Source organism: Peribacillus kribbensis DSM 17871, from assembly GCF_000430765.1.
In the GTDB taxonomy this organism is placed as follows: Bacteria; Bacillota; Bacilli; order Bacillales; family DSM-1321; genus Paraperibacillus; species Paraperibacillus kribbensis.
Genome location: NZ_KE387239.1, coordinates 123,732 through 181,402 on the forward strand (window position 1 = coordinate 123,732; position 57,671 = coordinate 181,402).

Below are 57,671 nucleotides of genomic sequence, written 5' to 3' on the forward strand. Positions count from 1 at the left end.
AGAAGTTGTCCGAAGGAGACCCGCCTTCGGACAGGTATCCGGTTCCGGCAGGAGAAATTGTCTGAACGACCAGATTTCCAGCCAATCCATGAATTCAGTTTCCATGGTGCATTGTACAAAAATATTAAAAATCATTATGTTACAATTAAAAGAGAAAGAGATAAAGCGAGGAATTTCATGAAAAAAATCAAGAAACGCAGATCGACTAAAGCTATGAAAATCTGGCGGGGAATAATGGTCATTATTGGAGCGTTTATAGCCGCGTATGGCTTGGAAACAGTGCTGATTCCAAATAACGTATCCGATGGGGGCGTGACGGGTCTGAGCATTGTCGGCTCTGAATTATTTAACCTGCCGCTGGGAGTTTTAATTGCAGTCATCAACCTTCCGTTTATCTGGTTAGGATATAAGCAGATTGGAAAAAGCTTTGCGTTTAATTCCATTCTGGGCATTGCATCGTTGGCGATCGGCACCATCCTCATGCATCATACGCCGGCGATCATTGAGGGAGATACGCTGCTGATCACGGTGGTAGGCGGGATCATCCTTGGTTTTGGAATGGGTCTGGCCTTGCGTAATGGCGGAGCATTGGATGGAATTGATATGCTTGCGGTGCTGCTGTCCCGTAAATTGCCGTTTGGGACGAGTGATCTCATTCTATTCCTGAACATCTTTGTATTCATCTTTGTTTCCACCGTATTTGGCCTGCAGGGAGCCATTCTTTCGGCCATAGCTTATTTTATTGCCTCTAAAGTTATACATATTGTGGAAGAAGGTTTAAGCGGATCTAAAACCTTTCAAATTATCACCACCCAGCCAGAGGAAATGGTCGAAACCATACGTGACCGCCTGGGCCGGAGTGCTACATATAAGGAAGCATACGGCGGTTTTTCTCATGAACGATTTAAAGAAATTACATGTGTCATCAACCGCTTGGAAGAAACCAAACTTAAAGAAATCATCAATGAAATTGATGAGGGGGCCTTTGTAACTGTATATGATGTGGCAGAAGTCAAAGGCGGCAATTTCAGAAAGAATGATATCCATTGATCTACTCCTGAGAAAGGACGCCTGCGCTTCCTCTCAATTAACCTCTTTGAAGCATTTGATTTTTCCACAAAGAATCACTCATTCACTAGCTGAAGGGTGATTTTTTTAATGCAGCTAAGGCATGACCCTTTTAAATCCTCTCACCCGGTTCTGAATTTTTGCAAAAAGAAATTTTTTACACAATACTATAAATAAGACTATTCCATAGGTTATTTACTTACTGATCTTGGGGATTGTAAATAATAGGAGAACCGGATTTTGGAGCTTTGACCGCTCTATAGAAAGAAGTGTATGGATGGATATATTGATGACGTGTTTGCTGTTGATTGTGGCTTTGCTGATCTCGAATGTAGTGAGCCATTATATTCCTTTCATTCCGACTGCACTTACGCAGATTGGGTTTGGAATCTTGATTTCTCTGTTGTTTCAGGGATATTCGCTGGAGATTGAAACGGAGTGGTTTTTGCTCCTTTTTATTGCGCCGCTTTTATATAATGATGGGCGGCATTTTCCGCGGGAAGAATTATGGAGGATGAAAGGCCCGATTTTCGGAAATGCGATTGTGCTGGTTTTGCTGACGGCATTGGGCGGCGGGTGGTTCATCCATTTTATGATTCCAAATGTGCCGCTGGCTGCAGCCTTCGCTCTTGCTGCCATTTTGTCCCCGACTGATCCAGTAGCTGTAAACGGAATTGCCAAGCGTGTCCATATCCCCGAAAAGATTTTGAATCTGGTCAGAGGAGAATCCCTCATTAATGATGCATCTGGATTAGTGGCCTTCAATTATGCCGCAGCCGCTGTTGTGACTGGATATTTTTCAGTTCGTGAGGCGGTTGTGAACTTCAGTTATATGTTCATTGTGGGAGCTTTAGTGGGATTGGTCCTGGGCCTCTTCATAACCTGGATCAGATTCTTATTGCGCAGAGAGGGAATCAACGATGCTGCATTCCACTCTCTTCTGCAGATTATGACTCCTTTTATTATCTTTATCATTTCTGAGGACCTCCTGCATGCTTCCGGGGTCATCGCGGTGGTTGTTGCCGGGATCATACATACTTTGATACGGGAGAGGACTGAAACCCTGGTTGCGGAGGAACAGGTCCTTACGGAAAATCTATGGTCGGTCGTCTCGTTTATTTTGAATGGAATTGTATTTATCCTGCTGGGGCTGAATATTCCTGGATCCATTAAGGCTACTGTAGAAAGCCCTGATATAAATAACTCCATTGCGGTTATGTATGTTCTGGCAATCGGGTGTGTGATTCTGGGAATCAGGTTCCTATGGTCTTACTTGCTGGGACACCTGCAAAAGGAGTCTGGTTCTGATGAAGCTTGGGAAAAACCAACGTTAATTACGGCCTTGCTTCAGACCCTGACAGGGGTGCGCGGTGCTGTAACCATGGCAGGTGTCCTGTCCATTCCTTATGTCGTCCAGAGCGGGGATGATTTTCCTGAGCGTTCTTTAATTTTGTTTCTGGCGGCAGGGGTAATCCTTTTTACCCTCCTGGCAGCAACCATTTTGCTGCCGCTTCTCAGTAAAGATAAGTCGCAGCAGGGAGATCAACTGGAAAATATTGATTTGAGTGAGGCCAAGCGCAATCTATTGCTTACGGGAATTGATGCCATCAGGCAGGAAATGAATGATAAAAATGAATGGGCTGCCTTTGAGCTGATAGGGGAATACAGGAGGCTGTTCCATCAGCTCAATCAAGGAACCCTTGGGGCAAGCTCCATCGCGTTTATGGATAAATTCATAGAGGTAAGGCGTGTCGGGCTGAAGGCGGAACGAAATTATATCCGGAAGGCCATGGACCGTCATGAACTCGATGAGTCTTCCTATGATGTCCTCGAAAGGGCTCTTGATTACCGTGAAGAAGCGATGTCGCAGACGGCTCAGGCCGGAATTCTTTACTTCATGGGGAGAATGGCAAGGAGCTTTCACCGCTTCAAAAGGAAGCAGCTGAAAAGCGAAGAAGGAAAAAATTTCCGGATCAGGCTTGCGGATGCCCAAATAAAATCATCTCAAGCGGCCATCGAGACGCTTCGTGAATTTGCGGGAGCGTACAGCCGTCCTGATATCGTACAGACCGTCATTTCGGATTACGAACGGATCGCAAGGAGGCTCGAACGTCCGGTGTTCAACGATGGAGGAGAACAGGAAGAACATAAAGAACGATTACGGATTAAAGCCATGGACAGGGAAAGGGCGAAAATCCGGGAATTGTTCGAAGCAGATGAAATCAGCAGGGATCAGGTAAAAGAACTGCGGATGTTCGTGAATAACATCGAAAGGGTCATTCTGCAGGGACCGGCTGAATAGAAAGGTAATCCAGTATGAACGTTTGTGCTACTATAGAAAGGAATTCGTACAGTATTCAACCATTTTACGTATAAAAGGGGTGCTGGATTGAACATACTATGGGACTTTGATGGCACATTATTCGACACATATCCTGCGTATACAAAGGTCATGTCTCAGGTTCTGGGGAGCGGGGCAGAGGAGAAGGAAATATACGGTCATCTGAAAATTTCATTAGGACATGCCATTGAACATTATCAAATGTCGGAGAGTCAGTTAAAAGAGGTCGATCGGCTGAATCAGCTGATTGACCCGAAGGATATGATCCCATTCGAGCAGGCAGAAGAGGTCCTGAAGTTTGCGGATAAAAACGTCATTATGACCCATAAGCATAGAGCCGGCGTTTTAGCGGTATTAAAGCATCATGGGTGGGAAAAGTATTTTGCGGATATGGTCACGATTGATGATGGATTTCCAAGAAAGCCGGATTCAGCTTCCTATCTTTATCTGCACAAAAAGCATCATATTGATTTGGCCATCGGAGATCGGCTTCTGGATATTCTGCCTGCGAAAGAATTGGGCATTGCGGGCTGCCTTTTTCAAAATCAGCAGGAGGGTGCTGATTATTATCTGAATCATTACTCGGAATTTTTTAATGTGGTGTATCCGGGAAACTCTGCGAGATAGTGATGATGAGAGGTCCTTTGAGAGAGAGTCTCAATGGGCTTTTTTTCGTTTGAATGGGTGGTTCTCTTTGCTTTCTGGAGGCAGAGGAAAGCTTTTCTGTCTTTAAGAAATCGGACGGCCCCTCGCCGTTTTAATAAACTGAGGCGGCGCAGACCAATCAGCCTAGTTTGCGCCGCTCAGTTCAGTTCCTTGGTTTTTAGCAATGATGTCATTCCGGCGGGGAACCGTAAACGATAAGATCAGTCCAATAATAACGATTATGATGGCCGTACAAATGGTTCCTGCCCAAATCCTTTTTGTCAGTTTAGCATTTTTAAAGAATATATGCTTGGAGTTGAAAAAACCAAGCTTCCAGCTGATAAAAACAAACAAGAATTTCAATGCCTCGGCGACTGTTGCAGGATTAAAATACACTTGTTCTCTCCCAGAGTCTGTACGGATTCTTGCAACAGAGACATGAGGCAGATCTGCCCGGCGTTCCGCAGATAAGAAAACTTTGGAAAGGAAAATAGCAGTTAAAAGGATGCCGGCAAGCAGCCCGGCTAAAAAAGTATTTAGATCAAGAATTTCTACCGCATGTTCATAACCGAACGAATTTATCATCCACTTCATTAATTCTTCCAAATCAGGTACCTCCTTTTAATACAATCATTCCTTTGCAGATAAATCTTTATATAACTCCAGCATTTTCAAATATATTTGATCCTTCTCTTCCCTGGTCAGCTCGTCATTGGCCATGATTTCCGACAACAAACTACGTAAGTTATTCGATTGAGCATATTCTTTCCTGACCGTTACGGGTGTTCTGCCGAGCGTTGAAAAAAGTGCTTCACCTGGGATTTCTAAGAAGTGTGCCAGCTTATCGACAAATTCATCGGAGGGTACTTTTTTTCCTCTTTCGAGCTCCGAAATGTAGTTATACGAAATGTCTGCCTGTGAAGCAAGATCGTGAAGGGTAATTCCCATTTCCTTTCTTCTATCCCTGACAAGTGAGCCGAATCTCTTAAGCTGTTCTTTTATGGTCATCATAAGGGTTCTCCTTTTTCTTATTTTAACATTGCGGGGCTGTGGAAACATCCATTTATGTGAAAAGGGCAGGAAGGGTCTTAGTGTTTGCCTCTAGTTTATACCCACTCCATCCAGGAAAAGAATCCAGGCTTTCTAGAAAAAGTATGTTTTTCTTAACGCATATAGGGAATTAACACAATGAAACCCCTGTCCATGAACCATTTGCGCCCATAATTTTCGCTGGCAGCGAAAAAGTTCTGCAGGGATTAGAAGTAATGGGGACGATAGACGAAGGCAGAAGGAGGATGAGTATGGGGAAACAAATTGAAATTATGATTGATGGCCAGCAGTATATGGCTGACGAAGAACAGACGGTCATCCAGGTTATTCTGGAAAAGAACCTGGACATTCCACATATTTGCTACCATGAAGGACTGGGAGCAATCGAGACCTGTGATACATGTGCAGTTTCGATTAACGGGGAAATTCATCGAGCCTGCGGGACTTATGTCAGGGAAGGAATGAATGTCCTGACAAATTCTTCTGAAGTAAAGGAAGCCCAGTTTAAAGCCATGGATACCATTCTCGAGCATCATGAACTTTATTGCACGGTATGCGATAACAACAACGGCGATTGCGAAATACATAATACTGTGAGAATGATGGGCATGGAGCATCAGCTTAAACCATTTGAGCCAAAGCCTTATGAAACGGATAACGGATTTTTTTACCGGTATGAGCCTGATCAATGCATTCTTTGCGGAAGATGTGTAGAGGTCTGCCAGACGGTTGAGGTGAACGAAACACTGAGCATCGATTGGGAATTGGATCAGCCCAGGGTAATCTGGGATGACAATGTCCCGATCGACCAGTCTTCCTGTGTAAGCTGCGGCCAGTGTGTAACCGTCTGTCCTTGCAATGCTTTAATGGAAAATACCATGCTCGGGGAGGCGGGATATCTTACAGATATAAAACCTGGTATTCTGCGTTCCATGATCGAGACGACCAAAAATGTGGAAACCGGATTCGGTCCGTTATTTGCTGTTTCTGACTCAGAGGCGAAGATGAGGCAGGACAGAATCAAAAAGACCAAGACGGTATGCACCTATTGCGGAGTCGGCTGCAGTTTCAATGTGTTCACCAAGGGACGGGAGATTTTAAAGGTTGAACCAGAGCTCGAGTCACCCGCAAATGGCATCTCCTCCTGCATTAAAGGGAAATTTGGCTGGGGCCATATCAATAGTGAGGAAAGGCTTACCAGACCGTTGATTCGGGAAGGGGATTCTTTCAGGGAAGCGGATTGGGACGAAGCCCTGACCTATGTCGCCAGACGGTTTAAGGAAATTGCGGATCAAAATGGCCCTGATTCCCTCGGTTTCATTGCTTCCTCCAAGGCGACAAATGAGGAATCCTATCTTCTTCAAAAGTTTGCCCGCCAGGTGATCGGAACCAATAATATTGATAACTGCTCGCGCTACTGCCAGGCGCCTGCCACAAAAGGACTCTTCCGTACTGTCGGCTATGGAGGGGATGCGGGCTCGATGGAGGACATCGCATCTGCTGATCTCGTAATATTAGTCGGGTCTAATACGGCAGAGTCGCATCCGGTATTAGCTTCTAAGATCAAACGCTCTCATAAGCTGTTCGGGCAGAAGCTCATTGTCGCTGACCTGCGCAAGCATGAGATGGGACAAAGGGCAGATCTTTATATCCATCCGGAACCTGGTACTGATTTGGTGTGGCTTTCTGCTGTGACCAAATATATCATCGATCAGGGCTGGCATGACCAAGAGTTTTTGGAGACAAAGGTAAATGGCTTCCATGAATATTTAGCCAGCCTGTCAGAATTCACTCTTGAGGCGGCTGAGGAAGTGACAGGCATCAGCAAAGAAACCATGATCAAGACAGCCGAAATGATCCATGAATCAAAGAAAACCTGCATCTGCTGGGCCATGGGAGTCACTCAGCACCAGATCGGTTCTGACACTTCAACGGCTATTTCCAATCTTCTTCTTATCACAGGGAACTATGGAAAACCGGGAACAGGCGGCTATCCTCTCCGCGGCCATAATAATGTTCAGGGAGCAAGTGATTTTGGAAGCATGCCTTCTTATTTTGCTGGCTATCAAAAAATATCGGATCAAGAGATCGCGGCGAAATTTGAGGAAGCATGGGGAACTAAGATTCCTACAGAAAAAGGACTTGATAATCATAAAATGGTCGAAGCCATCCATAAAGGCAGTTTAAAAGCCATGTATGTGACAGGGGAAGATATGGGCATCGTCGACTCCCATATATCCTATGTGACCAAGGCCTTTAAAAAATTAGAGTTTTTCGTGGTCCAGGATATGTTTTTGACAGATACCGCCCAGTATGCGGATGTTGTACTCCCGGCTTCTCCAAGCCTTGAAAAGGAAGGCACATTTACCAATACCGAACGAAGGATCCAGCGTTTATACCAGGCACTTCCGCCTCTTGGGGAATCGAAGCCTGACTGGGAAATCTATAAGGCTCTCGCAAACGAGCTTGGTTTTAATTGGGACTACAGTTCGCCGGCAGACATCATGGAGGAGGCGGCTTCTCTGACCCCGATGTTTGCAGGCGTCCGTTATGACCGCCTGGAGGGCTTTGAAAGCCTGATGTGGCCTGTCGCGGAAGATGGCCGGGATACTCCTCTTCTTTATACAGAGGAATTTCACTTTGAGGATGGAAAGGCAAAGCTCTACCCGCTTGAATATACCCATCATTATCAGACAACGGAAGAGTATGATTTCCATGCGAATAATGGCCGGATCCTGGAGCATTTCCATGAAGGGAATATGACGTATCATACCGAGGGCATTGAGAAAAAAGTGCCGAATTCCTGGATTGAAATGTCGAAAGAAGCAGCGGACGAGCTGAGAATCGAGGAAGGAGCCAAGGTCCGCCTGAAAAATAAAGCGGGTGAAACCACCGGAAGGATCCATATTTCCGATGAAGTGACAGGGAAGGAATTGTACCTGCCTTTGAATGATAACGGAAAGAGCGCCGTCAACTACCTGACAAATAATACTGTGGATAAAGATACAGATACGCCTGCTTATAAGGAAGTTGCAGTCAAACTAGAAGTGTTGAAGGAAAAAGGCGATTCTCCTCTCCCGCTGTTCAACTACCGCAGAGGCCATAGAAACCCTCAGCCGGGTGTTGAGGTAGGACGGAAGTGGCAGAGGGAGGATTACGCTTTCCCAGGAAATGAGGTGAAGAAGAATGGCTGATAAAATAACCTCCATTAAGCGCATGGAGATTCCAAAAGAGAAAATCCGCCAAGATAATCTTCAGGAAGTACTTGACGCCCTGGCTGATAACAAGGATGCCATGCTTGAAACCATCCGCTTCTTCTCCCTCCTGCATAAGGAAGGGAATCTGGCCATGATCAATGCGATGGTGGCCTATCAAGAAACCATTATGGGAAATGTAAGTTATGAGTTTAACAGGGCAGAGAATGGCACCATTATTAAAAATCTATTTCTATTGCTGGACCTTCTTGGCATGCTGAATCTCAGCGGAGTCGATCAGCTTTCCAACAGGCTGACCAGGCAGAGGATGGTAGAGGATAAGACGTATCCGGATGTTGAAAAGGTAGGGATATTTGATTTGATGAAAGCTCTAAAGGACCCTGAGGTAAATCGTGTAATCAGCATCCTGCTGCTTTCGTTAAAAGGTGTAGGAAAAAATAAGGATGATAAAAAATAATCTGTCAGCCACCTTGGGATTTTCCTTGGGTGGCTTGATTTCAGGATTTAGAAGTTTGATAGACCAAGGAATAAGGAATAAACCAATAGTTTGTTTTTTTAGGAGGATTATTGAAACGATGATCATTACAAAAAAGGCGGCCAAACAAGTGCTGCAAATGAAAAAGGAGGGAACAGGATGAGAAGATTCAGCCTGTATTTTCTTTTGCTGCTGACTCTCCCGCTGGCTGGATGCAGCCCGTTTTCCAGTGTAGCCGTACTGAATCCAAAAGGAGAACAGGCAAAGGAGCAAGTAGACCTAATCACTCTGAGCATCTCGCTGATGGCTCTCGTATTCCTGGTTGTCCTCATTCTGTTTATACGATTCGTCTATAAATATAGACAAAGACCGGGCTATACCCCAGATCCCATTCATCAAAATCGAAACAAAAAATTTGAATTAATATGGACGATTTCTCCCTTCATTATCTTGTTTATTCTTGCGGTTCCTATGATTCAAACAACGTTTGGAGAGGAACAGGAATCCAAGTCCCCGTCCGACCTTACAGTGAAAGTAACGGCAAGCCATTACTGGTGGAGATTTGAATATCCCGGTCAAGGAATCGAAACAGCTGAGGAGCTTCATCTTCCGAAAGGAAAAAAGGTCACGCTTGTGCTGCATTCAACAGATGTGATTCATTCCTTCTGGGTGCCGCAGCTCGGAGGGAAGCTGGACGTTATACCTGGAAGGACCAACAAGCTGTCGCTGACTCCCCTGGAGAACGGCACTTATCAAGGGAAATGTGCAGAGCTGTGCGGCAAGAGCCATGCGAACATGAGATTCAAGGTGAAGGTAGAAAACGAGGATGATTTTAACAGCTGGATCGCTGGGCTTAAATCAGGAAACCAAACACAGTCCCTGAGTAAATCTGAGGCTGAAGGAAAGAGCTTGTTTAACGAGAACTGCCTCACCTGCCATGCTGTCGAGGCACAGGTGGAAAATAAAAAAGGGCCCAATCTAGCAGGTTTTGCAGAGAGAGAACGTGTTGCAGGCATTTTGCCGAACACAAAGGAACACCTGGAGGATTGGATGAAGGATCCGCAGAAATTCAAACCCGGTTCAGAAATGCCAAAAGTAAAGGGGCTGGATAAAAAGGAGTATGAAAAATTGGCGGAGTATCTGCAGACATTACATTAAGAAAGCGGGGAAACTATGAGCATTCCTTTTTTTAATACGGAGATTAAATTCGCATCAGATATTATTGCTGCAGATTTATCCATTATTATCATTATGGCTGCACTCATTTTTTACATAAGCAAGACTCACCAATGGAAATCCGTATGGAACCTGGCAAAATCGACAGATCATAGAAAAATTGGCATTCTCTATATTTCCATTGGATTCATTTTCTTTCTGAGGGCCGGCCTGGACGCGCTCATTATGAGGTCGCAGCTGGCTTTTCCAAATAATCACTTCTGGGTATTTCAAGGTGATAAATATAATCAGGTGATGACCACACATGGAACCTTGATGATCTTATTTGTGGCCATGCCTTTTTTGATCGGATTGATGAATGTGATCGTACCGCTGCAGATTGGTGCGAGGGATTTGGCGTTTCCCTTTATGAACGCATTAAGCCTTTGGCTGTTTGTGATCGGAGGTGTACTCATAAATTTAAGCTTTATCCTGGGAGGGGGACCTTCTGCAGGATGGACATCCTATGTACCGCTGGCGCTTAGTGAAACCATTCAAGGGAATGGAACAGGATTCTATGATTTAGCGGTGCAGGTATCGGGGCTCGGTACGATCATGGCCGCCGTCAATTTTTTGGTGACCATTATAAAGATGCGTGCTCCCGGCATGGGTTTTATGAGGCTGCCGCTTTTCACATGGTCTGCAATCGTGACCTCCATCCTGATTCTGGCTGCCTTTCCCGTGCTTGCTGTAGCACTTCTGCTTCTAATGTTCGATAATACATTTGGCACACAGTTCTATTCGGGCGGCGTTGGAAACCCTGTCCTCTGGCAGCATTTATTCTGGGGCTTTGGACACCCGGAGGTCTATATCTTGATTCTTCCTGCCTTTGGTATTTATTCGGAAGTCATCTCCACCTTCTCCAGGAAGTCCGTTTTTGCCTATACGTCCATGATTCTGTCCCTTGTGCTTATCGGCTTTTTGGGATTAATGGTCTGGGTACACCATATGTTCACTGTGGGACTTGGAGCGATTGCCAATGTGTTCTTCGCGATTACGACGATGCTGATCGCTGTTCCGACAGGGATCAAGATCTTCAACTGGCTGTTTACCATCAGAGGGGGAGAGGTGCGGTTCAACACGCCGATGCTGTTTGCTCTTGGATTCATTCCTTCTTTTGTCATTGGCGGGGTAACCGGAGTCATGCAGGCTGTTGTTGCCGCTGATTATCAATATCATGACAGCTATTTCATTGTTGCCCATCTTCATTATGTATTGATTGCCGGGACGATATTTGGATCCTTTTCAGGATTTTATTATTGGTGGCCGAAAATGTTCGGTTATATCTTGAATGAGAAGCTGGGGAAGTGGCAGTTTTGGACCTTTCTGATCGGTTTCCATATGACCTTTTTCATGATGCACCTATTGGGTCTGAAAGGCATGCCGCGGAGAGTATATACGTATTACCCGGAGGACGGTTTATTTGAATTGAATTTCATCAGTACCATAGGAGCCTTCTTAATGGGAATCAGCGTCATGCTGTTTATATGGAATGTGATTTACAGCTGGCGCCGCAAAGAGAAAGAGAATGTTTCGGATCCCTGGGACGGACGTGCGCTCGAATGGGCAGTTTCAAGCCCCTCCCCTCATTTGCGCTGGCCAAGACTTCCGGTTGTCAGGGGAATCGATGCTTTCTGGCACGAAAAGAAATTTGGGAATGAAAAGATGCAGTTTTCCGAAAAAGAAGAAACTCACATTGCTTACGAAAAGCCTACGATCCTGCCCATCCTGCTAAGCGGAGGTCTGTTCACCATCTCATTTGGCTTGATTTTCGGACTGACCATCGTATGGATCATCGGCATTGCCGGAGTATTGCTCTTATTGGGATTGAGATCGTTAAGGTATGAATCTGGTTTAACGATTTATACAAGCAGCCAGCTGGAGAAGGAGATTCGAAAGGGGGATGGTTATGAGACTTAAAGCGGCGGTACATGAGAAAACAGAGGAATTTGTCCATAACCATTCTGAAAAAAAGGTAGCCATGTACCTTGTGATTTGTGCAGAGTTTGTAATGTTTGCCAGCTTAATTGCAGTATATTTTGTGATGATGAATCATCAAAAAAACGGCCCTTCACCAAAGGAGTTTATCCATTTCAAAAGCATCATCCTGCCCACCGTTTTTCTCTTAGTAAGCAGTCTGACCTGCTATTTGGCAGATAAAACCTTAAAAGTAAACGAACCGCAGAAAGCCCTTGTATTTCTAAGCGGCACCCTCCTGCTTGCTGCGGTATTCCTTGGTTTTGAGATAAGGGAGTTCATCATGGATGGGTTAAGGGGGCATACCCTGACTAAAAGCCCCTATTTATCTTCCTTTTTTGTGCTTGTAGGAATGCATGGCAGCCATGTTTTGTTTGGGATCGCCTGGATGGCCGTTCTCATTTTGCATATTTTAATGAAAGGAGCAGCTGCTGTAAATAAGGCTCGTATTGCAGCCTTTAGCATCTATTGGCACTTTGTGGATGCTGTCTGGGTCTTTATCTTTCTGCTGGTGTATTCGCTTGGAGAGCTGATGTGAGTGAAACGCTGAATCATAAAAACAAAACAGTCTGGGGTATGTATGCCCCAGGCTGCTTATTTTTATTCAGCCGGTTTATATGCATCCACAATCAAGGAAATAAAAACCAGGCTTCCATTCTGATTTCTATGGTCGAAGCGTTTTGAACGATAAATGAAGCCCTCTTTTTCATCCCACTCCTGCGCATGAAATTCCCCGTTTTCATCACAGTATTCCAACAGCCGGACCGAAAATCCTGCTTCTTCAAACATAGAGGTGAGGGTCTTGTATGTATGGACGATCTTATGGCTGGCGGCAGGATGATCGGCTGGTCCCGGGCCTCCAATCTGTACAGTCCTTTGATAGTCCTCGTCAGGAAAAAATCCGTCCGGCACCGCACAGCGTACATAGCCGCCGGGTTTTAAAAATTTATAGCAATTCCTCGCAGCAGCTGTGCCTTCTTCATAGGATAAATGCTCCCAGACATGCTCTGCCAGAATAGCCTCCAATGTGCCAGGGGAAAATTGTTTCTCCCAGTCCGAGCGCTCTAATACGTTTAAGTCTTCTTCCTGGGTTTGGAGCCAGGCTGGATTGTTATCGTATTCCCCGGCACCGATGACGACCTTTATGTTTTCGATATCGTTCATTTTGTGTATGCCCCATTTCTCCATATGCTCATTAGGTGAAAAATTAATAATCGATTGTAAAGCAGCAAGGTTCACAGGTTGAGAGGGTAATAGGAATAAAATTAATCCAAGGTATTGACAATGTTATCTGACCATTCAATGGACTTGATATAGATGTCATAAACCTTCTTAATTGGAATACGAAGTTCAAGGCTGAGCTTTTCGGCTTTGTCTGTCCGGCATCTTTCGAGATTCTGCACCAGGTCCAGCAAGAACTGCAGTTCATTTACTTTCCCTTGCAGAGCCTCCTTGATTACCAATGTAAGGGGCAATTCTTCCAAGATATCTGACATGGGTCTATCCAATATTGTATCAATCAATGAAAAAAGCCCAAATAAGAAGTGCTCAGAGATGTTAACTCCTCTTATGGATCCGATAGATTCAAAAAATTTAGCTCTGCATAGAGAGAGTCTAATGACTTCTTTATCTTTTGGCTTATTTGATGTATATGCCAGGACTAGAACCCATTTCCTTACTTCGTATAAGCCAAGAATAACAATAACTTGTTTAATAGAGCTGATTTTGTTTCTCATATGATAGGCAGTGCTGTTAACGATTTTTAATAATTTGTAGGCTAATGAGAAATCACTCTCTATTAAATGGGTGATTTCATTGATGTCAGGCTCAGGACTATCAAGCTTTTCTAAGAGGGCATAGTAGCTGTAGTTTACCTGAGCAAACACATCCTTTGCTTTTATGACTACGGGTTTACTGAAAAAATAACCCTGAAATAATTTAAAGCCAATTTCTTTGGCAATCAGGAACTCCTGATGTGTCTCTACTTTTTCTGCCAAGAGCACGATATTTCTATTAGAAACCTTTGCAATCAACTTAGAAATATCGCTCAAATTTGTATTCATGAAATCGACTTTGATAATATCTGCATAGTCGATTAAATGTTTATTTTCATCTTTGAACACATAATCATCCAAAGCAATTGTATATCCCAAGCTCTTGAGCATTTTACACGCCTGAAGGATCTCTTTTGAATCGTTAATATCCTCAAGAAGCTCTATCACAATAGCATCCTTTTGAAATAGTGCTGGAAGTCCTTCCAATATCAAATTTTTAGTGAAGTTAATAAAGCACTTCTTTCCATTTGCCAATTTATCTATGCCAATACTTAAAAAGCTGGCTGCAAGGACATCTACAGTCGCTTTGTCCCCATCTGTTCCCGTATAGCTATTTTCTTCGCTGTTTCTGCTTAACAATTCATATCCAAACAGCTCCTGGTTTTCGTTAAAGATGGGCTGCCTTCCAACAAAAACTTCCATATGAATGTTCACATCCTTTTCAGTTGCTGAAGGTTCAGCATAAAAGGTCTAAATCTCTAAAAAGAAATAAAAGGAAATATAGGGACTATTTTACTATAAATTCTCTTGTAAATATATAGGGAAATATAAGAATTTCCAAATGAGGCGGAACCTAGAGAGGGAACGCATGCCAAGGCGAAGACTTCTTCACCCATCGAGCCCATCGATAGAAAGGAGACAAGTTTTGTTTTGTGACTTAAGATTTTGAGATGGGAGAGGAGGACTTCGTATTTATAAGATAACGCATTTACTCACATAGGAGTTTTTTAGAATTTAATTGCGAACATACATTCTCTGTACTACAATAAAGAAAAATAGAAAATGTGGTGATGGATATGAAGAATATGACTGATATAAACCTGGATTTTTATCGAAGTGAATACAGGGAAGAATTACTTAAGTTCGAGCTTCCTGAAGAACAGGCCCAATTTACAGCGCTCCCAGCAGACAAGCTTGAGGAAGCGTGGATTGCACCGGACCAGTATCCGATTGTGATAGCTGACGGCCACAACTCTGTGGGATTCTTCATCCTGCATTCGAGTGACCGGGTAAAAGACTATACGAATAATCCGAAGGCTTTATTGCTGACAGCCCTTTCTATTGACCATTCCAGACAGGGAAGAGGCTATGCGAAAAGAGCGATGGGACAATTAGCTGGGTTTATCAGGGAATCTCTGCCCGGTTTTGATGAGATTGTTCTTGCTGTCAATAAGAGAAATGTGGCTGCACAGAAGCTTTATGAAAAAACAGGCTTCCGGGATACTGGTGAGAGAAGGATGGGGAAAATCGGGGAACAGTTTATTTATAGCTGCCCTATATAATGAAAAAGAGCCGGGCGTTCTTACCCGGCCCCTGATATTTATTTCGCAGAGAGTTCCCTTTCTATCACCCATTTATGGTTTTTGACTTTTTTTCCGCCGGTAGTGGGCGTATAGTCAATCATATAAACAGTAGTCTTCTGGGCTGTGTCGATTTCAGCCTCCGCACCCTTCATTCCTTCCATATGATCGGCCATTAGAGTTACTTTGTCTCCAGATTTAAATGGCTCTTTTCCTGCACCCTTGATTTCCTCATGAATGACCCATTTATGATTTTTAACAGGATCCCCTCCGGTTGTCGGAGTGTAGGTTACAGAGTATACGGTCGTGTCGAATGCACCTGAAACGGTTGCTTCCGAGCCCTTCATCCCCTCCATATGATCAGCCTTTACGAGGACCCGGCTTCCGGGTTTGTAGGCGGGATTTACGGCCTTCTTCAATCCGGCAGGTACCTCAGCTGAGCCGGAATGATTCATATGCATTTGGTTCATTGATGGTTTGGATGGAGTATCATGCGCAGCATTGCTGCCGCAGCCTGTTAAAGCGAGTATCACAGCTGCGGAGAGAACAGCGGCTTTCTTTTTCATTATTCTATACCTCCCTATGGTTTATGACCATAGTGTACTCCTTACTTTTGAAGAACTTATGAAGATGCTGGATTCATTTTGGGGAGGCTAATTGAAACGGTGGTACCCTTTCCTTCTTTGCTTTCAATCCAAATGGTTCCCTGGTGGGATTCGACGAGCCTCTTTACGATGGCCAGTCCGATTCCGCTGCCCCCCGTGCGGCGGCTTCGTGAGTGATCTTCCCGGTAAAAACGGTCAAACGCCTTTTGGATGGATTCTGCTTTCATTCCGATTCCATTGTCCATGACCTTTAGCAGTACTGTACCGCTCTGATCTTCCGCAAGAACCGAAGCAGAGCCGCCGGGTGACGTATACTTAAGAGAATTGGATAGAAGATTAAAGAGCACCTGTTTCATCCTTTCTTCGTCAAAATCAAATTCTAAATCTCCTTGAAAAAACAGTTCCAGGTCTACATTTTTCTGCAGGAAAGCTCCTCTGATTGATGCGGCACACTGTTCAATGACGGTCTCCAGATCACTTGGCCGTCTGCAGATTTTAAAATCCGAAGCTTCGATGGTATTAAGCTGCTCAAGATCCTGTACAAGATGAATCAGCCGGTTGATTTCCTCGGTACAATCTTTAATCCGTTTGGGGGTAGGATCCCAGATTCCGTCTTCAAATGCTTCCATATGGCTCTTCAAGGTCGCAAGAGGAGTACGGAGCTCATGTGCAATATCCGCCGTCATATTTTTTCTTGCTGTATCCTGTTTCTCAAGCTCCGAGGCCAGCTGATTCAAGGAAAGCCCCAGCTGGCTCAGCTCATCATTGCCTTTGATCGATACACGGGTTTTCCATCTGCCCTTAGCCATCCTGTCAGCAGCCCTTTTCATTTGCAGCAAAGGGGTGGACAGCCTTTTCGCCGCATAAAAGCTTATGATGATCACAAGAATGATAGCTCCCAAGGCTGTATAGAGGATGGATTCCATCATGGCCCGCTCGAGATGGGTGCTTAAAGGCGCCATTTCCTTGCGGGAGGAAGATTCGTTCTGAAACATGGCGATATGATAATGAGCTTCAATGGCATAGACGATGCTGGTCAAAATTAATACGGCAGAGGCAATGCCGATCAAAATAAGGCCGAGACGTACACGCAGCCCTTTCATACGCGCTCACCTGAAAATTTATATCCTATGCCATAGACCGTCACAAGATATATTGGTTTTTTCGGATTGGCTTCCATTTTGTGCCGCAGATTTTTAATATGCTGATCAATGATCCGGGCATCACCGTCAAAATCCATCCCCATCACATAATCAACAAGCTCATCCCGTGTGTAAACCCGTTCTGGATATTTGGCCATCACCAAAAGCAGCTTATATTCACTGGGAGTAAGGGGCAAGAGATTTCCATCTGCTTTTACCTCCTGCTTGCTTTGATTGATGACCAGCGCTCCGTTATTAAAGGAAATGGATTCTGCCAAAAGTAAATCGGGGGTTGTTCGCCTAAGGATCGTTTTTACCCGCATCACCAGTTCCCGCGGGCTAAAGGGCTTAACCATGTAATCGTCAGCTCCGATGGACAGACCGTGAATTTTATCATCTTCCATTACTTTAGCTGTCAGCATCAAAATCGGAGTGGCAGCCACTTTCCTCACTCTGCGGCAGACCTCCTCTCCAGACATATCAGGGAGCATAAGATCCAATATAATAAAGTCAATGAATCGGTTATGAATTACACTAAGGGCGTCTTCGCCGGTTTGTGCTTCCGCAATCTGATAATCCTCCCTCTTCAGGTAAGACGAAATAACCTCCCTGATTTTGGGTTCATCATCTACAATCAATATCGTTTTCATGTTAATCTCCTCGTTTTAAAACCGAATATAGTTGCTTTATATAAAATATACCCTTTTACGCTTCAGAGTTCTAAATGAAGGGGAGTCCACTTAAAAAAATTTAGTGACGGAGATTGACAGAATACTAAAAAGGTTTAAGGAGTATGGAAGCGAATAGTAATAAATGCAGTTTATATCAGGGGGATTATGATGGATTAAGGGGTATTTATAAAATTTTTGGATTCTGGTATGGCTGAGGAGGTACTGAAGCTGCAGCTGCAAAATAAAGACTTATTTGAAAGGTACTCTGTTAATAGGAACCCGGCATTTTATACCGTCGAAGGACAATTAGAGAGAATGAAGAAGAATGAAGAATCCCAGGGAGAGCCTCGTATTTTTGGAGTTTTCCTCACCGGGAGCCATGAATTAATCGGAGAGGTAGGATTATTTAAAATCGAGAGAACACATGCCAGCAGCTGCTCTTGACAGCGGGCATAATGGGAAGGGATAAATGACAGAAGCGGTACAGTCACGGGTCTATATGCATTTGATGAATTGAAGCTCCATCGAATCGAGGCAGGAGTCATGCCATCCAACACAGGGCCGCTCAGAGTCCTGGAGAAGTGCGGTTTTCACAAAGAAGGATTGGCCAAGCAAAATGTGAGGATCAATGGAAAGTGGGAGGATCATATCATCCTTGCCATTATTAATGAAAAGAAAACGAATCAAGTGAAAGAGGAGGAAGTCAGGGTGACAGCATGTTCTAAAATGATGGAGTATATGGGAGGGCTCAGTACAAATGGGTATTTTAACGGAGCTGTGTCTGTTTGGCGGAAAGGAGAGATTGTATTCAGTACGGGCTGCGGAAAAGCCTCCTTTCAATATGGAATAGACCATACCTCCTCCACGAAGTTTTTAATCGGTTCACTGACAAAGGCATTCACAGCTATGCTGGTGCTCATTCTTCATGAGCAGGAGAGAGTGGACCTTGAGTCCAGGATTGTAGACATAATGCCGGACTTTCCGCATCATGATGTGACCGTGCACCATCTGCTGTCCCATTCTTCAGGGATTCCGAACTTTACTTCCCAGCCTCAGTATTGGGATAAGACGATGAGGCTGCCAGCTTCACTCAATGACGTCATCTCCTCATTCCTTGAGCTGCCGCTCAGCTTCCAGCCGGGAGAGAAGATGGATTACAGCAACTCCAATTATATTCTGCTGACAGCCATCATAGAAAAACTGTCAGGGCAGTCTTATTCTCAATGTTTAAAGAGTGAAATTCTGGAAAAGCTCGGAATGGAACAGACCGGGGTCTCGGATGGACGTACGATTATTGAACAGCTTGCCTCAGGCCACACAGTATGGGAAACCGTCAAAAATGCTGAATTTATTGATATGTCCTTTCCGACTGGAGCCTATGGAATGTATTCTTCTGCAGCGGATTTATGCAAATGGGCGGAGGCACTGATTCATTCAACGCTGATCAGCCCCGGCCTCCAAAAGCGGATGTTCCAGAGCACAAACGGAGTATACGGCTATGGCTGGTTTGTGGATGAGCAAAGGAAAGAGGCAGGCCATTTCGGAGATATAAACGGCTTCGTGAATCAAATTCTGCTTTATCCGGAGGAAGAGGCTGCGGTGGTCGTGTTAAGCAACATGAATATCACGCCGGTTACAAGGATTGCCCGCGATCTCGCGGAGCTTATGAGGGGAGGGGACGCAGCCGCAAGCGGGCGGTTTACGGCTGCCGGCCTTCTCTGTCCTGAACTTACGGGCACCTACTCGGATGGCAGAAAGGATATTAGCATTGAAGGCGAAAATCAGCTGTTTGCCACTGTACCCAAGTATTATGGAGTGCCTTCCAAGTTTCCGCTGGTTCCTGTTTCCATCAAGGAAGAAGAAGTTGTCTGCAAGAGCCGGTATATCAATGATACTTATACGTTCCACTTTAATTATGAAGGGGATGTTTCCCTTACCTTGGAGGAAGGCAACGGGGATATTTCTACTTATGTTCGGATTAGAAAAATAAGAGGCTGTCCAGAAAGGAAAACCGAATTCCTGGACACTTCCGTTTTTTAACAGTCTCGCCCTTAATCGAGTTCAAAGAGGGGGTTTTTCCATCTGTTTAGCAGCCTGGGTACTTAGACTGATCCCTCAGAAATCACTGGAATAAAAGCAAAAACAGGTGGTTACTCCACCTGTTTTATTTTAGCGAATCTTGGACTGCCCCGTAATTATGCTTTCTCTCCGATTCCATGATTGACGCCGTTCTTTTTCATCAGCGGAGCAAGAATCAGGACCCCCGCGGCCAGAAGCAGGGCCGCTGCATCATAGATCAAGACAATGGAGAAGTTCGCTTTTAGTGTTCCTGCAAGGGACATCGTGATGACCATTGAGCCCATAAAGAGCGGATTAAGGATTCCGTTAACTCTGCCGATAAATGCTTCTTCTGTATTCTGAAGAATCATGGTATTTATGCCGATATGGATGCAAGGCATGAATAGGCCGGAAAAAAATTGGGCGGCAAGGGTCAGCCATAAAATCGTGGACACGCTCATCCCCACAAAGCCAATGGCGCTTGCAGCCATCCCAAGTGCCAGCAGCACCTGAGGGAGTGCTTTTTTCGAAAGGGCGATAGTAAGACCTCCGCCAAGGATCATGCCGGCGCCGAATGCGGCCATCAGCCATTGCAGATGCTCTTTAGGCAGGCCGAGGCGTTCCGTGATTAAAAAGACCCCGAGCGGCTGGGTGAGCCCGATGGCCAGCCCGGCAGCTGTAAAACATCCTCCAAGCAGGCTGAGCGGCCTGCTCTTCCACACATATTGAAATCCATCCTTCATTTCCTTGGTTAAGGAGGAAGGAGGCCTTTCGCCTTCCGCAGCACGGTCATGGGGCAGCATCAGCAATATAGCCGCCGAGAACAAAAAGGCAATGCCCATGACTGCGATGGCTGTCATAATACCAAAGTGCTGGTACACGAAGGTCCCGATAACCGGCCCTAAGATCATGAATAAAGCAAAGACGGTCTGATACATCGACATCCCCATTTGCACCATTTCTTCCGGAACATGGAGCTTAAACAGCTTCATCCCTGAAGGCTGGGAAAATTGTGAAAGGATGGAGGATACAAGGGTGGCAAAGAAAATGACCTTCCAGCTTCCGAAAGCCAAAGTCAAGAGAACGATAAAGATGGAAAGGGCACTCAGCACATCACACCAGACCATGGTCTTTTTAGGCTTCCAGCGGTCGGCAAAGGCTCCGCCGATAAAAGAAAATAAAAAGATCGGGGCGAATTCTGCGACAGAAATTAATGAAACAGCAACAGGGTTTTCATGGGTCTTTTCAATGACATAAAGCAAAATGGAATAATTGCGCACCCAGATGCCAACCTGAAGAAATAACACAGACAACAAAATCGTCCGGATGACTCTGTTTTGAAACAGTGCACCAATGGTGATCTTTTGAGCTGCAGTTTCGGTCATAATAAAAAGCCTCCTTATCCGTGTCTGGACAGGAAGCTCCCCCGGCAGGCCAAAAGACAGTTTTGTCCTTTTGAACCGATTTGGGCACACTAATCCTATCCAGAAAAATGAATCGTACATACAGCCTATACGAATGTTTTCCTAAACAGAATCAGCAGATCATCGCCCTTAGTCACCCTTTTCGCGTATTGATACCCTCATACTAGCTTACTATTAAGAGCGAAGCAATAAGGATTCGTTCGACTAATTCCTACAGAAAACATGTTACCCCCATTATTGCCGCATCCCTGTTGCCATAATCACTCCGGAACTGAAAAGGTTGTAAATTCAGTAAATTCAAGACATTTAATTTGACTTTCGAAATAAAAACGTAAATAGTGCTAATTGGAATGAAATTCTTTTATTTGCTGCTTGCATGGCTGCCTCAAGTCCGTTTGGTTATTTAGAGAATCTAAAACAGCCATACGGGTTTTAGCCTCTTTTTATTTTGGCTCCTTTTCTAAAAGATTGTTGCTTTCTAAGGGAGAATCCTCCGAGTGCAAATCAACCTCTCTGCTCAAAAGCCACAAAGCTTACGAAAACAGCCTTTCATTTTTAAAGAAGGAAGGTAGAATGAAAGGGAGGTTTAGTATAGATAAGAGCGTGCCATTATCATGAAAACAGGGGGAAGAATATGCAGATTTTACTGATCCGTCATGGAGAGTCGGAGGCTGATATGTTACATGTTCATGAAGGAAGCGCCGATTATCCCTTAACAATGCTTGGCTTAAGGCAGGCGGAAATGATGGCGGAAAGGGTGGCCGCGGAGTTTCCTCCGCAGTATATCTGGGCCAGCCCCTTTAAAAGGGTGAAAAAGACAGCGGATATTTTAGCGGACAAGATTGGCTGCCCAATTTCCTATATGGCAGAGCTTAGAGAGCATGACAATGGAAAGATGGCAGGAATGCCGCTTTCTGAAGTAGAATTTCCGTGGGGCCTTCTGCCGCATGAGAAATTTGGAGGAACCGGAGAGTCAGCGATGGAATTCCGCGCTAGGGGAGAGCATATTTTCTCATATATAAAACAAGCCTCAAAAGAATACCAGCGGATTGCCATCGTTACCCATGGAGGCATGATTTCTAGGATCTTAGAAGCCTTTTTGCAGATTCCCTTTGTACATAATTCCTTTTTTAAAACAAACGATACCGGGATCCATCTTTTGGAATACACCGAGCGGGGCAGGCTCGTGCATTTTGCAAATTGTTCGAAACACTTGGAGTCCTCATAACCATGTGGAATTTTCCCATTAGCCCTGATGAATGACATAATATTTGGAGGTTTTTTCCTACATCGGGGACGTGAAGGACATTTGAAGAGAGGTATGGCAGAGTTTTGTCCTACATCGATGGAATGAAGGATATTTCAACAGAAGCGTGGCCATTGTTTGTCCCCGATAAAAATTAAAAATCCAGGCGGACAGCAAAACAAAGGGTTCATCCTCGTTTTGTCTATCCGCCTGGATCTATAATCAATCAATTATTATAGAAAGCTGCTGACTTTTGCAGTCTGTATGTCAGCCCCCTGAAGGGCCTGTCTGATATATTTGGCGAATTCCAAAGCATGAGCACCGTCTCCGTGGATGCAGATGGTATCTGCTTTGATGGAGATGTCAGAACCCTGGATAGAGCGGACCTTTCCATCCTTCACCATGGTGATGACCTGGCCGACTGCTTCGCTGTGGTCGTGGATCAGGGCATTTTCCTGGGTACGCGGTGTCAATGACCCATCCTCCTGGTAGGTTCTGTCTGAGAAGACCTCGCTTGCAGCGCGGATTCCGATTTTTTGTGCGGCAGTGATGAGTTCGCTTCCTGCAAGCCCGAATAAGATTAATTCAGGATCTACTTTATAAATGGCTTCGGCAATGGCTTCCGCAAGCGGCGCGTTTTTTGCAGCCATGTTAAACAGTGCTCCATGAGGCTTTACATGCTGAAGCGCGGCCCCCTCGGCCTTTACGAAAGCGTAAAGGGCGCCGATTTGATAGACAACCAGATCATAAGCCTCCTGCGGGGATATCTGAAGATTTCTTCTTCCGAAGCCGATTAAATCCTGAAGGCCCGGATGAACTCCGATTCCTACATTTTTTTTAAGGGCCAGCTGAACCGTTTTCCTCATAGTGGCGGGATCGCCTGCATGAAAGCCGCAGGCTATGTTGGCAGAAGTAATGAAATCAAGGATTTCCGGGTCGTTTCCTAATGTATAGACCCCAAAGCTTTCTCCCATATCACAGTTAATATCTACAATAGCCATCCTTATTCCTCCTCGATGCCAGGGTGGGCATCCTTAACCTTTTTACTTATTTATTCTGATTTGCCTTCAGAATTATTCCCTGCTTCAGCTGCTGAATTTCCAGTTCGGACTTTATATACAGCCTTTGCGCATCCTCCAGGGTAATCTCTATAAATCTCAGCCGATCCCCTGGTTTCGCCTGCGCGAGAAGCGGGAGATCAGCGGAAATGGTCTCCGCGATTTTGGGATATCCCCCGGAGGTCTGCCTGTCCGCTAATAAAATAATCGGATTTCCGTCTGCGGGCACCTGGATGCTTCCAAAATTTACGGCCTCGGAAACCATTTCCTTAGCAGTACTCAGAGAAAGAGATTCACCGCTGAGCCTGTATCCCATCCGGTCGGACTGCGGAGTGATTTCAAACGTTTCTTCAAAGAAGCGCTTCTGGCTGTTTTCGCTGAACCAATCAAATTGGCGGCCTTTTACAACACGTATCACCGTTCCTTTAGCCGAGCTTAGCAGCTTATTAGAGGCCGCTGACCAATCCATTTCTACAAAGTTTCGTTCTGTGGAAGAATCAAGAGCCTGGAAAATGCTCTGTGACAGCTCCCCCGGCCTGCCTGACTTTAATGAATCCCCAGCCTTTAGGGCACGTCCATTGTGTCCGCCAATCTCTGCCCGGAGATAAGTGGATTTGCTTGCCATAATCTCGGGGACTAAAAAGCCGCCTGCAATGGAAAGATAAGCCCGGCAGCCAGATTTTACGCCGCTGAATCGGAGAGTGCTTCCTTTCTTTACGATTAAGGGACGCCACTGGCGGACTGGATAGCCGCTGATCGAGGGAGTAAAATTCCCTCCGCAAATGGATATCAGCGCCGTTTCTTCAAAATGAATCTCTGGTCCTATTAGCGAGATTTCCAGGGAAGCAGCCCCCTCTTCATTGCCGACCAGCAGATTCGATATCCGATGGGAACGGGTGTCCATTGCTCCGCTTGCAATCACGCCATATTTCTGAAAGCCATACCTGCCCAGATCCTGGACACTTGTAAGCAGACCCGGTTTTTTAATCGTGATCATGATGTTCCTCCTGAAGTCTTTGGTATTCATCCTCATCAATGGCAGTGAAGGTGATGTGGTCTCCTGCCTGTAGAAGGGAGGGCGGCATCTGCTCCGGCTGGAAGAGCGGCAGCGGCGTCCTGCCGATGATCTGCCATCCGCCTGGTGTCTCGATAGGATATACACCGGTCTGTTCACCCGCAATGCCAACAGACCCGGGAGGGATTTTAAGGCGCGGCGATTCTTTCCGGGGTGCGGCAATCTCGGCAGGCATTCCGCCTATATAAGGAAAGCCTGGAGCAAAACCGATCATATACACCAGATAATCGCCGGATGTATGTACACGGATGACTTCATCAAGGGTCAGGCTATTATGATCCGCCACGAATTGCAGATCAGGTCCGAAGCTGCCGCCATAGCAAACGGGAATCTCCACTTTTCTTGCTTGACTGCGGTTGGATAACTCCGACTTCTTGAGCAATTCATGGATCCTCATGCAGGCAGCTTCATAAGGAGTTACTCTTACAGACGAGGTGTAAAAAAACATTGGGTTATAAAATACAGCCACTGTGGTGAAAGCCGGGATATACTCTGTTATCCAGCTTTCTGAATAATTATCCAAAATTCTGGTAATGTTTTGGATCTTATCATGGACAGCGGAATCAATTTCATTGCCTAAATCAATCATAATTCCCCGGTCTCCCAGAGGTTCCAGTTTATATTTCAAGATAATTCCCCCCTTTGATCATTCTTGTATTGGTTAATGGGAGATCTGGCATCCTATCACCAAAGGGTAATGGTTCTTATTATACGATAGAAGAACGAATAGTCAAAAGTTTTTGACTTGGATAAAAATACAAAAAACATTTATTTCAAAAAATTCTTATTTATTGTACAATAAGTGTTAAATTTGTTTTCTGGAATAGTTTTTGGGTTTGGTGTTTACATTAGTTAGGTTGATTTCTGTTATAGGATATTACGCAGGGCGGTGTGCTTTCCCTATGTCGCATTCCGGGTCCGCCTCTCCCTCTAATCTCTCAGGAGTCCCGCACCTCGAACGCAGATCAGCCCTTTACTAACAAGGCCTTTTATCCCAAGAATGTCTTCAACCAATATTCTTAAAGAAAACAGGCTGTCAACAAAAAAATCGACACATTGGAAGGAGATGCATATGGTTCTTATTGGTGTTCTGCTTATTATCATTGGATTTTTGTTCAGAATTAATTCAGCGGTTGTCGTTACGGTTTCCGCTCTTGTAACTGGGATGATTGCAGGGATTCCTGTCAAAGACATTATTACTCAGTTCGGGGAGGCTTTTACGACGAACCGGTATATGTCCATCCTTATCGTTACGCTGCCTGTAATCGGGCTTTTGGAAAAGAATGGCCTTCAGCAGCAGGCTGCGAGCATCGTTTCTAAAATAAAGGCGGTTACAGTCGGGCGCGTCTTGACGATGTATTTGCTCATCCGTGAAATTGGTGCGGCTCTTGGCCTTAACTCTCTTGGGGGGCATCCACAGACTGTCAGGCCTCTCGTTGCCCCAATGGCTGAAGGCGCAGCGGAAGCGAAATACGGAGAGCTTCCGGAAAAAGAGAGGCAGGAAATCCGTGCCCACGCTGCGGCTGCGGATAACATCGGCTTATTCTTTGGAGAAGACATCTTCGTTGCTGTAGGAGCCATTCTTTTGATGAATGGATTTTTCGAGCAGAATCATATTCAGGCTGATCCGATTGCCATGGCGCTTTGGGGGATTCCAACTGCTGCATTTGCGTTCATCGTTCATGCCATCCGTCTAAGGAGAATGGATAAAAAGATGGACAGGCGGCTTGGAGGACAGAAGAAACCGCTGGGCTGATAAAAAACGAATCTAAGAGAAAGTGAGCAATGTTTATGATATTTTCTGTAGAAATGATCTACGTTTTAATGGGCATCATTGTGCTGGGCTGCTCGCTCTACATCTTTGCGGATCCATCCAATAGCCGAAGATTTACAACGGGAAGCTTCTATCTGATTTACTCGGTCACACTGATGTTTGGAAAATTGATTCCGCCCTTTTATACGGGCCTGCTTGCGATCGCCATGGTGGTCATTATTGCGTCCGGCGGCTTGAAAAAGAGTGTGCATGTGGAAAACAGCCTGCAGGATAGGGAAGAGAGAAGGAAAAAGCTTGGAGGAAAGCTCTTTATTCCTGCCATCCTCATTCCGATTCTGACGCTTCTTGGTGCCAAGCTATTAGCGGGAGTCAAAATTGGCGGGAAGCTGCTGCTGGATCCTTCTAACGTGACTATGGTGGCATTGGGACTGGCCTGTATCATTGCCATTTTGGCCGCTATGTGGATGACCCGTGGAACTCCGGCTGCTGCTGTAAAAGAATCCAGGAGGCTCCTTGAATCCATTGGATGGGCCGTCCTTCTTCCTCAGCTTCTTGCAACTCTGGGAACCATCTATACCAATGCCGGTGTAGGGAAGGTCGTATCAAAGGGCGTCACAGCTATTATTCCGGCTGGCTCTTTATTCTGGATTGTTGTCATCTTCTGTATCGGCATGGCGTTATTCACGATGATTATGGGAAATGCCTTTGCCGCTTTTCCGGTCATGGCTGCCGGTATCGCGATTCCATTCTTGATCAATCAATTTGATGCAAATCCGAATCATATTGCAGCCATCTCTATGTTTGCCGGCTATTGCGGAACACTTATGACGCCGATGGCGGCGAATTTCAATATTGTCCCGGCTGCCCTGCTCGACCTGAAAGATAAAAACCATGTCATTAAGGTCCAGGTGCCTACAGCACTAGCTGTGCTTCTATTTAACATCATCTTGATGTATGTTCTGGTTTCTTTAGACGTATAAGGAGGAGAAACAATGAAACATAAAATACTTTTAACAGGCTTTGAGCCCTTTGGGGGAGAAAAGGTCAATCCATCATGGGAAGCTGTGAAACAATTAAACGGCATGGAAATCGAGGATGTTGTCTTTATAGCGGAACAGATTCCTACAGTATTCAAAAAGTCGATTAAGGTGCTGGAGGAACTCATCGAGCGGTACCAGCCCGAGCTTGTGATTGCTGTGGGACAGGCAGGGGGAAGGCTCCATATCACTCCGGAACGGGTCGCAGTGAATCTGGATGACGCTAGAATCCCGGATAATGAAGGCAATCAGCCGATCGATGAGCCCGTCTCCCCAGAGGGGCCTGCGGCTTACTGGACCGGACTTCCTGTTAAGAGAATGGTAGAGGCGATGAAGGAGCATAACATTCCTGCATCCGTCTCCCATACTGCCGGAACCTTTGTCTGCAACCATATTTTTTATGGCCTGATGGACTATATCAGCCGGACTTCCTCAGGAATCAGGGGAGGATTCATCCATATCCCATTCCTGCCTGAACAGACCATTGATAAAGAAGCACCAAGTTTGAGCCTTGAAACCATTACTGAAGGAATCAAACTTGCTGCCCTGACAGCAGTAAAACATGAGCAGGATATCCGCGTAATCGGCGGAATTACCCATTAAGAGACTTGCAGAATAGCAGGATGCTGTTTTGAATGGGCATGATAAAGGCCTGAGCCGGTACAATACCGGTTCAGGCCTTAATTTTTTTGATCAGCCAGCCTTCGATTTCTCAAGCAGCAATTTCTCCATTACTTCACCAGGCACCGGTTTCCCGAATAAGTATCCCTGCATGCTTCTGCAGTCCAGGGAACTTAAGAATTGGGCCTGTTCCATGGTTTCCACACCTTCTGCAATGACAGAAAGATTCAGGTGGGAGGCAAGGGAGATAATGGAGGCGATTACCGCTTCGTTTCCGGGATCTTTTCCAACCTTGTCGATAAATTCCCTGGCGATTTTTAGTGTATCGATTGGGAAATTGCTTAAATAAGCAAGGGATGAGTAACCAGTGCCAAAGTCATCCACCGATATTTTAATTCCCATTTCCCTGAGGTTCTTTAGCAGTGGAATAATAATATCTACACTGTTCATCGCAATGCCTTCTGTAATTTCAAGGTCCAGATTGGCCGGGTCCAGACCAGTCTTGTCCAGGAGCCTTTTAATGCAGGTAATAGCATCCTTCTTTTTAAATTGTCTTGGTGATAAGTTCACTCCCACTTTGATAGGAAACCCTAGATTATTCCATTTTTTCACCTGTGTACAGGCCTCCCATAGAATCCACTCGCCGATTGGGAGGATCAGGCCCGATTCTTCAGCGATCGGTATGAATTCGGAAGGGGGAACTAGGCCCAGCTTTGAATGGTTCCAGCGGATGAGTGCTTCTACACCGATAATTTGTCTTGAAGGATAATCAATTTGCGGCTGATAATATACGACCAGCTCATTTCTTTCTATAGCCTTGTATAAATCATTTTCCAGGATTAGTCTTCTTGAAGGAATCTGACTTTTTTCTTTTTCAAAAATGTAATAGGTATTCTTTCCGTTTTCTTTTGCCTGATACATGGCGGTATCTGCGTTCTTCATTAAATCTTCTACGGTTCGGCCTCCGTCAGGATAGACAGCTACTCCAATACTTGGAGTAATGTTCATTTCAATACTCTCCACGCGATAGGGTTTACTAAGGGCATATAGGACATCTTCTGCTATTTTTTTTATTTCTTCTATTTCGGTAATGGCTCTAATTACATAGGTGAATTCGTCACCGCCCTGTCTTGAGACCATATCAGCCGGCCTCAGCACCTCCCGCAGCCTTTTAGAAACAGCGATTATGATTTCATCCCCCAGCTTATGGCCGAGTGTGTCATTTATCACTTTAAAACGGTCCAAATCAATGAACATAATTCCGAATATGCAGCCATTCTCTTTATATTCATTCAAAGCCTTCTCGATTTCCAGTTCAAACATTCTTCGATTCGGCAGGCCTGTAAGTAAGTCATGGAAGGCCATATGTGTAATTTTTTCTTCGTTCCTTTTATTTTCCGTAATATCATCAGCCAAAATATATAAACCAACCAACTGTTCTTCTACTTTAATCGGAGTAGTGGTAAATAATACAGTGCGCTGATCTTTTTCTTTACGCTGAATCACCATTTCAAATTTATAAACCTCACCATTAATCCCTCTATTAAAATGGAAGGCTATCTCCTCTTCATTTTCTGTAGTGGAGATGGAAAAAATGGAGGATTGCATCAATTCTTCCTCTGTATAGCCCAAAAGCTTCAGTGCCGTCTGATTAACTGATGTAAATGATCCATTTAAATCAATAGAAAAAACAGCGCTAAAATTAAATTCAAATAAGGAACGATATCGCTGGTCACTAATATTTAGTTCCTGCGTTTTCTTCATATAGCGGTGAAGCAGCCTATTATTTTCGAGAAGCACGGCAACCTGACGTGCAACCAACAGGAAGACCGCGAAAAGGGCGAATATCATGTAATCGAATGTATACGAATGAGAGTAAATTAAAAAAACAAACAATCCCAGCACCAGTAAATTAGGAACGATGATGGAGAAATAAATACTTCTTCTTTGGTCTTGCTTTTTTTTCGGCTCAGGGTTAGCTTCCTGGTATTCTATTTTAAAATAATAACCAGAAAATCCTATCAATAAGAGAACAGGACTGTACAAAGTTTCTATTATGTTTCCGGAAATGTATGTTTCATTAATTTGCTGCCATGAATACAAACTATCTGCAATTACTTGAATGGACAGCCCGGTAGTAAGAAAAGCCAGGCACTTCGATAGTATTCCTGAATCGCGCAAAAACCATAAAGTGATGGCGCCAAACAATAGGATTAAGTCACCAATGGGATAGGACATTGACACAAATAAAGCCCATTCATCTAATTCCCCAGCCTTGAGAATCGGACTGAGAAAGAAATTATAGGTTAATACAACACAAATGGTCATTATGATAGATGCATCAAATAGAAATCTTAATATTCCGAACTTATTTCTTTCCTTAAGAAGAATCCAAATAAAAGCAGCAAAATAAAAGAGTGTCTGCAGGTTGTAAAATAAATCTGGATATCCTGGAAATGGAACTTTTACCTGACATACATTTTCATAAAAAAACCAGATGGCTTCTGCAGTAAAGTAGCTGAAGCTTCCAAGGAAAAGCAGGAATAGAAATGTGCTTTCTCTTGTCCGGGCGCTCCCTCTGCGTCTAATATCCTTGAAACTGGAATATAGACAGCAGGAAGAAATCAAGGAAGCCGAAATGTTAAAGAAATTGCCCACAAGAGTTTGAATGAAAGGGCTGCCTCTCCATAACAGAATCCAAATAACATAACTTAAAAAATGGAGTATTGTAAACATTAAGATTGATTTTGATTTCACGTTGTCTATCCTCCGAGGTTTTTTCGATCTTCCTGGTGAAACCATTAATCAGCGTATAATGATTTTATCCCTGGCTGGAAGTGGAAGTTAATTAGTTATATATGTCTATGGTTTATTTATCGGTTTGAAAAAATGGAAAGTTTATAATTAAAAGAAATTTTTGTGTTTTTTTCACAAAACTCATAGTTTACTAATTAAAAACTATGATAAATTGAAGGTATGTAAAAAATAGGAAATTTTCTCTATCTAGACTATGAAATATTTAAATATAGGGAGCCAGATATGGAAAAAGCATGGGCATTTGCCAATTCAGATAATAGAGAAGGAATCCTGGAAGCTCTGGTCGATTTGTATGAAAAAGATGTAGTGAATCTGGCCTTTACGTATGTGAAAGACTGGAGCACTGCCGAGGACATCACACAGGAGGTTTTTTTAAAGATTTATAAAAAAATGCATACTTTTGAAGACCGCTCCAATGTGAAAACGTGGATTTACAGGATTGCCATCAATCAGTGCAAGGACTTCCTGAAGTCCCGGTATGTTAGGTCGATTTTCCTGACGAATAGGATTCAGAGATACTCAGGAAGGGATGACAAGGGAGCCGAAGGACATCTGCTGAAAAGTCTGGAAAACGCCGAGCTGGCGAGATCTGTATTTCAGCTTCCTGTTAAGCTCAGGGAGGTCATTCTCTTATTTTATTATAAAGAATTTACGATTGAGGAAATAAGTGAGACCCTGAATATTAGCAGCTCTGCCGCCAGGACAAGATTGAGCCGGGCGAGGGATGCCTTAAGAAAGCTTCATGGAAGGAGCGGGGAGAATGGATGATGAGCTGAAGCGCTTGAAAAAGGAGCTTGAAGAGCATGTATTTGTTGAAAGAAATTCATCTCAAAAGAAACAGATCATCCAGCGCATACAAAAAAGAAAAAAGGCCCCATTCAGTCTGCTTCAGCCAGTTATACACGGCCTCCTGACGATTTTTGTCCTAATCGGGATTTCATATTTTATATACGGGGTGCTCCATGGTGATGATTGGAGCAGCACACTGGGTGAGGGGCAGTCGAAAGCCGCTATCAGAGAATCCATCGAAGACAAGTGGAGGCATCCATTCAACCAGTTCAGCACCATAAGCGGAAGCTACTCCTTTCAGGATTACCGCACCAGGAATCAGGAGACGATTTATTATTCGATATTTAACAAAAAGAATGAGCTGTTTAAATTTTCGTATTCCAATGAAAGAGTCAGCTATACCTACCAGGATGGCAGCAATCCAGAAATAGACCGCATCAATAATTGCCTGACACTGGACCCCGAGAAGAAAATGTTTGATGTAGGGAGCCTTCCATCGCAGCCGAAGGAATTTCTGAAGCAAATGGGCATCCTCCATATGTTCCCGGATAAAATAAGCGGCAGACCACTCGCTGGCAGTGACACATGGGAAAGCATCAAGACTGGTAACTTCCTGGACAGAAAGGTGTATACGATCAAGGGAGTAAAAAAATCTGGGGGAACGGCTGCTGTTTATGATTTGATTGTCGACCGCCAGACAGGATTCGTCCTGAGTTTGACTGTATCCGGCGCAAAGGGAGAGAAGCTCTACAGCCTTCAAACCAGCCGCTTTTCCACAAACAGCGGGTTTCCCGAAAACTATTTTGACTTCACTATCCCCAATGACTACCAGCCAAAAAGCGACACCGCCTACTTCTTCAAAAACCGCCAGGACCAAATCAGGGGCAGGGGTATACATGAATTAAACTAACGGCACATATCGAAAAGCTCCGGAATGCACCTGTTCCGGAACTTTTCTTTTTTGCGTTCTCTATAGATGTGGCCGCTTGAGTTCCATTCCAGGCGCTTCGCTTTCCGCGGGGCGGGCGGTGATCCTTCCATTCCACTCAAGCAGGATTTAAAAATTATTATTACATTTTAAACAAAGCTGCCCTTTGAGCCTCTTCTATTATCCTACAAGTCGCAGTATTAGACTCCGATGCTGCCTGTGCGACTTGCCAGCCATAAGACCAGCGTTATATAATTCAGCGTCTGTTGGCTTCTTCACATCATTTGGATTTTAACGTGGCCTTACAAATAGCGGAAGCGCCGTCTGGCTGTGCAATGTCAAAGTGTTTTGGTTTTACTTCCTTGGAGATAATTTTCATACCTAAGGCCTGCATTGGCAGCTGAATATGTCGAAGAATATTGCCCAATGGGTATTGGAAGCAGTAGCAAACACACCACCTATTTTTCCTCATAAAAAATGAAATCCTAAAGGTAAAACAAAAATTGGGGATTTCAAAAACAATTAAAAGAAAAAAATAGTATAATAGTCTAATAGTTCTAAAAATTATGTCTTCTGCGGAGGTCGTCAATGAAGCTGATAAAAGTACTATTTTTTTATATTCTTGGAGTCATGGGGATTATCTCTATAAGCATTGTGCCCTCAGTGATTGCTGAGAGAGGGATTTATAATGTTTTTTCCTATATAACAGCCTTTGTGAATTTCTTTGCAGAATTCTGCCAGGCGGAGAATTGGGTGTACATATATAAAGAACAGTCCTTCCCGATCGTTGAATTTTTGAGAGAGCCTCTTCTTTACTCGGCGGAGATTTTCTTCAGTGCCATTGCGGCAGGATTTCTCGGGGCTTTTGTTTTGACTCTCTTAACCTATTTTCTGCCCTCCTTTATTATGGTTCCCATCAAGCGGGTGTTAAATGTCCTTGAAACCGTGCCGGATTTAATGTTTGCCTTCATGCTTCAGCTTTTTGCGGTGTATCTATTCAAACAGCTGGATACCGAGGTCTTCACATTCACTGCCCTTGGGGATGAAAAGATCTATTTTGCCCCCATTCTTACCCTGTCAATCCTGCCGTTGATTTCGATGTACAGGCTCTTTTTAATGATGGTTGAGGAAGAGTTTTTAAAGGATTACACAGAGTTCGCCCTGGCAAAGGGAATGGGGAAGCTCAGGATCCTTACCGTTCATATTCTCCGGAATGTTTTTGCCTCCGTCTTTTATCATTCCAAGCTGATCGTGTGGGGCGGACTTTCCAGTCTGTTTATCGTGGAAACTCTCTTTAATATGAGGGGCATCACCTACTATATGATTGAGGACTTCAGGCCGATCGTCATCGCAGTCTCTCTGTTATTAATTTTCACTCCGTTTTTCCTTCTCTATCAGGGAGCCGCCCTTGTGATTCAAAATGAGGAAAAAGTGGAGTGGACTTTGATCCGCAAAGACCTTGCAGGGATGAAAAGGTGGAAGCTGTGGAAGTCTCTTGCCAAAGGAGGCAAATTGCTTTTTGTACATATGCAGAATCCTAAATTCTGCATCGGCTTTATATTTATCATGGGCTTTATGCTGTACAGCTTTTTTTATGTCATCTTTGCGGATGTTCCGGTAGAGCAGATTAATTTCTTGAAAGACGCTGAGGGGAAAATCATCAGTGCCCCTCCGCATCCGCCTTCCTCCGAGATGATTTTCGGCTCGGATCGGAATGGGAGGAGCATCCTCGATGAAATCATAGTAGGCGCCAGATACACACTGTTTTTTGCCATTTTAATAGCTGTCCTGCGAGTGGCGGGCGGCTTTGCGCTGGCTCTTCGGTATGTCTCTTTGAAGAATCATACCAGGATGCTGCTTGATAAAGTGGTCGATTCCATTCATTTTCTGCCTCTCAGCCTGATCGCTTATCTCCTGCTGCGTCCCATTCTTTGGAGCGTTGGTTATAATTTGTGGGTGTACAGCTTATCAGAGCGCCTGACTTTGGAGGTGCTGATTCTCACGGTTTTGGTGCTTCCATTAACGACTGTGCTGATAGGCAGTGAAATAAAACTGATTGAGAAAGAAACCTTTGTACTAAGCGCCAAAACGCTTGGAGGGGACCAGAAGCATATTTTCTGGACTCATGTCTTCCCGCATTTGTCACCAAGGATGTTCATTCTTTTCGGACAGCAGTTTATCCAGGTTATGCTCATCTTTGTGCATCTGGGGCTTTTTCAGCTGTTTCTCGGGGGATCCATCTTTCAGGATGGAATTTTATTTGAGGTGCCGGACTCATCTACATTTGAATGGGGAGGGATGATTGGAGCCACCAGAGAAGCCTTCTTATCTGGGAAGTATTGGATTATCCTCCCGACTCTCGGTGCTTTCATGTTCAGCATATTTGCCATGCAGCTGATCATTCAGGGAGTGAAGGAGGTACAGCAGCGGAAGGTAGGAGTAAGAGTACCTGTTCTTTTTAAGCGGAAAAGAAAGACGATTTCCTTAAAAAGGGCAGTCAAAACAGAGGAGGAATCATTCGCTTTAACAAAAAGCAAAAAGGCGGACCCAGCCTGAAATAAGGAAGCAGTGTTTTGGGCTGCAATAAGAGGGACTGGCATAAAGTGAATTTTCGGACGGCTCTAGAATTTTTTTCTCGATCAAGTAACCAAAAAATAAAATAAGCGAAGATTTCCCCGTTATATCCAGTTTGGAGCTTGTTTCGGGGAAGGGGGATTTTTCCGCTTATGTAAAGTGAATATACTCATTTGGGCTTTCTTCTCCCTCTATTTGAGCTCTTTTTAGTCCTCATGACAAAATAAGGAGAAATTCTTCCTTTATGTATCAGTCCGGCTACATAAGCAAAAAAACAGCAGGAGGAATCTTATTTCTAGAGGACCGAAAGTTAAATAAGGGGAGGTTTTACCGTTAAATCCAAAATGGAGGTCATTTCTGGGGAAATAAGGGGAAGCTTTCCCCTTATTTTTAAAAAAACCGTCCATTTATGAATTTTTGAGGTAAATAGAGGGAATTTCTCCCTCTATTTAAGCTCGATTTACTCTTAATTTACGAATTAGAGGGAATTTTTCCCTCTATGTATCTGCCCGGGTGCATAAGTGGATCCTTCAACCGATCAATCCTAGCTGTAGATATCAGTTGAACAAAAACAAAAGCAGTGTGGAGACAACTATTCGTTTTTCTCCACCTGCTTCTTTTACGGACTTATGGACAGCCCCTTCGCTTTTTATTTGTTAATTTCTGCTTCAGGCATTCGCCTCCGCAAAGGCGGGAGGTGAGCCTCCTCAGCGCCAGCGGGGTCTCACCTGCCCCGCTATTCTATTCATTTTCCGGCACAGTCACAACTCTGATCTTATATCCAGCCTTTTTCCTGAGCCGCAGCGATGGCCTCCACCCGGTTTTTGCAATCCAGCTTGCTGATGGCTTCAGACATATAATTCCGCACCGTGCCAGCAGACAGATACAGCTTTCCTGCTATTTCATTCGCTGTAGAGCCGGAGGCGGCAAGCCTCAGGATTTCCTGTTCCCGGGATGTGAGCGGATTGCTTTCCTGCAGGACCCCATATACGAGTTCAGGGGAGACAAGGTCGTCTACCGACCCGTCCTTTAATAAATAGCCAGGACTCCTGCGCGGACAGCTCTAGAAAGTGTAATGAATCAGCATGACAAATGTCATATTTTTCTTTAGGAGGTCCAGGAAAACGGTATAATGAAGGAAATAGAAAACGGGAAGTGATGATATGGAAACAGAGCTGTTAACGATTTTTGATGATGAAGGAAGAAGGATCGGTACGGCTGAACGCGGAGAGGCACATAGGAAGGGATATTGGCACCAGGCGATTCATTGCTGGTTTATCAGCCGTGAGGCAGGAGAGACGTTCATTTATTTTCAAAAGAGAAGTTCATCCAAGAAGGATTATCCCGATTTATATGATATTACGGCTGCCGGCCACCTGCTTTCGCATGAAACCATTTCGGACGGAGTCAGGGAAGTAGAGGAAGAGCTTGGAATCTCCGTCACAATGGAGGAGCTTGTGAGCCTGGGTGTGTTGAAATACTGCATAGAGAAAAAGGAATTATCATTCATTGATAAAGAAATAGCCCATCTCTTTCTGTTCGAATATGAGGGGACCATGGAGGACTTCCAGCTTCAGAGGGAAGAAGTATCAGGCATTGTGAAGGCAGAGTTTAACAGCTTTATCGAGCTGTTTGAGGGAAAGAGGGAAGTTATAGCGATTACAGGTTTCGAGCTGCTGGAAGATGGACGCTCTGCAGTAGAAAAGGAAATCGGCCGTACAGGCTTTGTGCCGCACGACCTTTCGTACTATCGGAGTGTTGCAGATAAAATTACTGAAAACCTTTAGGCGGGTACATAAATGGAGGTAAGAGAACTTGATCATTCAGCCGCAGCAATATCTTGTAAACGACTTACGCTATATCATCCGATCAGCAGTGGAAGGGGATGCGGAGGAATTATCCCGGCTAAGGGTGCAGATTGACGGAGAAACAGAAAATCTGGACCGGGAACGCGGAGAGGGCTTCATCGATGAAGCTGGATTCCGCCAGATCATAAGAGATGATTCAAAAAGACCTGGGAATCTTTTTTTAACAGCTGAAGCAGGAGGGAGAATCGTGGGGTTTTCCAGATGTGAAGGAAGTGAGCTGAAACGGCTTTCGCATAAGACCGAATTTGGCATTTGCATATTAAAGGATTTCTGGGGATTTGGAATGGGGAAAAACCTGCTCCAAGAAACCATCAATTGGGCAGACGCTTCCTCCATAAAGAAAATCACTTTATCCGTTCTAGAAACCAATGAAAAGGCTATTCAGCTGTATCAACGATTCGGATTTGAAACAGAAGGTGTATTAAAAAGAGATAAACTCCTTTCAGATGGAAAATACTATCATACAATTATGATGGCCAGGTTTCACGTTTCGGGGGAATAAAAGGTACAGGATTGGATGGGCAGCATGAGCTCTGTGTTAATTGTGCAGAGGCCTATTCAATGAGGTATTGTCTGTTTGCTAGTAATCTTGTATAATTAAACCATCACGTTATAGTTAGGAGGGGTTCCTTTGGGACTGTGAAACTCAGAATAAGTGAAGTAGCTCATCTGGCTAATGTTACAAAACGGACAGTGGATTATTATACGAATAAGGGATTGCTGCAGGCAGAACGTTCTCCTTCTAATTATCGGTATTATACAGAGGACGCTGTTGAACGGATCCAGTTTATTGAAAGCCTGAAAAAAGAAAAGCTTTCGCTGGAGCAGATTGCCGAAAGGCTGAAACAGGATGAACCCCATGAAGAGAACCTCGATGGCCTAAAAGCGAAGATTAAAGAGCTTGAATGCGATGTAGAGGAAATCGCCAGCATCCTTAAAGCCAATGGTTTTACGAAAGAAATGATTAAAAAAAATCTTTCTCCAGAAAGCATCTCCCTTATGCAGGCCCTTTTATTATTTCTGTGTTAATCCCTCCGTTTTGATTATTTCCCACTTTTGAACTCTACAAAGATATGGCCTGGAAGCCAGGCGAAGAATTTATTTTAAAATGTAAAATAAACAGGAGGTGTATGGGAACTGACCCATCATCCCAAGGGTCAGTCCCTTTTATTGGACATAGTAAACTTAATATTTTTAGCTGTACTGATTGGATTGACAGGCTATTTCGTCGCGACTGAATTTGCCATCGTTAAAGTAAGGAGCTCGCGGATTGACCAGCTGATTTCCGAAGGGAAAAAAGGAGCGGTATCCGCGAAAAAAGTCGTTTCCCATATGGATGAGTATCTGTCGGCATGCCAGCTTGGCATTACCGTGACAGCCCTGGGGCTTGGATGGATCGGGGAGCCGACCGTTGAGAGCCTGCTTCATCCCTTATTTGCACATTTAAATCTGGGTGAGAGCATCTCACATGTGCTGTCCTTTGGAATCGCTTTTGCTTCTGTGACATTTCTGCATGTGGTAATAGGAGAGCTTGCACCGAAAACGATAGCGATCCAGAAGGCTGAGCAGATTACCCTTCTATTCTCTGGAAGCCTTATCTGGTTTTACAAGATCATGTATCCGTTTATCTGGATATTGAACGGCTCTGCCCGTTTAGTCACAGGGATGTTTGGCCTTAAGCCGGTTTCTGAGCATGAGATGGCCCATTCAGAGGAAGAGCTCCGCATTTTATTGTCGGAAAGCTATAAAAGCGGCGAGATCAATCAAACAGAGCTGAAATATATGAATAATATCTTTCAATTCGATGAACGAATCGCGAAAGAAATTATGGTTCCAAGAACAGAAATGGTCAGTTTATCCATAGATGACAGTTTTTCGGATGTACTGAATACCATTAAAAGGGAAGGATATACTCGATACCCCGTCATTGACGGGGATAAGGACCATGTCATCGGAATTGTTAACATCAAGGAAATCATTACATCCAGGATATCCAACGGGGTCATTATGGATGGAGGAACATCGCTTGCTCCTTATATTAAACCTGTGATCCGGGTGATTGAGACCGTGCCGATTCATGACCTTCTGCTGCGGATGCAGAAGGACCGTGCCCAGCTGGCCATCTTAATTGATGAATATGGCGGGACTTCAGGGCTTGTAACCGTTGAAGATATTCTGGAGGAAATCGTGGGTGAAATCCGTGATGAATTTGACACTGATGAAGTGGCAGATATCCGAAAAATAAATGAAGGGCATTTTATCCTGAATGCGAAAGTATTAATCGAGGATGTAAATGACCTGTTAGGCATTCATCTTACTGAGGAAGATATTGATACACTTGGAGGATGGATCCTGACCCAGAAATTTGATATTAAGGCTGGCGAGACCATTGGAGCCGAGCATTATGAATTTACGGTAAAAGAAATGGATGGCCACCAAGTGATCTCAGTAGAAATAAAAAATAAAACAGCCGAATTGATTTCCGCTGTATAATGAAAAAGAGGGCTGGCTCGGGGATTTTATCCCTAGCCAGCCCTTTTATTATTCTGATGCCCCAAAATAGCAAGAATGGTCAGGAAGGGATTCATATTTTCTATTATACTGTCTTGGAAAAAGGATAAAAGGCGGGATAATGGATGGAATATAGAGAAGAAGTTAAGAGTTCATTTGTAGTAGTGGGATATATTGAAGCAGGAAAGTGGAGCGGCGATATGGTTTATCCCATTCCAAGTTTATGGGAAAAGGCACGAAGGTTTATTTCGGAATCAAATGCCGATGACCTAACAGGAATCTGCCTTCCTCCGAGGAGCGATCATTATTATTATACCTGTGGCATGGAAATCGAAGCTGTTGTATTTTCCAAAATAGAGAATAACATGACCTTACATACATTTCCTGAACAGAGATATGTTGTCTTCACCCATATCGGTCCTTCCACGAACATCTCTCAAACGTATGGAGAGCTATGGAGGGTATTTGATCGGGAGGGTTATAAAATAAAGGCAGGAATGCCTGAGATAGAGAACGTAAAAGCATGTATGTATGGGAAAGAGGGAACACAGGAATACGAGATGGAAATATGGATTCCTATTCAATAACTCAAAAAAACAGCGGCAATTTGCCGCTGTTTTACTAGAAATTGAAGTTGTCCGGATCGGCACCAACACGCTCGTTCTTGTTCAATTCATCAATTGCTGCCATATCCTCTGAATTAAGCTCAAAATTAAAGACATCCGCATTTTCAATAATACGATGTTCTTTAACGGATTTTGGAATCGTCACCACTTCATTCTGCAGATCCCAGCGCAGGATGACCTGGGCAACCGTCTTGTTGTGCCTGCTGGCAATTTCTTTTAGAACCTCATTCTCAAATAGTCCTCCCTGCATAAGCGGAGACCAGGCTTCAAGCTGGATGCCCTGCTTTTTGCAGTATTCACGGAGCTCAAGCTGGGAAAGCTGAGGGTGATACTCCACCTGGTTCACCATCGGCTTGATCTCAGAATCCTGAAGCAGGTCCTCAAGGTGGTGGACATGGAAGTTGCTTACACCGATGGCACGTACACGTTTGTCATTATAAAGCTTCTCCATAGCCTTCCAGGTATCCTTGTACTTTCCCTTCACCGGCCAGTGAATTAAGTAAAGGTCCAGATAATCAAGACCAAGGCGCTTAAGGCTTGCTTCATAGGCTTCCAGAGTGGATTCATATCCCTGGTCAGAGTTCCAGACCTTTGAAGTAATGAAGAGATCCTCGCGGGATAGGCCCGTTTCAGCAAGTGCCTGGGAGATGGCTTCTCCAACACCTTCTTCATTTTTATAGACAGCTGCAGTATCAATGCTCCGGTAGCCGTTTTTGATGGCTGCCTTTACGGAATGGATGACTTCATCGCCATCTTCGACCCTCCAGACACCAAGGCCGAACCAGGGCATTTTTACACCATTATGCAGTACAGTTGTATCTTGTAAGCTGCTTACAGTCATCGTTATACCTCCTGAATTTGCGGAATTTTCCATCATAAGTAAAGTATCCGCTTTCACGGGTCATGCCGTCAACTATATTGCCTGTAAACAGCTGGAGAAGGGAATAAAAAAAACCTGTACGGCCGGCGCAGGCGGTACAGGTTGAGAGAAGGTTTTTCATACTAGGTTCAATAGGCCTTTCATTAATCCTTCTTTTGTTCCTTCATGGATTTAAGGGCTTTGCGGTAAGCATCGTCACCCAGTGATGTTTCTTTTGGCTGCTTCTTTTCAGGTTGAGCACCGTTATTCTGGGTTGCCTTGAAGTTTTGTAAAGCCTGGCGATAGCCATTATCCTGCATTTTAAACTTGTCGTCTGCTGGACGATTGTTCTGAGCTCTTCCAGGCTGGACTGTTTCTGCCAGAATGTCAGCTGCTGGCTGTTGATCTTCGCGGCTCTCGGCCGGCGGGAGATCCTTATTCAGCTGGCTGGCTGGATCGACCTGCGGCTGTTCAGCCTGGGAGGACATGGCTCGTGAATTGATACGGACCAGCAGGAACACCAAAACAAGGGCAACCACAGCACATATAATAATAATCATCATTTCTACTAATACCCCCCTTTAAACATAATCAAAAGCAAGTGCAAGCCAGCCTCTTATAAAGGGCTGGTCTTGATCTTGCCGGCAAAGGCTTAGATTACCTGAGCGAATCTTCTTGTGATGAGAGCGACACGCTCACCAAGTGCTCTGCCAAGCGCAGCCCCATTTTCAGATAGAACTTCATCACTATCGATCGGACAGGTAACGCCGACACCATAATAAGATCCGTATGTTGCATTTTCAGGTATGTTGCCTGGAAGGCCGACGATAACCATTCCCTGATGAAGCATCGGGGTGATCAGGTTCAGCATGGTGGACTCAATGCCGCCATGCTCGGTAGCTGTTGTACAGAATACAGCACCCACTTTATTAATCAGCTTGCCTTCAGCCCATAGATAGCCTAATTTATCAATCCAGGTTTTCAGTCCGGAGCTGATGGTTCCAAAGTGCCCCGGGCTTCCCCAGATGATCGCATCCATTTCCGGAAGCTGATAGACATCCGCTTCTTCTACCGATTGAAGGAAGACTTCAGCGCCTTCCACCATTTGTGCTCCTTCAGCAATGGAAGCTGCAAGGGCAGCTGTATGGCCGCCTTCACTATCATAAACAACACAAATTTTCATAAAAAGTGCCTCCTTGTTTCGTTACGTTAACGTGACCTTTCTGGTGCAGGCAATAGCAGGACATCGTCCTTGTTTTTAGCTTTCTCAGCCTTTTCAGCTTCGCGGACTTTATCTTTACGAACATCCCTTAAGAAGAAGCTTAGAATGAGCCCTACTAAGGCGATGCCGGTTGCCCAGTAGAATGCATCGTTAATTCCGTTTACGGTCGCCTGTACATTGGCCTGAGTCGCCATTTGTGTCATGACGGTCGTCTGGGCCTGCTGGATAGGGAGATGCATCTCCGCAGCCGCTCTTGCCACAGTATCACGGAAGTTCTGCATGAAAATCGGATCCATTGTATTCATCTGATTCACGGCAGTATCAAAATGGAATGTAGTCCGGTTTGTAAAGATCGTGGTAATCAAGCTGATTCCAAGCGATCCGCTGACATTCCTTGCTGTATTGGACATCGCCGTACCATGGCTGTTTAAGGTCCTCGGCAGCTGGTTCATGCCCGCCGTCATGATCGGCATCATCAATAGTGACATACCGAAAGAACGAATTACATAAATCACTAAAATGGTATCGTAGGACGTTCCCATCGTGAACTTTGTGAATTCAAATGTAGTCAGCACAGTAATGATCAATCCGACAATCGCAAGCGGCCTTGGGCCGACCTTATCAAACAGAATACCTGAAATAGGCGACATGACAAGCATGACCAGTGCACCAGGAAGGAGCAGGAGGCCGGATTGCAATGCTGTAAAGCCTCTGAGGTTCTGAAGATAGATAGGAAGCAGGAAGATACCTACAAACATGGCTACCGTAACGATCATATTAATGATCGTTGCAAGTGAAAAAATATCAAATTTAAATACCCGGAAATCCAGCAGCGGCCTGCTGGAATTCAGCTGCTGCAGTACGAATACTACAATGAAAACAACTCCGAGAACGGTAGTGGTAATGATTAAAGGATCATCCCAGCCCTTGGATCCGGCTTCCGAAACTCCGTATAGGAGGGTGGAAAATCCGACAAGGGAAAGAAATGCGCCTAAAAGGTCAATCTTTACATCCTTAGGAGGGAAAATATCCCGAAGCCTGAAGAGCGCAATAAAGATTACAGCAAGGCCCAGTGGAACCATACCGTAGAACATGATTCTCCAGGTAAAGTTTTCAATCAGCCATCCTGAAAGGGTAGGACCAATGGCCGGAGCGAACATCATCGCAAGGCCGAAGATTCCCATCCCTTTTCCGCGCATCTCAGGCGGGAAGATGGAAAGGATAATCGTCATAACAAGGGGCTGAAGGACACCGCCTCCGATCGCCTGTACAACCCTTCCGACCATCATCATAGAAAATGTGTTGGATATGCCGCAGATTAAAGAACCTACTGTAAAACAGATCATCGCAAATATAAATAACTTTCGAACTCCAAATCGTTCAATCAGGAAAGCGGACAGCGGCACGAGAACACCATTGACGAGCATATAGCCTGTTGAAAGCCATTGGATGGTAGTAGCTGCAACGCCGAACTCAGTCATTAAATGGGGAATTGCAACGTTCAAAAGTGTCTGATTTAAAATAGCAAGAAAAAGCCCCAGCATTAAAACCGCTATCAGCGGGATATGCTGTCGGACTCCGTTCCCATTTGCCTGTTCTGCATGAGAACTCATCCAGTCAACCTCCTTCCTCCATAGTAATGGGGAAAATCAAAGCTAAAAACCTAATTACTTTTTGATTTTTACTTCAGCGTTCATTCCTGGCATTACTTTAGAAGAGTAGTTATCAATCGAAATTTTAACAGGGATATATTGAGTAGTTTTTGTATAGTTTCCGCTTGTATTCTGCTGGCCCATCAGTGAGAACAGAGAATTAGCAGCATTACCGATGCTTTCTACCTTGCCATCGATGACTGTGTTTGGATCTCCATCTACAGTAACATCTACACTGTTGCCTTCTTTAATATCCTTTACATCGCCTTCATCAATATTAGCCACGATGAAAAGCTTTTTCATATCAACGATTTGCGCAACAGAAGCGCCTGCCTGAACCAATTGGTTTGGTGAAACAGACTGTCTGATGATCGTTCCGTTGTCAGCTGCAGTTAAATCAGTTGATTTGCCGCCGCCGGCAGAAATGGTGCCAAGGGTCTGATTTTTAGAAACAGTATCCCCCTCGTTTACATTCCAGGATGCAACTTTACCGGATACAGGGGCAGAAATGGTCTGGATATTACCTGAAACATGGGCATTATCCGTTTTAATGTAAGTGGAGGATTGATAATAGTAATAAGCTCCTCCTCCAAGAATAGCGATCACAATCACGATCACCACAAAATTAACTAACCATAAACTTCTTCGCATGTAGCGTGTCTCCTTCCTAAATTGAAAATGTGGTGCATATGGTTAATGGTTAACATAGTTAACTATCTCAAGGAGATAATTTAATCATAAAATATCTTTGTTGTAAAGACATTTTTTTATCTCTCATTAAATCGCATATTTCGAATTAGTATATTCAAATCAAAGTTTCTTACCCGTCTATGAGGCAAATCCAAACTTGTATTCCAGACTTTAAAAAGGATAGGAAAAAGTGTGGATGAAAATAAGCAGTGCCGCAAAAAATGGTAGTAAGTATGTATGAAGAACCGGAGGAATAGTATGAAAGACACCTTTTTAGAAGATCAAAGGATATGTACGGATATGGCCGGCAGCCCGGATGAATTTGAAGGGGCCGTCATCCCTCCTGTTTATGGAAGTACTCTATTTACCTTCGGCTCTTTCGAAGAGCTGACAGAGGCTGAGAAGAACCAGCAGAGCAGGTATGTATATAGCCGCGGAACAAACCCAACCGTGCAGCTCCTCGAGAAAAAGCTGGCGGCTCTTGAGCGCGGGGAAGCCTGTAAGTGCTTTTCGTCAGGGATGGCTGCCATATCGGCAGCCATTCTTTCCAGTGTTAAAAGCGGGGACCATGTACTGTGCATCGGGAATCTATATTTTTCTACCTTGGAGCTTCTAAACTATCTTAAGAAATTTCAGGTGGATCACAGTGTTGTCTACTCCACAAAGCTTGCGGATATCGAGTCAGCAATCAGAGAGAATACTGCGGTCATCTATATCGAAAGCCCTACAGATACCAAATTTGAGATCATTGATCTTGAGAGTGTGTCTGGGCTTGCCAAATCACGGGGCATCACAAGCATCATGGATAATTCCTGGGCAACTCCACTGTTCCAAAAACCAATCCTGCACGGAATCGATCTTGTTGTCCACTCTGCATCTAAGTATATTGGCGGACATAGTGATGTAATCGGAGGAGCATTGATTGCCTCTCAAACTGTTCTTGACTCCATATTTAAAAGTGAATATTTGCTGCAGGGCGGAGTCATGGGGCCTTATGAAGCGTCCCTCCTTCTGCGGGGAATGAGGAGCCTGCCTTTGAGAATGCTTGCCCACCAGGAAAATGCTCTTAAAGTAGCCTCGTTTTTATCCGGCCATGATAGAGTTGCTGAGGTTCATTATCCAGGACTGCCCCAGAACAAAAACCATTCTTCGGCCAAGAAATATTTCAGTGGGTATTCTGGCCTTATGAGCTTTGAACTAAAAAATGGAGCATATAATGAAGTGAAGGGAGTTATAAACAGACTGCGAGTCTTTAAAATCGGCGTCTCGTGGGGTTCCTATGAAAGCCTGGTGCTCTCTCCTAATTATGGATATAACGAGGGAAAACTTAAGAAAGAGGGCATTAGCCCTGGAATCATCCGGCTGTCTGTGGGTTTGGGGGATGCGGGAGTTTTGATAGATGATTTAGATCAGGCTCTTGAATAGAAACGATTTTGTCTTTTATTTATTTCAAATATTTAGTAAATTTAGGGTACAGCCATGCTGTTATTTGGAATAAAAGGAGAGGCTATATGGAAGAGATTCTGAATGACTATGTGAAGATCACTGCATTTTTTGAAAGGCTGAAAGATGTTTCCGACGAATGGTTTTTTTCTCCACTTGCTGAAGGAAAGTGGTCTGCCGCTGCCATTGTCTCGCATTTTAGATTCTGGGACCGCTATATTTTAGAAGAACGGCTTCCCCTTATGCTGAAGGGAGAAGATCTTCCTAAAAGTAATATAAATGTGGATGAGGTCAATGCAAAGGCACAGGAATATGCCCATTCAGGTGTGACTAAGAGGGAATTATTAGATGAGGCAATAAACTGGAGGGAAAGATCCTGTGCTGCTTTGGCCGGTGTGGAATTCAGCACCTCTTTTAGAATTGGGGAAAAGGAGCTGACCCTTCTTCAGTTTATTGAAGGGGATATTGAGCATGATGAACATCACATGAAACAGATTGAAGAATTTCTGAAGAAGCATCAAGCGGAACTCATTTAAAATCGCAGGGGAATATACATAAGATGGAAGGCGGAGTGATCCGCCTTTTTAATTTGTAAACGAAATAGATGGCGGATTAACCCTATCTGTACTCCAGGCTCATTTCATGGTAAAATATACCTATTAAATGGAATATAGAGGATGTTTTCCTATGGATTCCAAATCCATTTGGACCAGCTGATTGAAACTACAAGAATACAAATGATAAAGGCCGCTTGTGCGAAAGGGTCCATTCACTATACGCCTCAGCCAAAAACTGGACGAATATATTGCCATCTTTCAAGGACTAAGGCGGGAGCAAAATCATAAGGAATAAAGGGGAGGGACGCGCTCGCGTCCCTCCTTATTTATTCTGGGAAAAAAAGCCTGGAAATGGGGAGAGTCCCCATAAAAAGGTTAGGAAAGCCCATGTTAGGGTATCAGTGCTACAAGGCATTTATTTAATTTACTATTTTGGCTGTAAGATAGCCTGTATGAAGGGGGATAAATCAGCAGCATGCGGAAAAGGAAGATTGTGCTATTTTTATCGATTCTTTTTCTCCTGGGCACGCTAACTGCCTGTGCGGAGAAGGATAAGCTCGCGGATGGTTCCGAGCTGATTAACAAAAGGGAGTTTGTGTTTGCGGCTTCAGGCGAATTCAAGCCATTCAGCTATATGACGAACGATATGAAGATGAAGGGCTTTGATGTGGAAGTCGGCAATGCGCTTGCAAAGGAGATGGGCCTTAAGCCGGTACCGAAGCGCATTAAATTTAAAGGGATTGTTGAAGGAGTCAAGACAGGGAGAGCAGATGCAGCCGTAGCCAGCCATACGATCAACCCGCAGCGAAGCAAACATGTCGCTTTTTCCACTCCATACTACTACTCGGGTCCTCAAATCTTTACCAGACCAGACAGCAATATCAAAACCGTAAAAGATTTAAAAGGAAAAGAAGTGGCCGTCGCCAAAGGATCCACCTATGCGGATGTGGCTGCCAAATACACGAAAAACATCAAGATGTATGACAGTGACATCACAGCATTAAAAGCCCTGGACGGGGGACGGCATGACGCGGTCATCACGGACTTTGTCACAGGAAAGACAGCGCGCAAGGAAGGATTCAAAATAAAGGGCCAGCAGCTGATTGAACGAAGCGAACAGGCGGTGGTCCTGCCGCAGGATAACCCTAAACTATTGAAGCGTATCAATAAAGCGCTGGAGAATCTCCGCAAGGACGGGACCTTAAGAAAAATCAGCATCAAATACTTCGGGGAAGATATTACACAAAAACCGGAATAAAAGGACTTTTGGAAGAAAGGGAGATGGATTTACTTGCCTAGCTTTTCTCATTTTTTAAGTACACTGGCAGATACAAAAGGCGTATTTATAGACGCGATGCTGCTCACATTGAAACTGACGGTCGTATCCGTTCTCGTAGGGATTGTCATCGGGCTGTTCTTCGCCCTCCTAAAAATATCTCGTGTGAAGATATTAGGATGGATTTCCGATGCTTATGTATATTTGGTGCGCGGAACTCCGCTGATCGTTCAGATCTTTATCCTTTATTTCGGAATGAGCGGCATTTTTCTCATACCTGACTTTTGGGCAGCAGCACTTGCCCTGGCTTTCCATAATGGCGCCTATATTGCAGAAATCTTCCGGGGCTCCATTCAGTCGATTGATCAAGGACAGATGGAGGCAGGACGCTCACTTGGTATGTCACGGTCTTTGACCATGAGGAGAATCATCCTTCCCCAGGCTTTCCGCCGTGCGCTGCCGCCGCTTGGAAATCAATTCATCATCGGTTTAAAGGACTCGTCCCTGGCAGCCTTTATCTCCATGAATGAGCTGTTCAATGTGGCGACCACCCTTGGGTCGAATAACTTTGATGAAATGACGTTCTTATTAATTGTTGCCGTCTATTATCTCATCCTGGTGGCCATCTTAACCATCGTGGTCAACCTCATTGAAAAAAGACTGGCAAAGAGTGACCGATAGGAGGAACTGATGTGGCAAAAGAAATGATCCGGATTGAAAAGCTGAATAAATCCTTCGGGGATCTGCATGTCCTGAAGGATGTAGATTTATCCGTAAATGAAAGTGATGTCGTCTGCCTGATCGGTTCGAGCGGATCTGGCAAAAGTACCCTGCTTCGATGCATGAATTTCCTTGAGAAGAAGGATAACGGGAAAATTATCATTGAAGGAGAAGAAATCACGAAAGAAAAGCACAATATCAATGAAGTGCGTCAGAAAGTGGGAATGGTGTTCCAGCATTTTTACCTCTTTCCGCACAAAACGGTACTCGAAAACATCATTGAAGCTCCTGTTATGGTAAAAAAGATCCCTAAAAAACAGGCCATCCAGGAAGCGAGGGACCTGCTTAAAAAAGTAGATCTTTCCGATAAAGAAGATGTTTATCCGAGCAAGTTATCCGGCGGACAGAAGCAGAGGGTGGCCATCGCAAGGGCCCTGGCCATGAAGCCTGACATTATGCTGTTTGACGAGCCTACATCGGCCCTTGATCCGGAGCTTGTGGGAGAAGTCCTCGCCACCATGAAAGAGCTCGCTGTCGAAGGAATGACCATGGTGATCGTCACCCATGAAATGGGCTTTGCCCGCGAAGTGGCCAATAAAATTGTCTACATGCACGAAGGAACCATCCTCGAAGCAGCAGACACCCAGGAATTCTTCAGCAGCCCGAAAGACGAACGAACCAAAGCCTTCTTGAGCGCTACCACCATCAAATAGGGATCTCATTTGCCGAAATGATTGAGGGTAAGAGACGAATAGAAAAAGAGATGGCTCTCCGCATAAAAATGAGGAAAACCATCTCTTTTTGTCTTTTATATGCTCCAAATTCCCGTCTTTGCCTTCCGTACCTTTGTTTCAACAGAGCTGAATTCTTTTTTGTACTTGGCATTCGGAGGATTGCCGGTCATCTTTGCAAATCCCTGCTGAAGCAGGATTTCGTTAAATAGTTTATCTCCTGACCATACATAGGCAAGAAGGTTTCCCTCCTTGTCCCTTTCCTGGGCATCCGTTTCAAGGGTAACTTCGCGTGCTGTAAGATTGGTGGAAGTAAACGTAAAAGCTTCTTTGCCATAAGGCTGCTTTTTATCGGGGGTGTCCACCAGGGCCAGGTGCACGGTCTCTGTTTTTCCGCTGGTTAGTTTCACGGCTATCATATCGCCATCAAGCACCTGGATCACAATCCCTTTCAATCCGCCGGCTGGCGGTTTCAGGCTTGATGAGCCTGAAAGATCTTTCTGTTTCTTTGTCTGGCTCGTTTCATGGCCTTCCTTTTTCGGCTTTTCGGATTCTGAACTCTGGCTGCAGCCGGCCAATGCCAGAACAGCAGCAGCCAGCGCCAAGAAAATTTGACTGAAGAATTTCATCGGTTGCCTCCTATAGCGCATTTCAGGTAAGAGTTTTTTCTTATATGCTATCATATTGAAATCCATTAAACTACAAGCTTTTTTTTCATATAGTTAATGCTAACAGAATCCGCATGTATTATGATAATAGTAACGAATGCGGGATTATAAGGAGTGCTGTACGCCATGAAAATTTTATCCGCGCTGTTTCTTCCCGGCTTGATGGTGATGCTTTTCTCCAGGGTTACCTTCAACCAGATTATAGCGCTTGTATTGACAGTGGCCTTGATTGCTGTCTCAGTCTATAAAGGCTATACAGACAGCTGGCTGATCATCGTCATTGATGCGTTCTCACTGACTGCCGGCTTCTGGCTGTCCAATCATTTTATAAAACAAAAGAGAAAAGGCGATTGAGGAAAAGGACAGAAGGGCTGGTCCATGTACTTCAGAATGCAGGCAGACAGCATATTTGCCTGCATTTTTTTCTGTCCATTTAAATGGCTGGGCTTTCGTGAGGCTCCGTTCTCCATACGCTTCCAATCCCAAAATAGAATCATAATTTTGACCTGGTTCTTTCAAGTAAAATAAGGAACCAGCCAAAGCATCAGAATAAACGTTCGCTTTTTATTGGTTTTTTTTAGGGTCTTTGTGGTAGAATGGAGATATAAGTTTTTCAGCAAATGATGTATGCATTTTCTTGTTTATGTCTTAACTATATAGATACAGCACAGAACGCTTTAGTTATTTTTTAGGCATTGATTGTACTAATAACTGGGGCTTTTTTAATTGTCCGGGTTTTTAACCATCATATAGAGGAAAAAAAGAAGTAACCGACAGACCGCCCAGAGTCTGATAATAATAGATATTTGAACTGGAGGATTTTCTTGTGAATAACCGTTTTGAGCTTGTCTCTAAATACAGTCCTCAGGGTGACCAGCCGGAAGCGATAAAGAAGATTGCTGAAGGCATCCGTGAAGGGAAGAAGTTCCAGACGCTGCTTGGCGCGACGGGGACTGGAAAGACGTTTACCATCTCAAACGTCATAAAAGAGATTAATAAGCCGACACTCGTGATCGCTCACAATAAAACACTGGCCGGCCAGCTGTACAGTGAATTTAAGGATTTCTTTCCCAATAATGCCGTCGAATACTTCGTTAGCTATTATGATTATTACCAGCCAGAGGCATATGTGCCTCAGACCGACACATTTATTGAAAAGGACTCAAGCATCAACGATGAAATAGATAAGCTCCGCCACTCTGCGACTTCTTCGCTTTTTGAGCGGAAGGATGTCATCATCATTGCCAGTGTTTCCTGCATTTATGGTCTCGGTTCGCCGGAGGAATACAGGGAGATGGTGCTTTCCCTCCGTACTGGAATGGAAATCGAACGCAATCAGCTGCTTAGGAAACTGGTAGACATTCAATATGAAAGAAACGACATTGACTTCCAGCGCGGGACCTTCCGTGTCCGGGGGGATGTTGTGGAAATCTTCCCTGCTTCAAAGGACGAACACTGCATCCGTGTGGAGTTCTTCGGTGATGAAATTGACCGCATCAGGGAAGTGGACGCGTTAACGGGAGAAATCCTGGGAGAACGGGAACATGTAGCCATCTTTCCGGCCTCCCACTTCGTTACCCGAGAAGAAAAAATGAGGGTAGCCATTAAAAATATTGAACAGGAATTAGAAGAAAGACTGGAAGAACTAAGGGAAGACAATAAGCTCCTGGAAGCGCAGCGGCTTGAACAGAGGACTCGCTACGACCTTGAGATGATGAGGGAAATGGGCTTCTGCTCAGGAATCGAAAACTATTCCCGCCATCTCACATTAAGGCCGGCAGGATCCACTCCTTATACTCTCCTGGACTATTTCCCGGATGATTTTCTGCTGGTTGTCGATGAATCCCATGTGACGCTGCCGCAGATCCGCGGCATGTTCAACGGCGACCAGGCCAGGAAGCAAGTCCTTGTGGATCATGGATTCCGCCTGCCATCCGCCATGGATAACCGGCCGCTCCGGTTTGGGGAATTTGAAGAAAAAGTCTTCCAGTCTGTGTATGTATCAGCTACCCCGGGGCCGTATGAACTTGAGCACAGCCCTGATATGGTGCAGCAGATCATTCGTCCTACAGGACTCCTTGATCCGAAAATTGACATCCGCCCAATCCAGGGCCAGATAGATGATATGATTGGTGAAATTCATGACCGCATTAAAAAGGATGAGAGAGTGCTCATCACGACCCTGACCAAAAAAATGTCTGAGGATTTGACGGATTACTTAAAAGAGCTCGGCATTAAGGTTCAATACCTGCATTCTGAGGTAAAAACCCTAGAGAGGATCGAAATCATCCGGGAACTGCGGATGGGCAAATATGATGTACTCGTCGGGATCAATCTTTTAAGGGAAGGTCTCGATATTCCCGAGGTCTCTCTTGTTGCCATACTCGATGCTGACAAGGAAGGGTTCCTGCGCTCTGAACGTTCCCTCATTCAGACCATTGGCCGCGCGGCGCGTAATGCAAACGGCCATGTCATCATGTATGCGGATAAGATGACCAATTCAATGGATATTGCCATAAGAGAAACAGCGCGCCGGAGGGAAATCCAGGAGGCGTATAACAAGGAGCACGGCATTACTCCGCAGACGATCCAGAAGGAAATCCGCGATTCGATCCGTGCGACTCATGCGGCTGAGGAACAGGAAACCTATTCGGCTACAGCGAAGCTTGATAAGCTGAACAAGAAGGAAAGAGAAAAAGTAATCGCAGATATGCAGGATGAAATGAAAGAAGCCGCAAAAGCCTTGAACTTCGAACGGGCTGCTGAGCTTCGCGACTTGATTTTAGAACTTAAAGCGGAAGGATGACACCACTATGGCTATGGAGAAGATTATTGTAAAAGGTGCCAGAGCCCACAATTTAAAAAATATAGACGTCACCATTCCGAGAGATAAGCTGGTTGTGCTAACGGGGCTCTCAGGATCAGGGAAATCCTCCCTGGCCTTTGACACCATATATGCGGAAGGGCAGAGAAGATATGTAGAATCCCTTTCCGCTTATGCCAGACAATTCCTGGGCCAGATGGATAAGCCGGATGTGGATGCGATCGAAGGGCTGTCCCCAGCCATCTCGATCGACCAAAAGACGACGAGCCGCAATCCGAGGTCTACGGTGGGAACTGTTACGGAAATCTATGATTACCTGAGGCTGCTTTTTGCGAGGGTCGGACACCCAACGTGTCCCATCCATAATATTGAAATCAGCTCACAGACGATCGAGCAGATGGTAGACCGGGTCCTCGAATATCCCGAACGGACCAAAATGCAGGTCCTGGCGCCGATCGTGTCCGGACGAAAGGGAACGCATGCCAAGGTTCTGGAGGACATTAAGAAGCAGGGATATGTCCGGGTGCGGATAGATGGGGACATGTATGATGTCGGCGATGAGATTGAGCTGGAGAAGAATAAAAAGCACTCCATTGAAGTCATCGTCGACCGGATTGTGGTGAAGGATGGAATTCAGGGCCGCCTTGCAGACTCCCTTGAGAGTGCATTGAAGCTCGGTGCAGGAAAGGTGATCGTGGATGTGATCGGCGAGGCGGAACTGCTCTTCAGTGAACAGCACGCCTGCCCAATCTGCGGGTTTTCCATCGGCGAGCTTGAGCCGCGCATGTTTTCCTTCAACAGTCCTTTTGGCGCCTGCCCGGAATGCGACGGACTGGGTTCAAAATTGGAAGTGGATAAGGATCTGGTACTGCCGAATAAGGACCTTTCCCTAAAGAATCATGCCATTGCTCCATGGGAACCGACAAGCTCGCAGTACTATCCGCAGCTTCTTGAAGCTGTGGCGAACCATTATGGCATCGATATGGATGTGCCTGTCAAGGATCTGCCCCAGCACCAGCTGGAAAAGATCCTTTATGGTTCTCCCTCTGACCGGATTTATTTCCGGTATGAAAATGATTTTGGCCAGGTCAGGGAGAATTATATCCACTTTGAGGGCGTCATCAAGAATGTGGAACGCCGTTTTAAAGAAACAAGCTCGGATTACATCCGGGAGCAGATGGAAAAGTATATGGGACAGCATGACTGCCCGGTCTGCAAAGGCTACCGATTGAAAAAGGAGACTTTGGCTGTACTGGTCGACGGCCGCCATATCGGGGAAGTGACCAAAAAGTCGATTGAAGAAGCATTGGAATTCTTTTACAGCCTGAAGCTTTCTGAAAAGGAAGAGCAGATTGCCAGATTGATTCTTCGTGAAATCAATGAGAGATTGGGCTTTTTAGCCAATGTCGGTCTGGAGTACCTGACATTAAGCCGTGCTGCAGGAACGCTCTCAGGCGGAGAGGCCCAGCGAATCAGGCTGGCTACCCAGATCGGCTCGAGGCTGACCGGTGTCCTCTATATCTTGGATGAACCATCAATCGGTCTTCACCAGAGGGATAACGACCGCTTAATCCAGACTCTCCAAAATATGAGGGATATTGGAAATACACTGATTGTTGTAGAGCATGACGAGGATACCATGTTTGCGGCTGATTACCTGATTGATGTTGGACCGGGGGCTGGTGTCCATGGAGGCTCGATCGTTTCTGCAGGAACGCCGCAGGAAGTAATGGATGATCCTGCCTCCCTGACCGGACAGTATCTGTCCGGAAAGAAATTCATCCCTCTTCCTCTTGAGAGGAGGAAGCCGGATGGCCGTTATATCGAAATTAAGGGAGCAAAGGAAAATAACTTAAAGAACGTCAATGCCAAGTTTCCGCTGGGGACCTTCATTTCGGTAACCGGTGTTTCAGGATCCGGAAAAAGTACCTTGATCAATGAGATCCTTCATAAAGCGCTCGCTCAGAAGCTTCATAAAGCCAAAAGCCGTCCAGGCGAGCACCGCGAAATAAAAGGCATTGATTACCTGGATAAGGTTATTGATATTGACCAGTCTCCGATCGGCAGAACGCCGAGATCGAATCCGGCTACCTATACAGGCGTATTTGATGATATCCGGGATGTGTTCGCCTCTACCAATGAAGCGAAAGTAAGGGGCTATAAAAAAGGCCGTTTCAGCTTCAACGTAAAAGGCGGTAGATGTGAAGCCTGCCGCGGCGACGGAATCATCAAAATTGAAATGCATTTCCTTCCGGATGTGTATGTTCCTTGTGAGGTCTGCCATGGGCAGCGCTATAACAGGGAAACGCTGGAAGTTAAATATAAAGGGAAGCATATCGCAGATGTTCTGGACATGACCGTGGAAGATGCACTGCATTTCTTTGAGAATATCCCGAAAATTTCACGCAAGCTTCAAACGATCTTTGACGTCGGACTGGGTTATGTGAAACTGGGCCAGCCTGCAACGACTCTTTCAGGAGGAGAAGCGCAGAGGGTAAAACTGGCTTCTGAGCTTCACCGGCGTTCGACAGGGCGTTCCTTCTATATCTTGGATGAGCCCACTACCGGTCTTCACGTAGATGATATTTCAAGACTGCTGGTTGTTCTTCAAAGGCTGGTGGAAAATGGCGATACCGTGCTGGTTATCGAGCATAATCTGGATGTAATCAAAGCAGCCGATTATATTGTGGATCTGGGGCCTGAAGGAGGAGATAAAGGAGGAACCATCCTTTCCTCCGGTACCCCAGAAGAAATCGCCATGGTCAAAGAATCATACACTGGAAAGTATTTACGTCCTATTCTGGAACGGGACCGGATGAGAATGGAAAAGCTTGTGAATGAAAAAGAAAAACAGCACAGTTAAGACAGAAGCAGGCCTTATCAGGGCCTGCTTTCTTTCTGCTTACCTGCATAAATCGACAGATCCAGAGTATTTCCGGGGAAATCCTGTGCGGTTGTATAGCTGGCACAGCTTCGTGAATTTATGAAACTTTCTGGCGGCCGAAGCGTAAACATGGTAGGGATTCTAGAATCATCAGGAATTCGGGGTTACCCGCGAAAAAAGAAAGGGAGAACTCTATCATGAATAAAGATAAAATTCTTGCTTCGCTGAGTTATTTCAGTATTTTCTTTGCACCATTTTTGCTGCCGCTTATTATCTATTTTGTCAGTGACAATTTTTATGTGAAAGGACATGCAAAAAAAGCCCTGCTTTCGCATTTAGTTCCCTTTTTGGGAATAATTATGATTATTACCGGGATCATTGGAGATTTTGCCAATGGAGGATTACCTGTCTTTTTCATTATAGGCATCATTGTCTATGGTCTGTTAAGTTTTATTGTGCTGATCTGGAATATCGTGAAAGGAATCAGGCTGTTGATGAATTAAGGGGAGGAATCTTCGCATGCAGACAGAAAAGAAACGGATTTTGGAGATGGTTGAGGGAGGAAAGCTGACTGCGTCTGAAGCGCTTATTCTTTTGGAACAGCTGGATGAAACATCGAAAAAGGAGGAGGAAAAGCAGAACAGTTTTCTTTTTGAACTGGAAGAGGAACCGGCTGGCAATCATAAGAAAAAGTCCTTTACGGAAAAGCTTTCAAAGGATGAATCGTTCAATCAAAAGGTAATGGTGGCAAAGGATAAGATCTTCGGTTTTGTGGATACGGCATTAAATAAAATCAAAGACTTTGACCTGGATTTAAATTTCGGCTCCTATTTCGAAGTGGCGCATGTTTACCAGACGAACGATCTTGATTTTACCGAAATTTCTGCCGAAGTGAGCAATGGTACCATAGAAATCATCCCATGGGCAACAAAGGAAGTCAGGGTCGAGTGCGAGGCAAGGATATACAGGGCAAAAGATGAGCTTGAAGCAAGGAGTTTATTTCAGGCTGAGACATCATTTGGCATCAAGGATGGAAGCATGGCTTTTTTGAATCGGCAAAAATCAATGAAGATCGCAGCGAGAATCCTGATTCCGGATCATACCTATGAACAGATTGCGATTCGAATATTCAATGGTTCTGCACAGGGTGAGAATCTTAAGGCACGGTCCATAAAAGCTAAAACAGCCAATGGAAAAATCCATCTTGTGAATATTAGCGGTGAAGAAGCGGAAATCGATACAGCCAATGGAGGGATCATTCTGGATCAGGCCAGCTTCCAGAAGCTTGCTGCCGAAACCATCAATGGTCCTATTTCGGTCAGCGGAGCCTTTCATTCAATTGATGTGAACTCTTTTAATGGAGAAGTGAAATGCCTGGTGGAAAATGAAACGTGTGAGCGGGTGAGGGCAAAGGCGGTAACGGGCAGCATAGACCTTGTCCTTCCTGACGGGGCTGGCATAGATGCCGATTTGAGGACAAATCTCGGCGGTTTCAATGTGAATCTTGGGGGAATTGATGTTATCGAAGAAAAAAAGGATGTTGCCAAAAAAGCTCTTCGTTTTAAAGCGGATGGCCAAAAGGGTGAAAGGGTGTATATCCTGGCTGAAACGATGTCCGGTTCCATATCCGTGCTTAGAAATACTCATTCTGAGTAAATAGAGTTTATTAGACGGCCTGCCGTCATCTTGAAAAAAGGAGTAAATGGGTTTGAAAAAGAAGCTGGTAAGATCGAGAACAAACCGAAAATTGGCGGGGATCCTTGGCGGCATTTCTCAATACTTTGGAATCAATGCGGCGCTGCTTAGGATTCTGTTTGCAATAGCTGTAGTGTTTACTAGCTTTACACTTGGCTTGGTGTATGTGCTATTAATCTTTATTTTACCCAATGAAGGGGATGGAATGATACGTTGAAATGGATTGTGAAGCTGCTCCTTAATGCCTGTATCTTTATGTTATTGGCAGTTTATTTAAATGGCATT

54 protein-coding genes and 1 pseudogene (1 of these 55 only partly in view) are annotated in these 57,671 nt (G+C 44.7%); 36 read left to right on the forward strand and 19 right to left on the reverse strand.

Annotated elements, in window-relative coordinates:
* Positions 1-177: 177 nt before the first annotated feature.
* From H539_RS0116530 to H539_RS0116540, 3 genes are all read left to right on the forward strand, one after another.
* On the forward strand, positions 178-1,050 hold the full coding sequence (locus H539_RS0116530) for a YitT family protein (protein WP_026694431.1): 873 nt from the start codon (positions 178-180) through the stop codon (positions 1,048-1,050).
* A gap of 307 nt (positions 1,051-1,357) precedes the next feature.
* Positions 1,358-3,370 carry a Na+/H+ antiporter gene (locus tag H539_RS0116535; RefSeq protein WP_245602207.1) on the forward strand — a complete coding sequence of 671 codons (2,013 nt, stop codon included), beginning with the start codon at positions 1,358-1,360 and terminating at the stop codon, positions 3,368-3,370.
* 87 nt (positions 3,371-3,457) lie between these two features.
* The gene (locus H539_RS0116540; RefSeq protein ID WP_026694433.1) at positions 3,458-4,036 is read left to right on the forward strand and encodes an HAD-IA family hydrolase; all 579 of its coding nucleotides are present in this window, start codon (positions 3,458-3,460) and stop codon (positions 4,034-4,036) included.
* 162 nt (positions 4,037-4,198) lie between these two features.
* Here the strand turns inward: H539_RS0116540 and H539_RS0116545 are convergent, their stop codons facing one another.
* Entirely contained in the window at positions 4,199-4,660 is a 462-nt protein-coding gene (locus tag H539_RS0116545; protein ID WP_026694434.1) for a hypothetical protein, read from the reverse strand.
* Between the two features lie 24 nt (positions 4,661-4,684).
* Positions 4,685-5,065, reverse strand: a complete 381-nt coding sequence (locus H539_RS30225; protein ID WP_051348645.1) for a helix-turn-helix domain-containing protein — start codon at positions 5,063-5,065, stop codon at positions 4,685-4,687.
* A 290-nt stretch (positions 5,066-5,355) separates the two neighbouring features.
* On the opposite strand from H539_RS30225, the gene fdhF reads away from it, so the two are divergent.
* From fdhF to H539_RS0116580, 6 genes are read left to right on the forward strand one after another with little or no spacing between them, the layout of a single operon-like run.
* Entirely contained in the window at positions 5,356-8,298 is a 2,943-nt protein-coding gene (gene fdhF / locus H539_RS0116555) for a formate dehydrogenase subunit alpha (protein WP_026694435.1), read from the forward strand.
* Positions 8,291-8,776, forward strand: a complete 486-nt coding sequence (locus H539_RS0116560; RefSeq protein ID WP_026694436.1) for a helical membrane plugin domain-containing protein — start codon at positions 8,291-8,293, stop codon at positions 8,774-8,776. Before fdhF ends, H539_RS0116560 begins: the two co-directional genes overlap by 8 nt.
* Complete coding sequence (locus H539_RS0116565) at positions 8,763-8,957, forward strand: hypothetical protein (protein ID WP_026694437.1); 195 nt, start codon at positions 8,763-8,765, stop codon at positions 8,955-8,957. Before H539_RS0116560 ends, H539_RS0116565 begins: the two co-directional genes overlap by 14 nt.
* Entirely contained in the window at positions 8,954-9,952 is a 999-nt protein-coding gene (gene coxB, locus H539_RS0116570; RefSeq protein ID WP_026694438.1) for a cytochrome c oxidase subunit II, read from the forward strand. The genes H539_RS0116565 and coxB overlap by 4 nt, the downstream gene beginning before the upstream one ends.
* 15 nt (positions 9,953-9,967) lie before the next feature.
* Complete coding sequence (locus tag H539_RS0116575) at positions 9,968-11,929, forward strand: cytochrome c oxidase subunit I (RefSeq protein WP_051348646.1); 1,962 nt, start codon at positions 9,968-9,970, stop codon at positions 11,927-11,929.
* Positions 11,919-12,524: a cytochrome c oxidase subunit 3 gene (locus H539_RS0116580; RefSeq protein WP_051348647.1), complete on the forward strand. Its 606-nt coding sequence runs from the start codon at positions 11,919-11,921 to the stop codon at positions 12,522-12,524. The genes H539_RS0116575 and H539_RS0116580 overlap by 11 nt, the downstream gene beginning before the upstream one ends.
* A 62-nt stretch (positions 12,525-12,586) precedes the next feature.
* Here the strand turns inward: H539_RS0116580 and H539_RS0116585 are convergent, their stop codons facing one another.
* Together H539_RS0116585 and H539_RS0116590 are read right to left on the reverse strand one after the other, a co-directional pair.
* The gene (locus H539_RS0116585; protein WP_342664020.1) at positions 12,587-13,198 is read right to left on the reverse strand and encodes a methyltransferase domain-containing protein; all 612 of its coding nucleotides are present in this window, start codon (positions 13,196-13,198) and stop codon (positions 12,587-12,589) included.
* 53 nt (positions 13,199-13,251) lie between these two features.
* Positions 13,252-14,463, reverse strand: coding sequence for an EAL and HDOD domain-containing protein (locus H539_RS0116590; RefSeq protein WP_026694442.1), 1,212 nt, complete (start codon positions 14,461-14,463; stop codon positions 13,252-13,254).
* 374 nt (positions 14,464-14,837) lie between these two features.
* Between H539_RS0116590 and H539_RS0116595 the strand changes: the two genes are divergently transcribed.
* Positions 14,838-15,323 (forward strand): GNAT family N-acetyltransferase, encoded by a 486-nt coding sequence (locus H539_RS0116595; protein WP_026694443.1) that lies wholly within the window; start codon positions 14,838-14,840, stop codon positions 15,321-15,323.
* Positions 15,324-15,361: 38 nt separating this feature from the next.
* Here H539_RS0116595 and H539_RS0116600 read toward each other — a convergent pair whose 3' ends face one another.
* Genes H539_RS0116600 through H539_RS0116610 form a run of 3 tightly spaced genes read right to left on the reverse strand, consistent with a single transcriptional unit; the run spans position 15,362 to position 17,738 of the window.
* Positions 15,362-15,907, reverse strand: a complete 546-nt coding sequence (locus tag H539_RS0116600) for a YdhK family protein (RefSeq protein ID WP_026694444.1) — start codon at positions 15,905-15,907, stop codon at positions 15,362-15,364.
* Positions 15,908-15,963: 56 nt separating this feature from the next.
* A complete protein-coding gene (locus H539_RS0116605; protein WP_026694445.1) occupies positions 15,964-17,049 on the reverse strand; it encodes a sensor histidine kinase in 1,086 nt (361 codons plus the stop codon).
* Positions 17,046-17,738, reverse strand: a complete 693-nt coding sequence (locus H539_RS0116610) for a response regulator transcription factor (RefSeq protein ID WP_026694446.1) — start codon at positions 17,736-17,738, stop codon at positions 17,046-17,048. The genes H539_RS0116605 and H539_RS0116610 overlap by 4 nt, the downstream gene beginning before the upstream one ends.
* Positions 17,739-17,954: 216 nt before the next feature.
* Here H539_RS0116610 and H539_RS32545 point away from each other — a divergent pair, with 216 nt between their 5' ends.
* Together H539_RS32545 and H539_RS30905 are read left to right on the forward strand one after the other, a co-directional pair.
* Positions 17,955-18,203 carry a GNAT family N-acetyltransferase gene (locus H539_RS32545; RefSeq protein ID WP_218970920.1) on the forward strand — a complete coding sequence of 83 codons (249 nt, stop codon included), beginning with the start codon at positions 17,955-17,957 and terminating at the stop codon, positions 18,201-18,203.
* 99 nt (positions 18,204-18,302) lie between these two features.
* Positions 18,303-19,799 (forward strand): serine hydrolase, encoded by a 1,497-nt coding sequence (locus tag H539_RS30905; RefSeq protein ID WP_218970921.1) that lies wholly within the window; start codon positions 18,303-18,305, stop codon positions 19,797-19,799.
* Positions 19,800-19,954: 155 nt separating this feature from the next.
* Here the strand turns inward: H539_RS30905 and H539_RS28875 are convergent, their stop codons facing one another.
* A complete protein-coding gene (locus H539_RS28875; protein WP_035322956.1) occupies positions 19,955-21,202 on the reverse strand; it encodes an MFS transporter in 1,248 nt (415 codons plus the stop codon).
* A 673-nt stretch (positions 21,203-21,875) separates the two neighbouring features.
* Here H539_RS28875 and H539_RS0116630 point away from each other — a divergent pair.
* Positions 21,876-22,469 (forward strand): histidine phosphatase family protein, encoded by a 594-nt coding sequence (locus H539_RS0116630; protein WP_026694447.1) that lies wholly within the window; start codon positions 21,876-21,878, stop codon positions 22,467-22,469.
* Positions 22,470-22,720: 251 nt separating this feature from the next.
* Here H539_RS0116630 and H539_RS0116635 read toward each other — a convergent pair whose 3' ends face one another.
* From H539_RS0116635 to pxpB, 3 genes are read right to left on the reverse strand one after another with little or no spacing between them, the layout of a single operon-like run.
* A complete protein-coding gene (locus tag H539_RS0116635; protein ID WP_026694448.1) occupies positions 22,721-23,488 on the reverse strand; it encodes a LamB/YcsF family protein in 768 nt (255 codons plus the stop codon).
* 46 nt (positions 23,489-23,534) lie between these two features.
* Positions 23,535-24,542: a 5-oxoprolinase subunit C family protein gene (locus H539_RS0116640; protein WP_026694449.1), complete on the reverse strand. Its 1,008-nt coding sequence runs from the start codon at positions 24,540-24,542 to the stop codon at positions 23,535-23,537.
* Entirely contained in the window at positions 24,529-25,248 is a 720-nt protein-coding gene (gene pxpB, locus H539_RS0116645) for a 5-oxoprolinase subunit PxpB (RefSeq protein ID WP_026694450.1), read from the reverse strand. Before pxpB ends, H539_RS0116640 begins: the two co-directional genes overlap by 14 nt.
* A 444-nt stretch (positions 25,249-25,692) precedes the next feature.
* On the opposite strand from pxpB, the gene H539_RS0116650 reads away from it, so the two are divergent.
* Genes H539_RS0116650 through pcp form a run of 3 tightly spaced genes read left to right on the forward strand, consistent with a single transcriptional unit; the run spans position 25,693 to position 28,034 of the window.
* Complete coding sequence (locus H539_RS0116650) at positions 25,693-26,376, forward strand: DUF969 domain-containing protein (protein WP_026694451.1); 684 nt, start codon at positions 25,693-25,695, stop codon at positions 26,374-26,376.
* A gap of 35 nt (positions 26,377-26,411) precedes the next feature.
* Positions 26,412-27,374 (forward strand): DUF979 domain-containing protein, encoded by a 963-nt coding sequence (locus H539_RS0116655; RefSeq protein ID WP_026694452.1) that lies wholly within the window; start codon positions 26,412-26,414, stop codon positions 27,372-27,374.
* Positions 27,375-27,386: 12 nt separating this feature from the next.
* Complete coding sequence (gene pcp / locus H539_RS0116660) at positions 27,387-28,034, forward strand: pyroglutamyl-peptidase I (protein ID WP_026694453.1); 648 nt, start codon at positions 27,387-27,389, stop codon at positions 28,032-28,034.
* A 90-nt stretch (positions 28,035-28,124) separates the two neighbouring features.
* Here the strand turns inward: pcp and H539_RS0116665 are convergent, their stop codons facing one another.
* Entirely contained in the window at positions 28,125-30,290 is a 2,166-nt protein-coding gene (locus H539_RS0116665; protein ID WP_245602216.1) for a putative bifunctional diguanylate cyclase/phosphodiesterase, read from the reverse strand.
* A gap of 801 nt (positions 30,291-31,091) precedes the next feature.
* Between H539_RS0116665 and H539_RS28880 the strand changes: the two genes are divergently transcribed.
* From H539_RS28880 to H539_RS28885, 3 genes are all read left to right on the forward strand, one after another.
* The gene (locus tag H539_RS28880) at positions 31,092-31,637 is read left to right on the forward strand and encodes a sigma-70 family RNA polymerase sigma factor (protein ID WP_051348649.1); all 546 of its coding nucleotides are present in this window, start codon (positions 31,092-31,094) and stop codon (positions 31,635-31,637) included.
* The gene (locus tag H539_RS0116675) at positions 31,630-32,568 is read left to right on the forward strand and encodes a PRC-barrel domain-containing protein (RefSeq protein ID WP_026694455.1); all 939 of its coding nucleotides are present in this window, start codon (positions 31,630-31,632) and stop codon (positions 32,566-32,568) included. Before H539_RS28880 ends, H539_RS0116675 begins: the two co-directional genes overlap by 8 nt.
* 606 nt (positions 32,569-33,174) lie before the next feature.
* Positions 33,175-35,142, forward strand: a complete 1,968-nt coding sequence (locus tag H539_RS28885) for an ABC transporter permease subunit (RefSeq protein WP_035322964.1) — start codon at positions 33,175-33,177, stop codon at positions 35,140-35,142.
* A 793-nt stretch (positions 35,143-35,935) separates the two neighbouring features.
* Here H539_RS28885 and H539_RS30910 read toward each other — a convergent pair.
* Positions 35,936-36,225 (reverse strand): annotated as a pseudogene (locus H539_RS30910) (response regulator transcription factor); the annotation flags it as partial.
* Between the two features lie 98 nt (positions 36,226-36,323).
* On the opposite strand from H539_RS30910, the gene H539_RS0116700 reads away from it, so the two are divergent.
* From H539_RS0116700 to H539_RS0116720, 5 genes are all read left to right on the forward strand, one after another.
* Positions 36,324-36,947, forward strand: a complete 624-nt coding sequence (locus H539_RS0116700) for an NUDIX hydrolase (protein WP_026694457.1) — start codon at positions 36,324-36,326, stop codon at positions 36,945-36,947.
* A 28-nt stretch (positions 36,948-36,975) separates the two neighbouring features.
* A complete protein-coding gene (locus tag H539_RS0116705; RefSeq protein WP_026694458.1) occupies positions 36,976-37,530 on the forward strand; it encodes a GNAT family N-acetyltransferase in 555 nt (184 codons plus the stop codon).
* Positions 37,531-37,667: 137 nt separating this feature from the next.
* Positions 37,668-38,057: a MerR family transcriptional regulator gene (locus tag H539_RS0116710; RefSeq protein ID WP_026694459.1), complete on the forward strand. Its 390-nt coding sequence runs from the start codon at positions 37,668-37,670 to the stop codon at positions 38,055-38,057.
* 141 nt (positions 38,058-38,198) lie between these two features.
* A complete protein-coding gene (locus H539_RS0116715; protein WP_026694460.1) occupies positions 38,199-39,521 on the forward strand; it encodes a hemolysin family protein in 1,323 nt (440 codons plus the stop codon).
* A gap of 143 nt (positions 39,522-39,664) precedes the next feature.
* On the forward strand, positions 39,665-40,126 hold the full coding sequence (locus H539_RS0116720; protein ID WP_026694461.1) for a GyrI-like domain-containing protein: 462 nt from the start codon (positions 39,665-39,667) through the stop codon (positions 40,124-40,126).
* 34 nt (positions 40,127-40,160) lie between these two features.
* Here H539_RS0116720 and H539_RS0116725 read toward each other — a convergent pair whose 3' ends face one another.
* The 5 genes from H539_RS0116725 to H539_RS0116745 all read right to left on the reverse strand — a co-directional run bounded on the left by H539_RS0116725 (position 40,161) and on the right by H539_RS0116745 (position 44,549).
* Positions 40,161-41,006 carry an aldo/keto reductase gene (locus tag H539_RS0116725; protein ID WP_026694462.1) on the reverse strand — a complete coding sequence of 282 codons (846 nt, stop codon included), beginning with the start codon at positions 41,004-41,006 and terminating at the stop codon, positions 40,161-40,163.
* Positions 41,007-41,188: 182 nt separating this feature from the next.
* Entirely contained in the window at positions 41,189-41,587 is a 399-nt protein-coding gene (locus H539_RS0116730; protein WP_026694463.1) for a hypothetical protein, read from the reverse strand.
* Positions 41,588-41,676: 89 nt separating this feature from the next.
* Positions 41,677-42,207 carry an NAD(P)H-dependent oxidoreductase gene (locus H539_RS0116735; protein WP_026694464.1) on the reverse strand — a complete coding sequence of 177 codons (531 nt, stop codon included), beginning with the start codon at positions 42,205-42,207 and terminating at the stop codon, positions 41,677-41,679.
* Between the two features lie 26 nt (positions 42,208-42,233).
* Positions 42,234-43,859, reverse strand: coding sequence for a DHA2 family efflux MFS transporter permease subunit (locus H539_RS0116740; protein ID WP_026694465.1), 1,626 nt, complete (start codon positions 43,857-43,859; stop codon positions 42,234-42,236).
* Between the two features lie 54 nt (positions 43,860-43,913).
* The gene (locus H539_RS0116745) at positions 43,914-44,549 is read right to left on the reverse strand and encodes an HlyD family secretion protein (RefSeq protein WP_026694466.1); all 636 of its coding nucleotides are present in this window, start codon (positions 44,547-44,549) and stop codon (positions 43,914-43,916) included.
* A 297-nt stretch (positions 44,550-44,846) separates the two neighbouring features.
* On the opposite strand from H539_RS0116745, the gene H539_RS0116750 reads away from it, so the two are divergent.
* The 5 genes from H539_RS0116750 (at position 44,847) to H539_RS0116770 (ending at position 49,297) form a co-directional block, all read left to right on the forward strand.
* Positions 44,847-46,013: a trans-sulfuration enzyme family protein gene (locus H539_RS0116750; RefSeq protein WP_162144750.1), complete on the forward strand. Its 1,167-nt coding sequence runs from the start codon at positions 44,847-44,849 to the stop codon at positions 46,011-46,013.
* A gap of 86 nt (positions 46,014-46,099) precedes the next feature.
* The gene (locus tag H539_RS0116755) at positions 46,100-46,567 is read left to right on the forward strand and encodes a DinB family protein (protein ID WP_026694468.1); all 468 of its coding nucleotides are present in this window, start codon (positions 46,100-46,102) and stop codon (positions 46,565-46,567) included.
* A 496-nt stretch (positions 46,568-47,063) separates the two neighbouring features.
* On the forward strand, positions 47,064-47,846 hold the full coding sequence (locus H539_RS0116760; RefSeq protein ID WP_026694469.1) for a transporter substrate-binding domain-containing protein: 783 nt from the start codon (positions 47,064-47,066) through the stop codon (positions 47,844-47,846).
* A 33-nt stretch (positions 47,847-47,879) separates the two neighbouring features.
* On the forward strand, positions 47,880-48,545 hold the full coding sequence (locus tag H539_RS0116765; RefSeq protein WP_026694470.1) for an amino acid ABC transporter permease: 666 nt from the start codon (positions 47,880-47,882) through the stop codon (positions 48,543-48,545).
* 23 nt (positions 48,546-48,568) lie between these two features.
* Entirely contained in the window at positions 48,569-49,297 is a 729-nt protein-coding gene (locus tag H539_RS0116770; RefSeq protein WP_035323168.1) for an amino acid ABC transporter ATP-binding protein, read from the forward strand.
* Positions 49,298-49,392: 95 nt separating this feature from the next.
* Here H539_RS0116770 and H539_RS28890 read toward each other — a convergent pair whose 3' ends face one another.
* A complete protein-coding gene (locus tag H539_RS28890) occupies positions 49,393-49,944 on the reverse strand; it encodes a thermonuclease family protein (protein WP_035323170.1) in 552 nt (183 codons plus the stop codon).
* 165 nt (positions 49,945-50,109) lie between these two features.
* Here H539_RS28890 and H539_RS0116780 point away from each other — a divergent pair, with 165 nt between their 5' ends.
* The 7 genes from H539_RS0116780 to H539_RS0116820 all read left to right on the forward strand — a co-directional run.
* Positions 50,110-50,337, forward strand: coding sequence for a CsbA family protein (locus H539_RS0116780; protein WP_035322973.1), 228 nt, complete (start codon positions 50,110-50,112; stop codon positions 50,335-50,337).
* Positions 50,338-50,809: 472 nt separating this feature from the next.
* On the forward strand, positions 50,810-52,789 hold the full coding sequence (gene uvrB / locus H539_RS0116790) for an excinuclease ABC subunit UvrB (RefSeq protein WP_026694473.1): 1,980 nt from the start codon (positions 50,810-50,812) through the stop codon (positions 52,787-52,789).
* Positions 52,790-52,796: 7 nt separating this feature from the next.
* Positions 52,797-55,670, forward strand: coding sequence for an excinuclease ABC subunit UvrA (gene uvrA, locus H539_RS0116795; RefSeq protein WP_026694474.1), 2,874 nt, complete (start codon positions 52,797-52,799; stop codon positions 55,668-55,670).
* Between the two features lie 218 nt (positions 55,671-55,888).
* A complete protein-coding gene (locus H539_RS0116805) occupies positions 55,889-56,194 on the forward strand; it encodes a magnetosome magnetite crystal formation protein family (protein WP_026694475.1) in 306 nt (101 codons plus the stop codon).
* A 16-nt stretch (positions 56,195-56,210) separates the two neighbouring features.
* Complete coding sequence (locus tag H539_RS0116810) at positions 56,211-57,347, forward strand: DUF4097 family beta strand repeat-containing protein (protein WP_026694476.1); 1,137 nt, start codon at positions 56,211-56,213, stop codon at positions 57,345-57,347.
* A 52-nt stretch (positions 57,348-57,399) separates the two neighbouring features.
* Positions 57,400-57,603 carry a PspC domain-containing protein gene (locus H539_RS0116815; RefSeq protein WP_026694477.1) on the forward strand — a complete coding sequence of 68 codons (204 nt, stop codon included), beginning with the start codon at positions 57,400-57,402 and terminating at the stop codon, positions 57,601-57,603.
* Positions 57,600-57,671, forward strand: partial view of a phage holin family protein gene (locus H539_RS0116820; RefSeq protein WP_026694478.1) — the beginning only. Its footprint extends 279 nt past the window's final position; the window shows 72 of its 351 coding nt (coding positions 1-72); its start codon is at positions 57,600-57,602; its stop codon lies beyond the right edge, outside the window. The genes H539_RS0116815 and H539_RS0116820 overlap by 4 nt, the downstream gene beginning before the upstream one ends.

What these genes read in the sequence shown, in the direction of transcription:
- H539_RS0116530 (WP_026694431.1), top strand. Translation starts at nt 178, where the DNA reads ATGAAAAAAATCAAGAAACGCAGATCGACTAAAGCTATGAAAATCTGG.
- H539_RS0116535 (WP_245602207.1), top strand. Translation starts at nt 1,358, where the DNA reads ATGACGTGTTTGCTGTTGATTGTGGCTTTGCTGATCTCGAATGTAGTG.
- H539_RS30225 (WP_051348645.1), bottom strand. Translation starts at nt 5,065, where the DNA reads ATGATGACCATAAAAGAACAGCTTAAGAGATTCGGCTCACTTGTCAGG.
- fdhF (WP_026694435.1), top strand. Translation starts at nt 5,356, where the DNA reads ATGGGGAAACAAATTGAAATTATGATTGATGGCCAGCAGTATATGGCT.
- H539_RS0116560 (WP_026694436.1), top strand. Translation starts at nt 8,291, where the DNA reads ATGGCTGATAAAATAACCTCCATTAAGCGCATGGAGATTCCAAAAGAG.
- H539_RS0116565 (WP_026694437.1), top strand. Translation starts at nt 8,763, where the DNA reads ATGATAAAAAATAATCTGTCAGCCACCTTGGGATTTTCCTTGGGTGGC.
- coxB (WP_026694438.1), top strand. Translation starts at nt 8,954, where the DNA reads ATGAGAAGATTCAGCCTGTATTTTCTTTTGCTGCTGACTCTCCCGCTG.
- H539_RS0116575 (WP_051348646.1), top strand. Translation starts at nt 9,968, where the DNA reads ATGAGCATTCCTTTTTTTAATACGGAGATTAAATTCGCATCAGATATT.
- H539_RS0116580 (WP_051348647.1), top strand. Translation starts at nt 11,919, where the DNA reads ATGAGACTTAAAGCGGCGGTACATGAGAAAACAGAGGAATTTGTCCAT.
- H539_RS0116590 (WP_026694442.1), bottom strand. Translation starts at nt 14,463, where the DNA reads ATGGAAGTTTTTGTTGGAAGGCAGCCCATCTTTAACGAAAACCAGGAG.
- H539_RS0116595 (WP_026694443.1), top strand. Translation starts at nt 14,838, where the DNA reads ATGAAGAATATGACTGATATAAACCTGGATTTTTATCGAAGTGAATAC.
- H539_RS0116600 (WP_026694444.1), bottom strand. Translation starts at nt 15,907, where the DNA reads ATGAAAAAGAAAGCCGCTGTTCTCTCCGCAGCTGTGATACTCGCTTTA.
- H539_RS0116605 (WP_026694445.1), bottom strand. Translation starts at nt 17,049, where the DNA reads ATGAAAGGGCTGCGTGTACGTCTCGGCCTTATTTTGATCGGCATTGCC.
- H539_RS0116610 (WP_026694446.1), bottom strand. Translation starts at nt 17,738, where the DNA reads ATGAAAACGATATTGATTGTAGATGATGAACCCAAAATCAGGGAGGTT.
- H539_RS30905 (WP_218970921.1), top strand. Translation starts at nt 18,303, where the DNA reads ATGCCATCCAACACAGGGCCGCTCAGAGTCCTGGAGAAGTGCGGTTTT.
- H539_RS28875 (WP_035322956.1), bottom strand. Translation starts at nt 21,202, where the DNA reads ATGACCGAAACTGCAGCTCAAAAGATCACCATTGGTGCACTGTTTCAA.
- H539_RS0116630 (WP_026694447.1), top strand. Translation starts at nt 21,876, where the DNA reads ATGCAGATTTTACTGATCCGTCATGGAGAGTCGGAGGCTGATATGTTA.
- H539_RS0116635 (WP_026694448.1), bottom strand. Translation starts at nt 23,488, where the DNA reads ATGGCTATTGTAGATATTAACTGTGATATGGGAGAAAGCTTTGGGGTC.
- H539_RS0116640 (WP_026694449.1), bottom strand. Translation starts at nt 24,542, where the DNA reads ATGATCACGATTAAAAAACCGGGTCTGCTTACAAGTGTCCAGGATCTG.
- H539_RS0116650 (WP_026694451.1), top strand. Translation starts at nt 25,693, where the DNA reads ATGGTTCTTATTGGTGTTCTGCTTATTATCATTGGATTTTTGTTCAGA.
- H539_RS0116655 (WP_026694452.1), top strand. Translation starts at nt 26,412, where the DNA reads ATGATATTTTCTGTAGAAATGATCTACGTTTTAATGGGCATCATTGTG.
- pcp (WP_026694453.1), top strand. Translation starts at nt 27,387, where the DNA reads ATGAAACATAAAATACTTTTAACAGGCTTTGAGCCCTTTGGGGGAGAA.
- H539_RS0116665 (WP_245602216.1), bottom strand. Translation starts at nt 30,290, where the DNA reads ATGTCCTATCCCATTGGTGACTTAATCCTATTGTTTGGCGCCATCACT.
- H539_RS28880 (WP_051348649.1), top strand. Translation starts at nt 31,092, where the DNA reads ATGGAAAAAGCATGGGCATTTGCCAATTCAGATAATAGAGAAGGAATC.
- H539_RS0116675 (WP_026694455.1), top strand. Translation starts at nt 31,630, where the DNA reads ATGGATGATGAGCTGAAGCGCTTGAAAAAGGAGCTTGAAGAGCATGTA.
- H539_RS28885 (WP_035322964.1), top strand. Translation starts at nt 33,175, where the DNA reads ATGAAGCTGATAAAAGTACTATTTTTTTATATTCTTGGAGTCATGGGG.
- H539_RS0116700 (WP_026694457.1), top strand. Translation starts at nt 36,324, where the DNA reads ATGGAAACAGAGCTGTTAACGATTTTTGATGATGAAGGAAGAAGGATC.
- H539_RS0116720 (WP_026694461.1), top strand. Translation starts at nt 39,665, where the DNA reads ATGGAATATAGAGAAGAAGTTAAGAGTTCATTTGTAGTAGTGGGATAT.
- H539_RS0116725 (WP_026694462.1), bottom strand. Translation starts at nt 41,006, where the DNA reads ATGACTGTAAGCAGCTTACAAGATACAACTGTACTGCATAATGGTGTA.
- H539_RS0116730 (WP_026694463.1), bottom strand. Translation starts at nt 41,587, where the DNA reads ATGATGATTATTATTATATGTGCTGTGGTTGCCCTTGTTTTGGTGTTC.
- H539_RS0116735 (WP_026694464.1), bottom strand. Translation starts at nt 42,207, where the DNA reads ATGAAAATTTGTGTTGTTTATGATAGTGAAGGCGGCCATACAGCTGCC.
- H539_RS0116740 (WP_026694465.1), bottom strand. Translation starts at nt 43,859, where the DNA reads ATGAGTTCTCATGCAGAACAGGCAAATGGGAACGGAGTCCGACAGCAT.
- H539_RS0116745 (WP_026694466.1), bottom strand. Translation starts at nt 44,549, where the DNA reads ATGCGAAGAAGTTTATGGTTAGTTAATTTTGTGGTGATCGTGATTGTG.
- H539_RS0116750 (WP_162144750.1), top strand. Translation starts at nt 44,847, where the DNA reads ATGAAAGACACCTTTTTAGAAGATCAAAGGATATGTACGGATATGGCC.
- H539_RS0116755 (WP_026694468.1), top strand. Translation starts at nt 46,100, where the DNA reads ATGGAAGAGATTCTGAATGACTATGTGAAGATCACTGCATTTTTTGAA.
- H539_RS0116760 (WP_026694469.1), top strand. Translation starts at nt 47,064, where the DNA reads ATGCGGAAAAGGAAGATTGTGCTATTTTTATCGATTCTTTTTCTCCTG.
- H539_RS0116770 (WP_035323168.1), top strand. Translation starts at nt 48,569, where the DNA reads ATGATCCGGATTGAAAAGCTGAATAAATCCTTCGGGGATCTGCATGTC.
- H539_RS28890 (WP_035323170.1), bottom strand. Translation starts at nt 49,944, where the DNA reads ATGAAATTCTTCAGTCAAATTTTCTTGGCGCTGGCTGCTGCTGTTCTG.
- H539_RS0116780 (WP_035322973.1), top strand. Translation starts at nt 50,110, where the DNA reads ATGAAAATTTTATCCGCGCTGTTTCTTCCCGGCTTGATGGTGATGCTT.
- uvrA (WP_026694474.1), top strand. Translation starts at nt 52,797, where the DNA reads ATGGCTATGGAGAAGATTATTGTAAAAGGTGCCAGAGCCCACAATTTA.
- H539_RS0116805 (WP_026694475.1), top strand. Translation starts at nt 55,889, where the DNA reads ATGAATAAAGATAAAATTCTTGCTTCGCTGAGTTATTTCAGTATTTTC.
- H539_RS0116810 (WP_026694476.1), top strand. Translation starts at nt 56,211, where the DNA reads ATGCAGACAGAAAAGAAACGGATTTTGGAGATGGTTGAGGGAGGAAAG.